The following is a 57671-nucleotide window of genomic DNA, read 5'->3' on the forward strand; positions in this document are numbered from 1 at the left end:
AACAAGCAGTCCGAACTGTACAACACCGCCATCGCGCGGGGCGCCGTGGCCATCATCCTGGACAATGCCGGGGCCGATGCCACCGTCGCCGCAGTGCAGAGGGCCAAGGATGCAGGCATCCCCTCCTTCCTGATCGATCGTGAGATCAAGGAGAGCGGCATCGCCGTCAGCCAGATCGTGTCGAACAACTATCAGGGCGCGCAGCTGGGGGCCGAGGAGTTCGTGCGCCTGATGGGCGAGACGGGCCAATATGCCGAACTGCTGGGCCGCGAGGCCGACACCAATGCGGGCATCCGCTCGTCGGGGTATCACGACATCATCGACCAGTATCCCGACATGGAGATGGCCGCCCAGCAGACCGCCAACTGGTCCCAGACCGAGGCCTATACGGTGATGGAGACGATCCTGCAGGCGCAGCCCGACATCAAGGGCGTCATCTCGGGCAATGACACCATGGCGATGGGGGCCTGGGCCGCGCTGGAGGCGGCAGGGCGCACCGATGTGATCGTCGTGGGCTTCGACGGCTCGAACGACGTCCGCGATTCCATCAAGGCGGGGGGCATCAAGGCCACCGTCCTGCAACCCGCCTTCCGGCAGGCGCAGCTGGCGGTCGAGCAGGCCGACGCATACCTGCGCAACGGCACGACGGGGCTGGAGGAAAAGCAGCTGATGGATTGCGTGCTGATCAACGGCGACAATGCCGACAAGCTGGAAACCTTCGCTCTGGCCGAGTGAGGCAACGGGTCCGGCGTCACCGCCGGACCCGTCCTTCGTGGCTCTTTCGTCGAGGATATGCCGATGACGCCTGCACTGACCGCCCTTCTGGCCGGAACGCTGGCCCTTGCGCTGCTGCCGGGCTGCAAGATCGTGCCCGATGCGGACCCGTCCGGCGATGCTGGCGCGGTCCCGCTGGACGACGACCAGCGCATGGCGGCACTGGCGGCCGAAATCTTCGACGACCGGCTGCCCGGCTATGTCGCCGAACATGCGGTCGAGGCCGCGCCCCTGCGCGCCCTCCTGGCGCAGGGGCTGGATGCGGCGGGCACGGCCCATGGCATCCGCCCGGGCTCCGAGGGCAGCCCGTGGAACTTCGTGCTGCGGGCCGAGGGCGAGGTGGTGGGCGCCGATCTGGCCTCGCGCGCGGCGCATCTGGATCTGGACACCGATGGCGACGGGCAGGGGGATCTGACCTTGCAGCTCGGTCCGGTGATCCGGGGCACGGCGCTGCGCGATGCGCTGGACTTCCTGACCTTCACCGATTTCCGCGACCAGATCGAATATGCGAAACTGGCCCGCGCGCTGAACGATCAGGCCCATCAGCGCCTCAGCCTGCCCGCGGACGATCCCGTGGGGCAACGCCTGATCGTCGAGGGCGCGATGACCCTGCCCGCGGCCGATGCGCCCTGGGTGCTGGTCCCGACTTCGCTGGCCGCACCATGACCGTGGGGTTGCAGATCCGGGGCGGCAGCAAGGTCTATCCCGGGACCCGGGCGCTGAAGTCGGTGGATTTCGACCTGCATCTGGGTGCGGTCAACGTGCTGGTCGGGGAAAACGGCGCGGGCAAGTCGACGATGATGAAGGTCATCGCCGGGGTCGAGCAGCTGACCGAGGGCCGGATCCTGATGGACGGCGCCGAGGTCCGCTTCGGCGGCCCCGACGACGCCCGCCGCCACGGCATCGGCATCGTCTTTCAGGAACTGAACCTGTTTCCCAACCTTACGGTGGCCGAGAACATCTTCATGGGCCGCGAAAGGACCCGCGCGGGCATCGACATCGACCGGGCCGCGCAGCGCCGCGAGACCCGGGCGCTGATGGCGCGGCTGGAACAGGACATCCACCCCGACACCCTGCTGGCCGATCTGCGCGTGGGCCAGCAGCAGATCGTCGAGATCGCCAAGAGCCTGGCCCAGGATGCCCGCATCCTCATTCTGGATGAACCCACCAGCGCCCTGTCCGCCGCCGAAGTCGAGATCCTGTTCCGGGTCATCGGCGATCTGCGGCGGCAGGGCGTGGGCATCGTCTATATCTCGCACCGGCTGGAGGAGCTGCTGCGCATCGGTGACCACATCACCGTGTTGCGCGACGGGGCCATCACCGGGGCGCGTCCCATGGCGGGCGTCGATCTGGACTGGATCGTGCGTGCCATGATCGGCGGCGCCAGCAAGGATTACGCCAAGGCCATCGACCACCCCTTCGGCCCCGAGATCTTTCGTGCCGAGGACGTCTGCCTGCCCCGTGCGGGCGGCATGGCGGTCGATCAGGTCAGCCTGTCGCTGCGCGCGGGGGAGATCCTGGGCGTCTATGGCCTGATGGGTGCGGGCCGCAGCGAGTTCCTGGAATGCGTCATCGGGCGCCATTCCCACGCCACCGGGCGCCTGTTCATCGAAGGTCGCCCGCTGACCGCGCGCAGCATCGCGGCGCGGATCGCCCAAGGCATCGCCCTGATCCCCGAGGACCGCAAGAACGACGGTCTGGTCCAGATCCTGTCCATCCGCGAGAACATGACCCTGTCCAGCCTGCGCGCCATCACCACGGCGGGGGTGCACATGAACCTTGGCGCCGAGCGCAGGACCGTCGCGGGCTTCGTGAAGCGGCTGACGGTCAAGATCGCCTCGATGGAGAACCCCGTTTCCAGCCTGTCGGGCGGCAATCAGCAGAAGGTGGTGATCGGCAAGGCGCTGATGACCAATCCCCGCGTGCTGCTGATGGACGAGCCCTCGCGCGGCATCGACATCGGCGCCAAGGCCGAGGTCTTCCGCACGATGCGCGCCTTGGCTGCAGAGGGGCTGGGCATCGTCTTCGTCACCTCGGATCTCGAGGAACTGATGGCCCTGTCGGACCGCATCATCGTCATGTCCAATGGCCGCGTGACCGGGCGGTTCGATCGCAGGGACGCCACCGAAACCGCCCTGGTCGCCGCCTCGGCCAAGGGTCACGCGCCCGCATCACAGGAGCCCGCCGCATGAGCGATGCCGCAACCCCCGCCCGGACTGTCCCCAGCAGCACGCAGGCCCTGCTGGTCGCGCTGAAGGCCCGGACCTTCATCGCGCTGATCCTGGTCTTCGTCTTCTTCGCCTTTGCTGCGCCGAACTTCCTGTCGACGGCCAATTTGGTCATCATGTCCAAGCATGTGGCGCTGAACGCCTTTCTGGCGATCGGCATGACCTTCGTGATCATCTCGGGCGGGATCGACCTGTCGGTGGGCTCGATCGTGGGCCTGTGCGGCATGGTGGCGGGTTACCTGATCCTGAACGGCCTCAATCCCGGCTTCGGCTGGTCGATCCAGTTCAACACCGTCGAGATCTGCCTGATCGTCATGGTGGTGGGCATCGCCATCGGCGCGGTGAACGGCTTTCTGATCACCAGGCTGAACGTCGCGCCCTTCATCGCCACGCTTGGCACGCTGTATGTCTGCCGGGGCGCGGCGATGCTGTTTTCCGACGGGCGGACCTTTCCGAACCTCAGCGGCAATCCCGACTATGGCTCCGACACCTTCCGGCTGATCGGGGCGGGGACCTGGGCGGGCCTGCCGGTGTCGATCTGGATGCTGATCGCGGTGGCGCTGATTGCCGCCTACATCGCCGCGCGCACGCCGCTTGGCCGCTATATCTACGCGGTCGGCGGGAACGAGCGCGGCGCCGCCCTGTCGGGGGTCAAGGTCAACCGGATCAAGCTGTTCGTCTACATGTTCAGCGGACTTTGCGCGGCGCTGGTCGGGCTGATCATCAGCTCTCAGCTGGTGGCGGCCCATCCCGCGACCGGCCAGTCGTTCGAGCTGAACGCGATCGCCGCTGCCGTCCTGGGCGGCACGTCCATGTCGGGCGGGCGCGGGCGGATCGGCGGCACCATCGTGGGGGCCTTCGTCATCGGGGTGCTGTCGGACGGGCTGGTGATGATGGGGGTCTCGTCCTTCTGGCAGACGGTCATCAAGGGGCTTGTCATCATCGCCGCCGTCGTGGTCGATCAGGCGCAACAGAAATTGCAGGCCCGCGTGGCGCTGCAGGCCGAGGCGGGGGCGTGACATGCTGAACGGGGCGGTGATCGGGTGCGGGTTCTTCGCCCGCAACCAGCTGCACGGCTGGCAGGCGGTGCCGGGCGTGCGCATCTTAGCGCTGTGCGACCGCGATCCCGTGCGGCTGGCCGAGACGGCGGCGCGGTTCGGCGTGACCCGGACCTATGCCGATGCCGAGGCGATGATGGCGGCCGAGGATCTGGATTTCGTCGACATCGCCACCACCGTCGCCGCCCATCGCCCGCTGGTGCTGGCGGCGGCGCGGGCGGGCCTGCACGCGATCTGTCAGAAACCCTTTGCCGCCACGATGCAGGACGCCCGCGAGATGGTCGCCAGCATGGAGCGCGCGGGCAAGGTCCTCATGGTGCACGAGAATTTCCGCTGGCAGTCACCCGTGCGGGCGCTTCTGGACGCGTTGAGGGACGGCGCGGTGGGGCGGCCCTTCTTTGCGCGCTTCAGCTTCCGCTCGGGGCATGACGTGTTTTCGGGCCAGCCCTATCTGGCCACCGATCCGCGCTTCATCATCCAGGATCTGGGCATCCACATCCTGGACATCGCCCGCGCCGCCCTGGGCGATGTCACCCGCCTGTCGGCCTCGACCACCCGCATCAATCCCGCCATCCGGGGCGAGGATGTGGCAACGATCCTGCTGGATCATGCGAGCGGGGCGACCTCGGTCGTCGATTGTTCCTATGCCACGCGGCGGGTGCCCGACACCTTTCCCGAAACCCTGATCGAGATCGATGGCGACCAAGGCACGCTGCGGCTGGAGGCCGGGTACCGGTTGGTGATCCAGCGGGACGGCGGGACCGAGATCCGCAATGTCTCGCCCCCCGCCCTGCCTTGGGCCGAACGCCCCTGGCACAACATTCAGGAAAGCGTGCAGGTCATCCAGAGCCATTTCATCGATTGCCTGCGCAACGGAAGCGAGCCCGAGACCTCGGGGCGCGACAACCTGCGGACGCTGGCACTGGTCGAGGCCGCCTATGCCTCGGCCCGCGATGGCAGCCGGATCGCGCTGTGAACCTGCGCGCGCTTTACGGCACGGACGAGCCGCCGCGCTCCGGCCGGACCCTGTCCTGCGGCCCTGCCGAGGCCACCTTGCAGGATGGCCAGCTGCGCCATCTTCGCCTGGACGATGTCGAGGCGATCCGCAGCATCGCCTTTCTCGTCCGCGACCGCGATTGGGGCACCGTCGCGCCGCAGGCCAGCGGGCTGCGGGTGGAAAGGGACGGGCAGGGGGTGCGGGTCGGCTGGCAGGCGGATTACGACATGGGGGCCGGGCACCTGTCCGCGCATGTCACGATGATGCTGACCTCGGGGGGGCTTGACGCAAAGGTGGAGGCCCACGCCACCGGGACAGTCTGGACCAACCGCACGGGTTTCACCGTCCTGCACCCGATCGAGGGCGTGGCAGGCAGTGCCGTTCTGGTCGATCATCCCGATGGCAGCCGGACCAACGGGCACTTTCCGGACCTGATCGCCCCGTGGCAGCCGTTCATGGAGATCGCCGCATTGACCCATCAGGCCGGGTCATGGCAGGTCACCTGCCGCTTTGCGGGCGACATCTTCGAGATGGAGGACCAGCGTCAATGGGGCGACGCCTCGTTCAAGACCTATAACCGACCTCTGGCCAAGCCCTGGCCCTATGAATTGGCCGAGGGGGCGGTCCTGACGCAATCCGTCAGCCTGAGCTGGCACCGTCAGCCAGCCGCGCCTGCCCATCCATCGCCCCGCACAGCCGTGCTTCAGCCCCGCTTTCCCCAGACCGCGCTGCTGCTGACGGGCGCGCAGGCCCGACGCGCAGCTACCGATCCCGGCCCCCTGCGCCGCATCGCACCACAGCGGCTGCTGTGCCATCTGGACGCCAGTGCCGGGCCGATTACGCCCGACCTGCAGACCTTTGCCGCGCTGCAGGCGCTGTGCCCTGGCGTCGCCTATGATCTGGAACTGGTCGCCGCCTGCCCGCCCGGCGGCGATCTGCAGGCCGAGTTTGCCGCCCATGCCGCCGCGCTGGCTGCATCGGGGCTGCGGGCGGCCTCGGTCATGGTCACGCCCGCGGTGGACCGCCAGTCGGTGCCGCCAGGATCGGACTGGCCCGCCTGTCCGCCGCTGGACCAAATTCACGCGGCAGCCCGTGCCGCCTTTCCCGACCTGCCCCTGGGCGGCGGGGTTGCCAGCTTCTTCCCGGAACTGAACCGCAAGCGCCCCTCGGCGGGACTGCTGGACTTCATCACCCATGGGCTCTGCCCGATCGTGCATGCGGCCGACGATGCCTCGGTTGTCGAGACCCTGCAGGCCGTGCCCCATGTCCTGGCCTCGGGGCGGGCGATCGCCGGAGGGGCCGGCTACCGGCTTGGCCCCTCGACGCTGGCGATGCGCCACAACCCCTATGGCAGTCGCACCATCCCCAATCCGCACCGCCTGCGCCTGTGCCTGACCGATGACGATCCGCGTCAGGACGGAGAATTCGCGGCCGCCTGGACTTGCGGCCTGGCCGCCGCGGTCGCGACTGCGGGCTTGACGGTCTGGACGCCGGCAGAGCTTTATGGCCCGCGCGGCCTCGTGACCGACGACGGCACGCTGCGGCCGGTGGCGGGGCCGGTTGCCGCACTGGCCGCACGGGCAGGCCAGCCCGTCGGTCCGGCGCGGGTGGCGGACGGGCAGGCGGTCCTGCATCTGGGGGACGAGGTGATCGCGGCCAACCTGACGCCGGGCCCGGCAATCACGCCCTGGGGCGCGACCCTGCCGGGCTTTGGCTGGCGGATCGGACGCAGTCGGGATTTGCACCCGGCACCCTCTGCGCTTAGGTCGGGGCCAAGGCAGCAGGGACCCGATGATGAAGAAAGATGACGCGACCACCCCCGAACGGATCGTGCGCCGCAAGCTGTCCGATCAGGTCTTCGAGCGACTGCGCGACCTGATGTCCAGCGGCGAGCTGCCGCCCGGCGCGCCCATGCCCTCGGAGCGCGATCTGATGGAGCGGTTCGGTGTCGGCCGCCCTGCCGTGCGCGAGGCGCTGCAGCACATGCACACGATGGGCCTGATCACCATCAGCCATGGCGAGCGCAGCCGCGTGAACGAGCTGAGTGCCGGCAGCGTGCTGAGCCGGGTTGACGATGTGGCGCGGATGCTCCTGTCCTCCGAGCCCGACCAACTGGACCATCTGAAGCAGGCGCGGCGGATGTTCGAATGCGGTCTTGTCCGCGAGGCGGCCCGGCAGGCGACGCCGGCCGATGTGGCCGATCTGCGCGACCTGATCGATCGCCAGCGCGCCGTCACGCGCGAGGCGCAACTGTTCGTGTCGCTGGACATGGCGTTTCACACGCGCATCGCGGCGATCTCGGGCAATCCGATCCTGACCGCGACCAGCCAGTCCATGCTGCGCTGGCTGTTCCAGTATCACGGGATCCTGCTGCACTGGTCCGGCAACGAGGAGATCACGTTGATCGAACACCAAGAGATCGCCGACCGGATCGCCGCCGCCGATGCAGATGGCGCGGTGCGGGTGATGCAGGCCCATCTGGATCGATCCACGGATCTGTACACGCATGGCAATGGTCAGGGCACAGCGCTGGATTGAACTGAGCCTCGACACGGAGGTTCTTCCCCGCATGTGGCCACTGACGGAACCATCTTGCCGTCTGCTGATACCCTCCACCTGAGCGCTTCTGCAAAGCCCGGTATCCTGGGATCCGCACAGGGGCCTGCCTGCGAGTCATCTTTTCCGGGCGGATGGATCAGGTCAGCACCTTGAGCGGATGCGCTGCGCGCGGGGTTCAAGTTTATCTTTGAGAGGGTTTGAGTGCGGCGCCGCTTGAGCGGTGGGGGTTCATCGACGAAACCTCCGTGAAGACGAACCTGACCCGGGTGCGGGGACATGTCCCGGAACTGACACCAAGTGGTGGTTTCCGCGTCTGCCGCCCTATTTGCCCGCCCTCGACTCCATCGAGCAGGCTTAGGCACTTTCCGGCCCCCGCACCCATCTCTGTCGCTCTTGTCAACGACCGGCGGGGCCACTGATGCAGGCCGCTTGACCGTCGGCACCCGTGCCGGAACGACGGTGGGATTAGCAACCCGAGGCGCAAGCTGGCCAGTGCATGAAGCGAAGGTTCGACGCCGATCGCGACCCGCATCAGCACCGAGACCAAGGCATCAGCCCGCATCGCAAGGCAGATGCAGCGCGGCGGCCAGGCCCGGGCTTGCGTTTGCCAGCACCAGCCGCCCGCCCGCCGCCTCGGCGATGTCGGAGGCGATGGCCAGTCCGATCCCTTGCCCGTCCCGGGATCGATCCAGCCGGACGCCCCGGTCGACAAGCCGCGCCAGATCCTCCTCGGCGACCCCCGGCCCGTCGTCGCGGATCACCACCGCCGCCTGCGCGCCGTCCTGCTGCAGCCCGATCCGCACGCGGTGGCGGGCGTGGCGGGCGGCGTTCTCCATCAGCGCGCCAAGCGCCTCGGTCAGGTCGTCCACAGCGATCCGCAGCAGGGTGCCGGGGGGCACCTCGACCTGCCAGTCCAGCCGGGCCCCGTCCGGCGTGCGGCCCAGAACCTTCACCAGCCGCGCGACCGGTGCCGAGGGATCGGTCCGCGCCGTGCCGGCCTCGGTCCGGATGCGGGCCCGGGCCAGCTCGCGGTCGACATGGCGGCGCATCTGGGTGACGACCTGTTCGATGCTGTCCGCCATGTCGCCATGGCCCCGGTCGCGCAGGGCGTCCGCATCGCCCAGAAGCGCCTGCAACGGCGTCTTGAAGCCATGCGCCAGATCGCCCGCCCGATGCCGGGCGCGGTCCAGCTCGCGGTCGCGGTCATCCAGCAGGCGGTCCAGCTGATCGGCCAAGGGCGCCACCTCGGCCGGCAGCGCGCCCCCCAGCCTGTGGCGGCGGCCCTGCGCAAGGCCCTGCAGATGCGCCCGGATCTGCGCCAGGGGCCGCAGCCCCAGGGTGACCTGCGCCCAGGAGGCCGCCAGCAGCGCCGCCATGGACGCACCGAGCCAGGGCAGCAGATCGCGCAGGAACGCCGCCCGCGCCAGGGTCGCATCCTCGGTATCCTCGGCCACCAGGATGCGGACGGGCACGGCATCGGTGCCCTGCCCGATCAGCACCTGCTGATCGACCGCCAGCAGGCGCTGCTGCCCGGGACCGTCCAGCGTCAGGACGCGCTCCCGACCCGGAGCGGGCGCCGGACCCACCACATCCAGCGTCACGTCCCAGAGCGACCGCGACCGGATCGGTCGGTCCTCCAGCCAGATCTGCCAGTAATGCCCCGAGAAGGGTCGCAGCCAGGCGGGGTTGCGGGGCTGGTCGGCCATCCAGGCGGGCGGGCCCGGCCGGATCACCGAGATCAGGACCAGGGCCTGGTCCTGCAGATCCGACACCGCCACGCGCTGGACATGCCGGTCGAACAGCTTGGCCAGGATCAGGGTCGACAGCGCCATCGCGGCCAGGATCGTGGCACCGCCGATCAGCAGCAGTCGCCAGCGCAGCGACAGGGGCCTCATTCCGGGCCGGCCAGGTGATAGCCGAACCCCCGGCGGGTGGCGATGAGCCCCGGTCCCAGCTTGCGCCGCAGCCGCGCCACCAAGGCCTCCAGGGCATTGGCCTCGCGCGCATCGTCATCGCCATAAAGATGCTCAAGCAGCTCGGACGGTGACAGGACGCGGTCCCGGTGAACCGCGAGACAGGCGACCAGCCGGAATTCCAGCGGGGTCAGCGCGACGGGAACGCCCTCGATCAGCACGCTCATCCGGTTCAGATCGACCGTCAGGGCCCCCGCCTGGATCACGGCCTCGGCCCGCCCCCCCGCGCGCCGGACCAGCGCACGGGCGCGCGCCACCAGTTCCTCCATGCGGAAGGGCTTGGGCAGGTAATCGTCGGCGCCCGCCTCGATCCCCTCGACCCGCTCGGTCCAGGCGCCACGGGCGGTCAGGATCAGGACGGGCGCGTCGCAGCCCTCGGCCCGCCACCGCTTGAGCACGCTCAGCCCGTCCATGTCCGGCAGCCCCAGATCGAGCACGATCAGCGCATAGGCCTCGGTCCCGCCCCGGAACCAGGCCGTCGCGCCCGAGGCGGTGACATCGACCCGGAACCCCGCCGCCGTCAGCGCCCGGTCCAGATCGGAGGCGATCCGGGCATCATCCTCGACCACCAGAGCCCGCATCAGTCGTCGTCTTCCTCCAGCGAGAGGATGGCCCCGGTGCGGGGGTCCAGCTCGATTTCCAGCACCCGGCCGTTCGGGGTCAGGATCTCGATCTCATAAAGCCACAGCCCGTCCTCGTCTTCCAGTTCGACCTCGAGGATGCGGCCGGGATACCGCGCCTCGATCAGGGCCAGGATCCGTTCCAGCGGCATCACGTCGCCGCGTCCGACGGCCCGCCGCGCAACCTCATGGTCGAGGACCTGCGCCGCCGGCAGCGCAGGGTGCAGGACGAGGAGCGCGGCAAGAACGAGACGTGTCATGGGCCGAACCTCGCACACCGTGGCTGACACCGCGCTGACAGAGGGCGTCAGCGCGGTGTCAGGATGGCCCTGCTAGACCAACCGGTACAAGGGCCGCCACAGGGGCGGTCTCATCGGCAAGGAGACAGGACAATGGCACGCTTGATTGGCACCGCAGGCGCGAATCGACTCATCGGCGGCGAGGTCGCGGACCTGATCTATGGCCGGGCCGGAAACGACGCGCTGCTGGGGCGCGGGGGGTCCGACCGGATCTGGGGCGAGGCCGGCGCCGACACGATGAATGGCGGCACCGGCAATGACAGCATCTGGGGCGGATCGGGCAACGACCTGCTGCGGGGCGATGACGGCAATGACGACCTGTCGGGCGGGTCGGGCAACGACACCCTGCAGGGCGGTCGCGGCGATGACGAGCTGGAGGGCGACGACGGCGCCGACGTCCTGCGGGGCGGCCCCGGAAACGACGAGCTGGAGGGCGATGACGGCAATGACCGGCTGTTCGGCAATGAGGGCCGGGACGAGCTGGACGGCGACGACGGAAACGACGTGCTCTATGGCAATCAGGGCAACGACACGCTGGATGGCGGTCGCGGCAGCGACATCCTGATCGGCGGCATCGGGGCCGACCAGTTCGAGTTCGAGCTGGGCGACGGCCGCGACCGCATCCTGGATTTCACCAACGGCGTCGACCGGATCGAGATGGACGACCTGGAGCGCGGCCAGGTCCAGCGTGCCATCGACGGTGCGGTCCAGCGGGGCGGCGACACGATCCTGACCTTCAACAGCGCGAGCATCATCGTGCTCGAGGATTTCAACCGCGCGAATCTGGACCTGAACGACTTCACCTTCTGAGGACGGGGCCGGGGGGTGCGCTCCCCGGCCCTTCCTCGGACGGAAGGGCCGGGCTGCGGTGATGCGCGTCGGGGCTGTACTTGGCGGGACGGGTGAGGCTTTATCGCCCCCATGAACATACTGCTGGTCGAGGACAATCGGGATCTGGGCGAGGCCGTCGAACGACGGCTGAAGAAGCTGGGTTATCAGGTGACCTGGAACACCACCGGCGCGGATGTCCCCGAGACCCTGGCCTTGGGCGAATTCGACGCGCTGATCCTGGACCTGACCCTGCCGGCGGGGGACGGCATCTCGATCCTGCGGGCGCTGCGCCGGACGCAGGGGCAGCTGCCGGTTCTGGTCGTCACCGCCAAGGCCGAGATCGACGACAAGGTCGGGTTGCTGGACCTGGGCGCCGACGACTATCTGGTCAAGCCCTTCGATCTGCGCGAGCTGGAGGCGCGGCTGCGCGCCGTGATGCGGCGTCCGGCGGGAACGGGTTCGTCGATGCTGGACCTGGGGCTTCTGCGGCTGGATCAGGCCGGGCAGGTCCTGTGGTTCGACGGGGCGCTGGTCGATATCGGGCCGCGCGAGTTCCGGCTGCTGGACAGCCTGATGGTCGCGGCGGGCCGGGTGGTGACCCGCGACCGGCTGCTGGCGCGGCTTGGCGAGCTGGAAGATGGCGGGTCCGAGAACGCGCTGGAACAGATCGTCTCGCGCGTGCGGCGCAAGATCGCCGGGTCGGGGGTGCAGATCGTGACGGTGCGCGGCGTGGGCTACATGGTGCAGGATGGCGCGCCCTAGGCCGTTGTCGCTGCGGCGGCGCATCCTGGCCCTGGCCCTGCTGATGCTGCTGGGGGCGGCGGCCCTGCTGGTCGTCTTCATCAGCGACTATGCCAACCGCGCCTCGGACCGGGCCTTCGACCGGCTGTTGTCGGCCTCGGCCCTGTCCATCGCCGGGGCCGTCCAGATCGAGGATGGCGCGGTCGCGGTCGAACTGCCCGCCGCCGCCTTCGCGATGATGTCGGATCAGGAACGGGTCTTCTACGCGGTCGAGGATGCCTCGGGCCAGCATGTCACCGGCTATCCCGACCTGACGCCCGACGCGGCGCTGGCCAGTTCGGTCACCCCGGTCTTCGTCGATGCCGCCCATAACGGCCATCCGGTGCGGCTGGTGACGGTGGGGCGGCTGGTCTCGACCGTCGAGGGGACGGGCTGGGTCACCGTGCGCATGGCCGAGACGCTTGGCGCGCGCGCCGCGCTGGCCGCCGAGATCCGCCGCAACGCGCTGATCCCCGTGGCGGTGCTGACCGCGCTGGCGCTCGTCATGGTCTGGGTGGTGATCGGGCGGACCTTCGCGCCGCTGGACACGATCGACCAGGCCCTGCGCCGCCGCCGCCCCGAGGATCTGTCGGCGCTGGACGTGCCCGTCCCGGTCGAGGTGCAGCGCCTGGTCGAGGGGCTCAACGGCTTCATGGCGCGGCTGGCGGTGTCCATGGACCGCATGGGCGGGCTGGTGGCCGAGGCCGCCCATCAGGTCCGCAACCCCCTGGCCGCCCTGCGCGCGCAGTCCGAGATGGCGCTGTCGGAACCCGACGAACCCGCCCTGCGCGCCCGCGCCGCCCGCATCCACGATCTGGCGGTCGAGGCCAGCCATCTGGTGTCGCAGCTGCTGATGGATGCCACGATCTCGCACCGGATGGACACGACCATGGCGCAGCCTTTGTCGCTGGCCGCGATGGTGGACGAGGTGCTGGGCCGCCTGGACCCCGACCTGGCGCCGCGCGTCAGCGGGCGCATCGACCCCGCCGCCCGCGCCGCCGTGCTGCGCGGCGACCGCATCGCGCTGCGCGAGGCGCTGCGCAACCTGATCGACAATGCCCTGACCTATGGCGCGGGGCCGGTCCTCGTCGAGGTGGCGCCGGCGGGACCGGGCCGGATGACGCTGTCGGTGCTGGATCGTGGCCCCGGCATCGCCGAAGCCGACAAGCCGCGCCTGATGCAGCGCTTCGTGCGCGGGCCGGCGGGGGCGGGCCATGTCGGATCGGGGCTGGGGCTGGACATCGCCCGCCGCGTGGCCCTGGCGCATGGCGGCACGCTGATCCTGCGCGACCGCGAGGGCGGCGGGCTGGCGGCGGTCCTGGACCTGCCTTTGGCCGATGACGAGCAGCAGGCCCCCCCGGACCCGGCGCCGCGCGGGACCCTGTCCGCCGGGATAGCGCTGGCCGCGCTGCTGGCGCTGACCCTCGGCGCGTCGCCGCTGTCGGCCCAGCCCGTCCAGTACCCCGCCCGTCCCCTGCCGGCGGGCCAGGAGGCGCCCGACCGGCTGCTGCGCATCGCGGGCACCACCGACACGCAACTGTTCGTCGATTTCATCGAAGGGTTCCAGGACCAGAACCCTGGCGTCGCGGTCAGCTATGCCGAGACCGACAGCAACGCCCTCTATCGCGGCTATCTGGCGGGCAGCCTGCCGGAACCGCCGGACCTGCTGATCAGCTCGGCCTCGGACCTGCAGTTCAAGCTGGCCAATGACGGCCATGCGCAGGCCCATGCCTCGCCCTGGACCGAGGGGCTGCCCGATTGGGCGCATTGGCGCGACGAGATCTTCGGCTTCACCTTCGAGCCTGCGGTCATCGTCTACAACCCCCGCCTGATCGCGCCGGGCACGCAGCCGCGCAGCCATACCGAACTGGCCAGCCTCTTGGAACAGCAGCCCGAGCGGTTCCGGGGCCGGGTCGCCACCTATGACATTGCGCGCAGCGGCGTGGGCCATCTGCTGGCCACGCAGGACCAGCAGATCTCGTCGCAATTCTGGCGGCTGGCCTCGGCCTTCGGGCGGGTCGATGCGCGGCTGAGCGACTCGAGCCCCCAGATCATCGACGCGGTCGCCTCGGGCGAGCTGGCGCTGGCCTATAACGTGCTGGGATCCTATGCGCTGGCCCGGCAGGCGCAGGGGGCGCCCATCGGGGTGATCGTGCCCGACGACTATGTGCTGGCGCTGACCCGCACGATGCTGATCCCGCAGGACGCGCCCGCGCCCGACCTGGCCCGCGCCTTCGTCGACTTCACCCTGTCGCCCGCCGGCCAGTCGATCGCGGCGGGCCGCGCCGCTCTGGGCTCGATCAGGCCGGGCGCCACCGGACCCTGGACGCAGGAACGCATCGCGGCGATGGGCCGGGGCTCGGTCCAGCCGATCGCGCTGCGCCCGGTGCTGCTGGTGGGCCTGGACCCGCAGCGGCGCAGCCGGTTCCTGACCACCTGGCAAGAGATCGTGGCCCCCGGCGTGCCCTGACGCCCCTCGTCGGTCATTTTTCCCGATGACAGGACGATGACAGGAAACATCGCTAAGGTTTCCCCATCTGGGCATGGGAGGTGTCCGGTTCCGGTGCAGGCGAGGAGGCCGCGCATCACGCCCGCCGCAAGGCGGGCCTGCCGCACCTTTCGGTGCTGTTCCGGTCCGATCCCCTTCCGCCCATGTCACGGCCCCGAGGGCCATCGAACATCCTGGGAGGGAACCATGAAGAAACTTGGAATCGCCGCCGTCCTGTCGGCCACGCTGATCGCGCCTGCGGCCATGGCCGAACTGTCCGAGCTGCGCATCATGGCGCCGGCGGGTCCCGGCGGCGGATGGGACCAGACCGCGCGCTCGATCCAGTCGACCCTGCAGGCCGAGGGCCTGGTTTCCAACATCCAGGTCGAGAACGTGGCCGGCGCCGGCGGCACCATCGGGCTGCAGCAATTCGTCAACCGCTCCAGCGGCGACGCGGCGGCGACCATCGTCGGTGGCTATGTGATGGTCGGCGCGATCATCGCCAACGATTCGCCGGTGTCGCTGACCGACGTGACGCCCTTGGCCCGCCTGACCGGCGAATATGTCGTGGTCGTGGCCGGGGCCGACAGCCCGATCGACAATGCCGAGGATCTGGCCGCGGCCCTGTCCGAGAATGCGGGCGCGGTCACCTGGGCCGGCGGTTCGGCGGGCGGTGTCGACCACATCGCGGCGGGCCTCTTCGCGCAGGCCGCAGGCGTCGATCCCGCGACGATCAACTACATCCCCTATTCGGGCGGCGGCGAGGCGCTGGCCGCGATCCTGGGCGGCCAGGTCACCGTGGGCGTGTCGGGATTCTCCGAGTTCTCGGCGCAGATCGAGGCCGGGTCGGTCAAGGTCATCGGCATCACCGCGCCCGAGCGTCAGGACTATCTGGACGCGCCGACCTTCGCCGAGCAGGGCTATGACGTCGAGGTGCAGAACTGGCGGATGATCGCCGGCGCCCCCGGCATCACCGACGAGCAGAAGGCCGAACTGGTCACCACGATCGAGACGATGGCGGCTTCGGATGCTTGGGCCGAGGTGCTGGAATCGCGGGGCTGGGTCGACACCTTCCTGGCCGGCGACGCGTTCACCGACTACCTGAACGGCGAGATCGAGGCCACCGGCGCGATCCTGACCGAGCTTGGGATCACCGAGTGATGTCGGGCCAGGACACTCTGGCAGCCGGGAAAACCCGGCTGTCCGCCGAACCCGACATCCGCCTGCATGGCGAGGACGAGGTGGGCCAGGCCAGCGGACGCCGCGATCTGGCCGGTCTGGGCATCGCGGTGGCCCTGTTCGCGCTGGCTGCCGTCATCTATTCCGACGCCTCAGGCTATCCGGTGCGCCGCTCCTACGCGCAGTTCGGGCCGGAAATCGTGCCGTTCATCGTGGCCTTCGGCATCTTGGTGCTGGCTGGGCTGACCGCGCTCAGCGCCTGGCGCGGCGGGTTCGAGACGCGGGAGCCCCTGAATTGGGGCGGCGTGATCTGGCTGGTCGCCGCCATCGTGATCGAGATCGTCATGCTCTATTCCGGCACGGGCTTCATCCCGGCCTCGACGGTGCTGTTCGCCTTTGCGGCGCGCTCCTTCGGACAGACCACGCATCTTCTGAACCTGGCCATCGGTGCGGTCATGTCCACCCTTCTGTTCCTGCTGTTCCGCTATGGCCTGGGCCTTGCCCTGCCGAACGGTCCGCTGGAACAGGTCATCGACCAATTTTTCCGGTAGGGCGCCATGGACACATTTTACCTTCTTCTGGGCGGCCTCGGCACGGCGCTGGAGCCGATGAACCTGATGTACGCGCTGATCGGCGTGATGCTGGGCACGGCCGTGGGCGTGATGCCCGGCATCGGCCCGGCCCTGACCGTCGCGCTGCTGCTGCCGGTCAGCCTGTCCTTCGGCGCGACCGGATCCATGATCATGTTCGCCGGAATCTATTACGGCGGCATGTACGGGGGCGCGATCTCGTCGATCCTGCTGAACACGCCCGGTGAGACCGCCTCGATCATGACGGCGGTCGAGGGCAACCGCATGGCCAAGCGCGGCGCGGGCGGCAAGGCCCTGGGCGCGGCGGCCATTGGGTCCTTCGTCGGCGGGTCCATCGCGACGCTTGGTCTGGCGCTGGTGGCGCCCCTGATGGTCGCGGTGGCGCTGTCCTTCGGCACGGCGGAATATTTCGCGCTGATGGTGCTGTCCTTCCTGACCGTCTCGGCGGCCTTCGGGGGTTCGGTCACGCGCGGCCTGACGGCGCTGTTCATCGGCCTGACCATCGGCATGGTGGGCACCGACAAGCTGACGGGGCAGGTGCGCCTGGCCTTCGGCGTCCCCGAGATGAGCGACAACATCTCGATCGCCATCGTGGCCGTCGGCCTCTTCGCCATCGGTGAGACGATGTATCTCGCCTCGCAGCGCATCAACCACCTGACCAAGGCCGAAAAGATGAAGGGCTCGGTCTGGCTGAACATGCATGACCTGAAGCGCTGCTTCCGCCCCTTCCTGCGCGGCACGGGCCTGGGCTTCCTGTTCGGCCCACTGCCCACCGGCGGCGCCGAGATCCCGACCTTCCTCTCCTACACGACCGAGCGCCGCCTGGCGACCGGCGAGGCGCGGCGCGACTTCGACGAGGGGCGCGGCGCCATCGAGGGCGTGGCCGGGCCCGAGGCCGCCAACAACGCCTCGGCTGCCGGCACGCTGATCCCGCTGCTGACGTTGGGCCTGCCGACCTCGGCCACGGCGGCGATGATGCTGGCGGGCTTTCAGCAATACGGGCTTCAGCCCGGACCGCTGCTGTTCACCAACAGCGCCGATCTGGTCTGGGGTCTGGTCGCCAGCCTCTTCGTCGCCAACCTGATGCTGGTGATCCTGAACGTCCCGTTCATCGGCATCTGGGTCAAGCTGCTGGCGATCCCGCGCCCCTGGCTCTACGCGGGCATCCTGACCTTCGCGACGCTCGGCATCGTGGGCGCCCAGGGCTCGGCCTTCGCGCTGATCCTGCTGCTGGGCTTCGGTCTGGTGGGCTTCGTGATGCGGCGCTTCGGCTATCCGCTGGCGCCGGCGCTGGTCGGCGCAATCCTGGGCCCGCTGGCCGAGGAGCAGCTGCGCCGGGGCCTGATGATCAACCAGGGGGACTGGACCTTCCTCTTCACCTCGAAGATCGCCCTGGCCATCTATGCGATCGCGGTCCTGTCGATCCTCGGCCCGCGCCTCTGGGCCCTGCTGCGGCGCGGGAAGGCCGTTCAGGCCTGATCCCGGGTCTGGCCGGGTCGGGTTCCCGGCACTGAGCGCGGCAGGACGGTTGCCTTGGCCGTCCGGTCGCGCTCAGCGGCTTCGCCCGGACCGGGGTGCCATCCGTCACCGGCCACGGGGCCCGCGCCGCTCGAGGATCCGCCGGTGACCTGCACGGGCCGTTGCAGGCGGTCCGATGGCTGATAGGAAGATCTGCCATTTCCCCTTGCCCATGTCAGGATCCGCCGTGACCTCTCTGCTTTTCATTCTGGGTCTTGTCGCCCTCTTCTTCGGAGGCGAACTTCTTGTCCGGGGTGCCACCGCCGTGGCCCGGCATTTCCGCCTCTCGCCGATGCTGATCGGCCTGACCATCGTGGGGTTCGGCACGTCCGCGCCGGAGATGCTGGTGTCGGTACAGGCGGCCCTGGCGGGGCAGCCCGCCATCGCCATCGGCAACGTGCTGGGATCCAACATTGCCAACATCCTGCTGATCCTCGGCATCTCGGCCGTGGTCGCGCCGCTGGTCATCCCCGTCAGGAAGCTGTGGCGGGATCTGGGGTTCATGCTGCTGGCCACGGCCGCGATCTGGATCATGCTCCTGGATGGCGCCGTCACGCGGCTGGACGGCGGGCTGCTTCTGACAGGGCTCGCGATCTTCCTCGTCACCGCCTTCCTGACCAGCAGGATCGAGCCCGACACCATCAGCCAGGGGGAGGTCGCGCAATGGAAGGCCTGGGCCATGACCTTGGGTGGGCTGGTCGTGCTGGTCATCGGCGCCCGCCTGCTGGTGACCAGCTCCACCGAACTGGCCCGCGCCTTCGGCATCTCCGAGGCGGTGATCGGCCTGACCATCGTGGCGGTCGGCACCTCGCTGCCGGAACTGGCCACCTCGCTCATCGCCGCCTTGCGCAAGCAGACCGAGATCGCGGTGGGCAACATCGTGGGATCGAACATCTTCAACATCTTCGCCATTCTGGGCGTGACCGCCCTGATCAACCCCATCCCGGCGGATCCGCGCTTCGCCTCGGTGGACATGGTCTGGGTCGCGGCCTCGGCCCTGGGCCTGTCGGTCCTGGCCTTCGCCCTGGGCGGTCTGCCCCGGATCGCCGGGGTGATCCTGCTGCTGGCCTATGGCGGTTATGTCGCCCTGATCTGAGCCGTCACGCCGACCGGACCTGCCGCATCCGACGGCGGCGGGTCCGGCCACGCGCCTGTGATCGGGGCGGCCATTTTGCAAATTGCGGCGCCGATCCGGCTGGATTAGCACCGCTCGATGCCCCATCAGATCACCCATCCCATCGGCCCGATCCTCATTCTCGATGATCTCGAGGGCGACCGGCTTGTGCTGTCCGCGCTGTTCATCACGCCGAAGGGCGCGGCGCCGCCGCCCATCGAGGCGGCGGCAGGCCCGGCAAAGGCCGTGGCCCTGGCCCATCACCCCCAGGCCACGGTCTGGCGCATGCGGTTCTCGCTGCCCGCCGATCGGACGTCGTCCTATCGCTGGAACGGCACCGATTTCCAGGTGGCCGGTGACCTGGGTGGCGATCTGCGTCTGGCCTATGTCTCGTGCAACGGCGAGGAGGTCGGCGACATGCTGCGCGAAGGCTCCGAGCGCAACGCGATGTGGTCGCGCCTGCGCGAGGAACATCGCCGCCAGCCCTTCGCGCTGCTGCTGCACGGCGGCGATCAGGTCTATGCCGACGAGGTCACCCAAGGGCACCCCCTGAGCCAGGACTGGCCGGACCGGGTGCCGGACGATCCGTCGCCCGAAGACCTGGCCGATCTGCGCCGCCATCTGCGCGAGCGTTTCTTCGAACGCTATGTGACGCTCTATGCCGCGCCGGAACTGGCGTGGCTGGCCGCGCGCGTGCCCTCGCTGATGCAATGGGACGACCACGACATCTGCGACGGGTGGGGGTCCCTGCCGCGCGATCGCACCGAATCCGCGGTCGGTCGGACCCTGTTCGCCGTGGCCCGCGAAAGCTTCCTGCTGTTCCAGCACGCCACCGTGCAGGACGACCTGCCCGCGCGCTTCGGCGATCCATCCGGCGCGCATCTGGGATGGGGCATCCATGCCCCGGGCCTGCGCATCCTGGCGCCCGACCTTCGCTCCGAGCGCACCCGCCGCGACGTCATGGGACCGGCTGGCTGGGCGATGATGGACGCCGAGGCCGCGCGGAGCCTGGAGGGGCACACGCTGCTGATGTCCAGCGTCCCGCTGCTGGGGCCGCGGATGTCGGTGCTGGAGACGCTGATGGTGGCGATCCCGCGCATGCAAAAGTACGAGGACGATCTGCGCGATCAGTGGCAGAGCCGCAGCCATCGGGACGAGTGGCGCCGGATGCTGGCGGTCGTGCGGGACATGGCGCGCCGCGACGGCCACAATGTCACCGCGATCTCGGGCGAGATCCACCTGGCGACGCGCGCGGTCATGGATCTGGGCAATGATCTGCACCTGCACCAGCTCGTCGCCTCGGGCATCGCCCATCGCGCACCGCCCAAGGGCTGGGCGCGGTTCCTGGGCGCCCTTGCCTCTCTGGGAGAGAACCCGCTGCCGGGTCATCCCATCCGCATCGCGCCGCTGCCGGGCCAGCGCACGCGCTACACCGCCGAGCGCAACTACCTGATGCTCGAGCGCGTCTCAGGAGCCTGGCGGGCGCAATGGGATCTGGAGCAGAGCGGATTGACGGATCCCTTGCTGCTCTAGGCACCGGGCTTCGGTGCCGCTGCGCATCTGTGACTGTCCTCGGCTGTGGCAAGGACCTGGTCTCTGCGACACGCAGGTGACGGCGCCTGCTGGGTGCATGCGCCCGCCTCATGTCAGATCATGGTTTCCGGCGATGTCCGGGTGGCGGCGGGCGGTTCGCCCGGGCCGGGGCGGGGGCCGGAGCCCTCCGGCATGTCGGCGTCGGCGGAGATCACATATCCCATGCCGCGCAGCGTGTGCAGCAGCGGCGGCGCGTCCCCGTCCTCCAGCTTGCGGCGCAGGTAGCGGATATAGACCTCCAGGACCTTCGTTCCCGGCTCGAAACCAAGGCCCCAGACCGCGTTCAGCAATTGTGTCCGGCTGACGACCGCGCCGGCATTCTCCATCAGATAGCGCAGCAGGGCATATTCGCGCGGCGTCAGGTCCAGCCGTCGATCGCCGCGGGTGACCCGCCGGGTGATCGGGTCAAGCACCAGATCGCCCACCCGCAATTCGGCTTCGTGCCGCCGCAGGTCGCCCCGCCGCAGCAGCGCCTCGATCCGGGCCACGAATTCGTCGAAGGAGAAGGGCTTTGCCAGATAATCGTCGGCGCCCGCCCGCAAGCCGCCGATGCGGTCGCCGATGGCGTCGCGGGCGGTCAGCATCAGGATGCGAATATCCACATGCTCGGAGCGGAGCTGGCGGCAGATTTCAAGCCCGTCCATGTCCGGAAGCATCCGGTCCAGGATCACCAGGCTGAAATCGCCCCGGCGGGCCAGCGCCAGCCCGGTAAGGGCGGTGCCCGCCACCTCGACCGTATGACCCTCGGCGGTCAGCCCGTTGCGGACGAAGCGGGCAATCCGGGCATCGTCCTCGACCAGAAGCAGCTGCGCCATGACCTGTCCTCAGCCTCGCAGGGGAAGGCGGATCGAGACCACGGTCCGGCCCGTGCCGCTTGTCAGCGAGATCGCGCCATTGTGGGTCTCGACGATCCATTTGGCAATGGACAGCCCCAGGCCGCTGCCCTCGACCGGCAGGGTGTTGCGCCCGCGATAGAACCGACTGAAGACGAAGGGCACGTCGCTGGCCGGGATCGCGGGCCCGTCATTGGCCAAAGTGAAGACTGCCGCATCGCCGTCGCGCATCAGGCGCAGGTCGATCACCGTGCCGGCATTGGCATATTTCACCGCATTGTCCAGCACGATCAGAAGCGCCTGACCAAGACGCCCCGCATCGGCCTCCATCCAGAGCGGCCCGGGCGGGATCCGGACGTCGAAGCCCAGATCGCGGTCGCGTCCCAGGATGCGGGCCTCGGCCAGCATCGCCTCGACCACCTCGGTCAGGTCCAGAGGCTCGATCTCGAACCGGACGGCACCCACCTCGGCCCGGGCGAGAAACAGCAGATCCTCGACCAGCCGGCCCATCTGGCCCGCGATCTCGGCCACCCGTGCCAGCGCCTCGCGGCGGATCCCGTCCGATTGTCCCGACCGCAGGGCCACCTCGGCCTCGCCCCGCAGGACCGTCAGCGGCGTGCGCAACTCGTGGCTGATATCGGCAAAGAACAGCATTCGCATCCGGTCGAGACGCTGCAGGCGGCCATTGGCCTCGCCCAGTTCGGCGGTGCGGCGGGCCACCTCGTCTTCCAGACCCGCCTGCACGTCCAGAAGGCGCTGCTTTTCGGTTCCCAGCCTGTCGGCGGATCCGTTGACCTGCCGGGCCAGGTCGCCCAGCTCGCCGGGCAGGTCCTCGTCCAGGCGGACGGCAAAATCGCCGGCGCCGATGGCGCGGGTCGCGGCGACGAACCGGGTCAGGGGCCGCCTGAGGCTGCGCGACAGGCCGATGCCGGCCAGGACCGCGATCATCACCGCCAGGCTGCAGACCGTGACGACCAGCCAGGTGAGCTGCGCCTCCAGCCGGTTCGTGCGGTCCTCGATGCGGCGCAGTTCGACCTCTTCGACGCGCAGGGATTCGGCCACCAGACGCTCCAGCTCGGCATCCAACCCCTCTTCGATCGACGTGCGGAACAGGTTCAGGGCCTCATCCGTCCGGTCGTCCTCGCGCAGCAGCAGCAGGCGTTGCGCCGTCTGGTCGATACGCTCGAACAGCGATCGCATCCGCGCCGCCTGCGCCCGTTCGACGCGCTTGAGTTCGGCCTCGACCGGATCGCGGACCAGGGCGATTTCCTGTTCGATCAGCCGCTGCAGTTCCGTCAGCCCGGCATCGACATCGGCCCGGGCCTCGCTGAAATCGTCGAACACCGTCCGGCCCAGCAGAAGCAGTTCGGCAATGTTCTCGGAATACCGGTTGAGATGGCCGGACAGCCTGACGATGGCGCCCAGCTGGCGGCCCGCAACACGATCTCGGTCGATGTAATGGTCCAGGCGCTCGATCGCGAAGAGGGTCGCCCCGGCGCTGATCGCCAGGGCGAGGACGTTGATCGCCTGGAACGCCGCGATCCGCGCGCCAAGCGTCGGGCGCCAGTTGCGCAGGATCCGGTGCGGAAAGCCCCGCACCGCCTGGAACCGGCCCGCGGACTGCCGGCCCAGGACATCGGCGGTGGCCGCGTGTCGATCCGGCTCGGCCATCATCGCCTTCATGCTCCCGCCGATCAGAGACCGTATCATCCCACTCGCCCGGCCCTCGGGTCAAGTGTATCGCCGGTGTCCCCAACCGACGGATCGCCGGCCGGAGACAGGCCTGCGGGCCGGATCAGAAGATGAAGTCGTCATTGTCCAGGCTGGACCGCTGGACACCCTCCAGCCGGACCGTGCCTTCGTCGAAGGTGAAGACGACATCGTTTCCGACCTGCTTGGCGCGCGCCATGGCCTGCGAGAAGTTGTTGACCGAGTTCAGCGCCGACAGGTCCAGATCGTCGTCGCCGCCGTCGAAATCGGTGATCCGGTCGCTGCCAAGGGTGAACACGAAGCGGTCCCCGCCTTCGCCGCCGGTCAGGATGTCGTTGCCCGAGCCCCCGGCCAGCACGTCGTTCCCTTCGCCGCCGGTCAGGCGGTCATTGCCCGCGCCCCCGTCCAGGGTGTCGTTGCCCTCGCCGCCGGTCAGGATGTCGGTTCCGTTGCCGCCGGACATCCGGTCGTCGCCCTCGCCGCCATCCAGCGTGTCGTTGCCGGTGCCGCCGTCCAGCGTGTCATTGCCCTCGCCAAGCGAGATGCGGTCGTTCCCCGCGCCCCCGTAGGCGGCGTCGTTGCCGCTTTCGTCGGTGATCACGTCATCGCCCGCATCGCCCCACATGCGGTCCTCGCCCTTTCCGCCGGCGATGGTATCGGCGCCATCGCCGCCATAGATCCGGTCGTCATCGTCATCGCCGAACAGGCGGTCGTTCCCGCCGAGGCCGCGCAGAAGATCCGCGCCATCGCGTCCGCGGATGACGTCGGCCAGATTGGTGCCGTTCAGAGTGTTCGCTTCACCGTTGCCATTGATGTTTGCCATGATGTCCTCCTGGGCAGGATTGCCCCTGACCGGATCGGCCGGGGGTACCGCCCAGACCTAGGACGAAGTCTTCCGTCGCCGAAGAGCCCGCCCGCCGAACCGCCCGATTCTTACCGAACTCTAACCTTCCGCTTACTTCCCGCGCCGGTGGATGTGCGTCTTTACCATGCCCGGTTCAGTTCGGCGGCAACAAGGGCGAGCCAAGAGGAGATGCCGATGGGGATCAGCGCGTCGTTGAAGTCGGAGTGCGGCGTATGGACGAAGGCCGCGCCGGGGCCGTCGCCATTGCCGATCATCACATAAGCGCCGAGCACGGTCTCGAGCATGAAGGAAAAGTCCTCGCTGCCGCCCACCGGGGAGGCGAGGCCATCGACACGGTCCGCGCCCAGAACCCGGGTTGCGGCGGCAATCACGGTGGCGACCTATGTGCCCGCGATCTCGCTGACGCTGCCGCGCTATCGCGGAGTGATGAACTGACACACCCTCGTCGGCCGTCACCTGCCTCGACGGCTATCCGATGGCGCGGGCCGGGCGCGCGGGCGTGGCGCTGTTCATCACCACCATCGCCTCCTTCGTCGGCGGCTCCATCGGGATCATCATGCTGATGGCCTTCGGCCCCACCGTCGCCCGGTTCGCGCTGGCCTTCGGCCCGGCGGAATATTTCGCGCTGATGGCCCTGGGGCTGGTCGCGGCGGCGGGGGTGGTGCAGAACTCGCCGCTGAAGGGGCTGGCAATGGTGCTGCTGGGCCTACTGCTGGGCAGCGTCGGAGCCGATGTGAATACCGGCGAAGCGCGGCTGACCTTCGGCCTGCTTCACCTCTATGACGGGATCAGCCTTGTCGCCTTGGCCATGGGCCTGTTCGGGGTGGCCGAGATCATCTCGTCCATCGCCGAACGGCGGGGCGCACCCATCACCGGGCGGATCACGCTGCGCTCCATGCTGCCCGAACGGGCCGAGGCGCGGTCGACGGCCCTGCCGATGCTGCGCGGATCGGGGATCGGCTGCTTCTTCGGCGCGCTGCCCGGCGCCGGCCAGTCCATCGCGGCCTTCATCGCCTATGCGGTCGAGAAGCGCTCGTCGAAGACGCCCGAGCGCTTCGGGCGCGGCGCGATCGAGGGTGTTGCCGCCCCCGAAGCCGCCAACAATGCCGCCGTGCAGGCGGCGTTCGTCCCGACCCTGACCATGGGCATCCCGGGCAGCGCCACGATGGCCCTGATGATGGGTGCGCTGCTGATCCACGGCATCACGCCCGGCCCGGCGCTGATCACCGAGAACCCCGAGATCTTCTGGGGCCTGACGATGAGCTTCTGGGTCGGCAACATCATGCTGCTGGTGCTGAACATCCCGCTGATCGGGCTGTGGGTGCGGCTGCTGCAAGTGCCCTATCACTATCTGTATCCGGTGATCCTGTGCCTGATCTGCATCGGGGTCTATTCGCTGAACTACAGCCTGTTCGATGTAGGCATGGTGCTGGGCTTCGGCGCGCTTGGCTATGGCATGCGTCTGCTGGGCTTCGAGCCCGCGCCGGTGCTGATCGGGTTCGTGCTGGGCCCGATGCTGGAGGAGAACCTGCGCCGCGCCATGCTGCTGGCCCGGGGCGACGTGATGGCGATGGCCTCGCGGCCGCTGACGGCGGTGCTGCTGGGGCTGACCGCGCTGCTGCTGGCGCGGATGGTCTGGCGGGTGCTGCGCGAGCGCAGCATCGCCTGAGCGCAGAGGAAAGCCCGGCGGACCGTGTGGTCCGCCGGGCCTTTTCGTGGCGGCCGTTCAGAAGCCGAACAGCTGCGCGGGGGTGTCGACCAGAATCTGCCGACGCTCGGCTTCGGTGGTCAGGCTGGCCAGCAGGTCCACCAGCGTCCCCTCGTCGGGCATCGGCCCGTGCAAATTCACATGTGGCCAGTCGCTGCCCCACAGCATCCGGTCCGGCGCATGATCGATCAGCGCCCGCATCAAGGGCGCCACATCGTCATAGGGCGCCCCCGCCCGGGTCAGCCGCTCGGCGCAGCTGAGCTTGATCCAGACCTTTTCTCGGTCCAGCAGGCGCCGCAGGCCGTCCAGACAGGCCGGATCGTCGGGCCGTTCGGGCCGCGCCATATGGTCGATGACCACCGGCGCGTCGATGGCGGCGATGAAGGGCGACATCTCGGCCAGCCCGTCACCCGCGACATGGAGGGCGACATGCCAGCCCAGAGGCGCGACCTCGGCGATCACCGCGCGCACCATGTCCAGATCGGGGCGGCCCAGATGCGGCATGAAGCTGAAGCGCACGCCCCGGATGCCGCGCCGGTCCAGATCCTGCAGCGCCGCGCGGGGCATGCCCGGCCGCAGCAGCGCCACGCCGCGATAGCGCCCCGCGCCCCGGTCCAGCGCGTCCAGCAGAGCCGCATGATCCAGCCCGTGGCCCTGGCTTTGCACGATCACCGCGCGGTCGATGCCCAGATGATCGTGCAGCGCCCGAAGCGCCGGTTCCGGCGTCTCGTGCGGGTTGAAGCTGCGATCCTCGGGCAGGGGAAAGCGGTCGAAGGGGCCGAAGATGTGGCAATGGCTGTCGCAGGCCCCTGCGGGCAGGGTCACGGCGGGACGCGACGGCGCGGTCATCGGCGCCGCGCCATCCGGCATGCAGCTGTCAGTCACAGCGCGCCACCATGCCGCCATCCACGACGATCTCGGTGCCGGTCACGAAGCGCGCCTCGTCCGAGGCCAGAAACAGCGCCGCATGGGCCGTGTCGCGCCCGTCGCCCATGAAACCCAGGGGAATGCGCTTCTGACGCGCCGCCAGCAGCGCGTCCACGTCGCCGCCCGCGCGCTGACCGGCCAGACGCGCCTCGACCATGGGCGTGTGCATCTGGCCCGGCACCACCGTGTTGATGCGGATGCCCTTGGGCGCATATTCCACCGCCGAGACGCGCGAGAAATGGATGATCCCCGCCTTGGCCGCCGCATAGGCCACCTGCGCCGCACCGGTGAACCGCAGCCCCGAGGTCGAGGCGGTGTTGATGATCGCCCCGCCGCCCTGCGCCTCCATCTGCGGAATGACATGCTTGCAGGTCAGGAACACCGTCTTCAGGTTCACGTCCATCTGCCGGTCCCAGTCCTCCTCGGAGAGCGCCACCGCGCCGCCCTTGGCCGAGCCGCCCACGTTGTTGACCAGGATGTCGACCCGCCCGAACCGCTCGACGCAGGCGGCGACCATGCGGGCCACCGCCGTGCTGTCGGTCACGTCGCAGGTATGGGTGGCGATCTCGGCGCCTGCCTCCTGCGTGCGGGCGACGGTCTCCGTCATCGTCTCCTCGCGCAGGTCCACGGCAAAGATGCGCGCCCCCTCGCGTCCGAAGATCGCAGAGGCCGCGCGGCCATTGCCCCAACCGGGGCCGACGCAGCCCGCGCCCGTGATGATTGCAACCTTGCCTTCAAGCCGTCCGGCCATGGGGTTCTCCTTCATGTCGATGGGTCAGGGATATGTCAGCGGGACAGCTCGGGGGTCTCGCCCTCGGGCAGGCCGATGGCAAAGGCGTTCAGCGTCATCGAGACCAGCGTGTAATAGCCCAGAAGGCCCACCAGCTCGACCACGCCCTGCGCCCCAAGCGCTGCGACGGCGCGCCGATGGGTCGCGTCCGACACGCTGCGGCTGTCCAGCAGTTCGGTGGTGTAGGCGAACAGCGCCTGCTGGCGGTCGTCCAGCCCCTCGGGCGGGCGATGCGTGGCAATGGCGTCGATGACGGCGGGATCGAGCCCCGCCTTCAGCGCCTCGCGCTTGTGCACGAACCACTCGTAATCCGAGGTCCAGTGCCGCGCCATCATCAGGATCGCCATCTCGGACAGGCGCGGTCCAAGGGTGGTGTCATAGCGCAGCACCTCGCCCAGCTTCTGCGCGCGGTCGCCCATCTCGGGGGAATGGATCCAGGCGCGCAGGGGTGCGGGCATGCGGCCGCGCTTGCCGCGGATGGCCTCATCGGCGACCTCGCGCTGGCGCGGGGTCATCCGGTCGGGGGTCAGGTCGGGCAGGCGCATGGGCATCCTTTCAAGGTGGTGACAGTCGGGCGCAATCCCGTTAGCCAAGGGCCGGGGGGCGCGTGCCGATGGACATCCGGGAACTTCGCTATTTCGTGCAGATCGCCCGGTCGGGCAGCGTCAGCGCGGCGGCCCATCACCTGAACGTGGCGCAACCCGCCCTCAGCCGGCAGTTGCGCAAGCTGGAGGACGAACTGGGCGTGACCCTGCTGGACCGCCACGGCAAGGGCGTGGCCCTGACCGAGGCGGGCAGCCGCTTCCTGCCGCAGGCCGAGGCGCTGATCGACCAGTTCCGGCAGGTGATGGCCTCGGTGCGCGACGATCCCGTGGGCTTTGCCGGCAGCCTGGCGCTTGGCACCGCGCCGACCTCGGGGCTGCTGATCCTGCCCGAGGTCTATCGCCGCTTTCGCGCCATGTGGCCCGAGGCGACGCTGGTGGTGCGCGAGGGGATCAGCACCTTCCTCGAGGAATGGCTGCTGGAACACCGCATCGACGTGTCGCTGCTGCACAATCCCACCCCCATCGAGGGCATCACCCTGACACCCCTGCTGCGCGAGCGCATGGTGCTGGCCGTCCGCCCCGAGGATCTGGACCGCCATGGCCCCGGCGCCATCGCCTTTCGCGACCTGCGCGCGGTGCCCCTGGTGCTGGCCAGCCTGCCGCACAGCAACCGCCGCCTGATCGAGCGTGTGGCACTGAGCCACAGCATCGCGCTGAACGTGGTGATGGAGGTGAACTCGATCCCGCTGATCAAGGCGATGGTGCAGGAAGGGGTGGGGGCCACGATCCAGACCTATGCGGGCGTGTCGCGCGACGTGGCGCGGGGCGAGCTGGCGGTGATCGAGATCGAAGCCCCGCAGGTTCTCAGCTACATCTCGACCGGCATCCGCCGCGATGGCGCCGATCCGGGGATGGTGCGCACGCTGGAGGGAGTGTTGCGCGCCTCGGTCGCGGAACTGGTCGCGCGGGGCGATTGGCCGGGGGCCACGCTGGTCGAGCCAGGATAGGATCGGGGTCGATGTCGGGGTCGCGGGCATCATCATCCTCCGCCGACGGTTCTGCGACGGCAAAGGGGGCCTGTCCAATAGCATGTGATCATGGTGCCCCATGCCGCGCGCGCATGGGCCCGCGACCGAACCGGCAGGATCATCGAGCGTGGACTGCGGAACGCTCCGATGGACAAGGGGTGCAGAGGGATGCGGGGGCGGTCGTTTGAGCAGTGCGGGTCGGTAGGCCGGCGATCATCGCGCAAAGATCGGTTCGGTCGCTTGCCGCAAGGATTGCTGTCGAGGGGATCGGGCAGACCCCATCCGCCCGAGGCGCTCGACCCCGGCGCGGCTCCGCGGCCGCTCAGGTCGTGGCGCGCAGGACCAATCGTCCGGGCAGATGCACGTCATGGGTCACCTTGCCCTCCAGCACCTCCAGCAGCTTCTCGGTCATGGCCGTGATCGGCTGCCGATAGGTCGTCAGCAGATAGGCGGGCGAGGCTGCCAGCGGGATATCATCGAACCCCGTCACCGCGATGTCCTGCGGCACGCGCAGGCCCAGATGGCAGCGCATCGCGTCGATCGCGCCGATGGCGATGATGTCGTTCTCGCAGACCATCACGTCGGGGCGCCGATCCGGGGATTGCCCGGCCAGAAAGCGCGTGACCCGCGCGATCGACGCGCCCGAGTCATACGCATCCGCATGGAGCGTGGGAACCGGGGTGCCGGTGCGCTCCTGCCAGTAGGCGGTGAAGGTGGATTTCCGATGCAGCTTGGCCGATTGGGTGTCGGGACCTGCCAGAAAGACCGGTCGTCGATAGCCCTTCTCCAGAAGGTGGTCCGCGATGTCGCGCATCGCGATCACATCGTCGCAGGCGATGGTCAACGTGCCGGGATTCTGGCTGTAGCGGGCAAAGATGACCAGCTTCTTCACCCGCCGCGCGCCAAGCGCCGTGTTCAGCACCGCGTCGTTGAACCGCGTGCCGATCAGCACCGCCGCATCCACCCTCCGCTGGCTGGCGGCCAGAAGCGCGGCGGAGGCGTCGTCGCTGTCGGACATGTGCATCAGCAGCGTGGCCCAGCCTTTGGCCCAGAGGATCCGGGTTAGCCGCTCCAGCAGAACCAGCTTGTGCGGATTGTTGAAGTCGTTCGTAATGATCGCCACCAGCCCGGACCTGTCCGAGGCCAGCCCCGAGGCCAGCAGGTCGGGCGCATAGCCAAGCGCCTCGGCGGCGGCGATCACCCGTTCACGGCTCTTGCGCGAGATCGAGGCATCCTTCTTGAAGGCCCGCGCCACGGTCCAGCGCGACACGCCTGCCGCCGCTGCCACGTCATCCGCCGTCACGCTGCCGTCATTGTCGTCCAGACTGTTCATCGCGTCAGGGTACCCTGACGGGCCCGCCGCCGGAAGGGTCTTGCACGCGCGTGCAGATTATAGTTGCACGCGCGTGCAAGACGCGGCATCCTGACTGCGGAGAGAGACTTCGGACGTGAGTCGAGGGGGGATGCGGAATGCTGAAGGTTGCCCTGTTGGGGGCCGGCCGGATCGGGCTGGTTCATGCGAAATCGATGACCGCCACCACAGCCAGCCGCGTGGTGGCCGTGGCCGATGTCAACATGCAGGCGGCCCGCGATCTGGCCGACCGGATCGGCGCCCAGGCCCGCAGCGTCGAGGACATCCTCGCGGACACCGACATCGAGGCGGTGCTGATCGCGACCTCGACCGACACCCATTCCGACCTGATCACCCGCGCCACCGCCGCCGGCAAGGCGGTCCTGTGCGAAAAGCCGGTGGATCTGTCGCTGGAGCGGGCGCTAGCCACCCTAGCTGCCGCCGAGGCCACCGGATGCCCGGTGATGATCGGCTTCAACCGCCGGTTCGATCCGAATTTCGCGGCGCTCAAGGCAGCGTTCGACGACGGCCAGATCGGCGCCGGAGAGCTGCTGTCGATCACCTCCTTCGATCCCGCGCCGCCACCGGTGGACTATATCGCAAGCTCGGGCGGGCTGTTCCGGGACATGATGATCCATGATTTCGACATGGCCTGCTGGCTGTTCGGCGGCCCGCCCGCCCGCATCACGGCGCAGGGCGCGTCGCTGGTCGATCCGGCCATCGGGGCCGCGGGCGACGTGGATACGGCTGTCGTCACGATGGTCTGGGACGATGGGCGCCTTGCGGTCGTCAAGAACTCGCGCCGCGCCGGCTACGGTTATGACCAGCGGATCGAGATTCTGGGGTCGGGCGGGTTGCTGTCGGCCAGCAACGTGCTGGAAAACACCGTGCAGAAGATCACCACCGCCGGCGCGGTCAGTGCCAAGCCGCTGCATTTCTTCCTGGAACGCTACATGCGCGCCTATGAGGACGAATGGGCCGCGTTCCTGACGGCGGTGACCACCGGGGCGCCGATGCCCGTCACCCTGCGCGAGGGCGTGGCGGCCCTGGCCTGCGCCGAGGCCGCGACCCGGTCCCTGCATGGCGGGGCCAGCGTGGCGATCACCCCCGACATGCTGGGCTAGGGTCATGCGCGAGATCGGTTGCTGCACCTGGATCTTCGGCGGTGAGGATCTGCCCGCCATTGCCGCACGCGCTACACGCGCCGGGTTGGCCGGGGTCGAGATCCACGGCGATCTGTCGCTGGACCCGGTCGTCGCGGGGGCCGTCTTCGCGGATGCGGGGCTGGCCATCTGGTCGATCACGCCGGGGGATGCCGATATCAGCCATCCCGACGCGGCGGTGCGCGAGGCGGGCCTCGACTATTACCGCCGGCTGATCGACTGGTCCGACGCCCTGGGCCATGCCCCGCGCATCGGCTGCCACGGTCTGGTCGGGCGCATCCGCCCGGTCTCGGACAGGGACGAGGATGCGATCCTGGCCGACAGCGTCGCGCGGATCTGCGCCATGGCGGGCGACCGGCGCATCTGCTTCGAGATCCTGAACCGCTATGAAAGCCATCAGGTCCGCCGCGTGGATCAGGGGCTGGCGCTGCTGGACCGGGTGGGGGCCGCGAACCTGTTCCTGCTGCCCGACGCCTATCACATGAACATCGAGGAATCCGATCCCGCCGCCGCATTGCGGGCCGGGGGCGACCGGATCGGCCTCTATCATCTGGCCGACAGCAACCGGGGCGCGGTGGGGGAGGGGCATGTCGATTTCGCCGCCCAGTTCGCCGCGTTGCAGGCGATCGGCTATGCGGGTCCGCTGATCTTGGAACCCGCCGCGCCCGGCCCCGATCCGTTCTCGACGGACAAGGGACCGGGCTACCGAGACCGGCTCGAGGCGATTCTGGCGCGGTCCGTCCGCGCCATCCGCGCCTTGGGCCACTGACAACCCGCGCGCACGAAGACGCGCCGGCCATCGTCGACGGAGGGAGCCGTCGGCAGATCACAACCTGGGAGGGTTACACATGACCAAATTCACCACCGCTGCCGCCACTGCCGCGCTGATGGCGCTTGCCGCGCCCGTCATGGCACAGAACATCATCGTGGTCGCGCATGGCCAGGCCAATGATCCGTTCTGGTCCGTCGTCAAGAACGGCGCCGCCAAGGCCGGCGAACATACCGGCGCCACGGTCGATTTCCGGTCGCCCGAAGTGTTCGACATGGTCGCCATGGGCCAGCTGATCGACGCCGCCGTCAACCAGGCGCCCGACGGGCTGGTCGTGTCGATCCCGGATGCCGACGCGCTCGGGCCCTCGATCCAGCGGGCGGTCGATGCGGGCATTCCGGTCATCTCGATGAATTCGGGCTCGGATGTCGCGGCCGAACTGGGCGCGTTGCTGCATGTGGGCCAGTCGGAATACGACGCGGGCGTGGCCGCGGGCACGCGGCTGGCCGAGATGGGCGGCACCAAGGGCATCTGCGTCAACCAGGAGGTCGGCAATGTCAGCCTGGACCAGCGCTGCGCCGGCTTCGCCGAGGGCTTCGGCAATCCGGTCAGCGTCGTGCCCACCGCCAACGATCCGACCGAGGTGCAGTCCAAGGTCCGTGCCGCGCTGGATTCCGATCCTGAGGTGGACACCATCCTGGGTCTGGGGGCCAGTCTGGTCGGCGAGCCCTCCGTCGCCGCCGTGCAGGCGCTTGGCCGTGACGACGTGCTGATCGCCAGCTTCGATCTGTCGGCGGGCTTCCTGCAGGCGGTCGCGGACGGGCAGGCGGCCTTCGCCATCGACCAGCAGCAATACCTGCAGGGCTATCTGCCGGTCGCCTTCCTGGCGCTGCACGCGGAATACGGCCTGATGCCGGGCGGAGACGTGCCCTCGGGTCCGAACCTGGTCACCCAGGACAGTGCCGCCCAGGTGATCGAGCTGTCCGCGCAGGGCATCCGCTGATCTGACCGGCGGGCGCGGACCGCGCGCGCCCGCCCCACCGGACTGCAAAGGGGGGACCCCGACATGGCCGATACCGCATCCGCGGACGAGCGGATCACGACCCAATCCTTCACCACCCGCCTGATGAAGCGCCCCGAACTGGGCGCCATCGGCGGGGTCGTTCTGGTCACGCTCTTCTTTCTGGTGACCGCCAGCCCGGCCATGTTCACCTTCGCCGGCATCATGAACTTCCTGACCCCCGCCGCACAGCTTGGCATCCTGGGCATCGCCGCCGCCATGCTGATGATCGGCGGAGAGTTCGATCTGTCCATCGGGTCCATGGTGGCCTTCGCCGGCATGATCTTCGGCGTGCTGGTCGTGAACATGGGCCTGCCGCTGATCTTCGCGATCCCGCTGACCATGGGTTTCGCGGCCGTGGTCGGCGCGGTCAACGGGGCGATCGTGCTGCGCACCGGCCTGCCCAGCTTCATCGTGACGCTGGCCTTCCTGTTCATCCTGCGCGGCGCCTCGCTGGTCGGGCTGAAACTGTTCACCAACGGATCGACGCAACTGCGCGGCGTGCGCGAGGCGGTGGCCGGCGACTGGCTGACGCCGGTCTTCTCGGGCGACGCCTTCGGTCCGCTGTTCCGCTGGATGGCCGATCAGGGCTGGATCGCCTCGCTGAATTCGGGCGCGCCCTCGGTTCCGGGCATCCCGGTCGAGATCCTGTGGTTCCTGGCCATCGCCGCCGCCGCGACCTTCGTGCTGCTGCGCATGCCTGCCGGCAACTGGATCTTTGCCACCGGCGGCGACCGGAACGCGGCCAGCAACTCGGGCGTGCCGGTGCGGCGGGTCAAGATCTCGCTGTTCATGCTGACCGCCTGCGCGGCGGCGCTGGTCGCCATCATCACGGTGATCGACACCGGGTCGACCGACGCCCGGCGCGGCTTCATGAAGGAGTTCGAGGCGATCATCGCCGCCGTCATCGGGGGCTGCCTGCTGACCGGGGGCTACGGCTCGGCCATCGGGGCATTCTTCGGGGCGATCATCTTCGGCATGGTCACCATCGGCCTGACCTATACCGGCTTCGATCAGGACTGGTTCCAGGTCTTCCTGGGGGCGATGCTGCTTCTGGCCGTGGTCTTCAACAATGCCATCCGCAAGCGCGTGACGGGGGAACGCTGATGTCCGATCCGATCATCCACATGCAGGGTATCAAGAAGCATTTCGGCAATGTGATCGCCCTGAACGGGGTCACCTTCGACGTGCGACCCGGCGAATGTCACTGCCTTCTGGGCGACAATGGCGCGGGCAAATCGACCTTCATCAAGACCATGTCGGGGGTCCACAAGCCGACCGAGGGCACGATCACCTTCGAGGGCCGCCCGATGCAGTTCTCCAGCCCCCGCGACGCGATGGAGGCGGGCATCGCCACCGTCTTCCAGGATCTGGCCATGATCCCGCTGATGAGCGTGACGCGCAACTTCTTCATGGGCCGCGAGCCGACGAAGGGCCGCTTCCTCAAGCGGTTCGATCTGGACACCGCGAACCGCATCACCATGGAGAAGATGCGCGCCATGGGCATCAACCTGCGCGCGCCCGATCAGGCCGTGGGCACCCTGTCGGGCGGCGAGCGGCAGACCGTGGCCATCGCGCGGGCCGTCCATTTCGGCGCCAAGGTGCTGATCCTGGACGAGCCGACCAGCGCGCTTGGCGTGCGCCAGACCTCAAACGTGCTGGCGACGATCGCGCGGGTGCGCAATCAGGGCGTGGGGGTGGTGTTCATCAGCCACAACGTGCGCCATGCCCTGGCGGTGGGCGACCGCTTCACGGTGCTGAACCGGGGCCAGACGCTTGGCACCGCCGAGCGCGGCCAGATCGACGCCGCCGAGCTGCAGGACCTGATGGCCGGCGGGCAGGAGCTGGCCACCTTGGAAGGCAGCCTGGGGGGGACGGTCTGATGACGCTCGGCGTGGCCCTGATCGGCACCGGCTTCATGGGCAAATGCCATGCGATGGCCTGGCGCAACGTCGCCACCGTCTTCGGCGGCTCCCCTCCCCGGCTGGAGGTTCTGGCCGATGCGGGCGATGCGCAGGGCATGGCCGATCAGTTCGGCTTTGCCCGCGCCACGAGGGACTGGCAGGCGGCGGTCGCGGATCCGGCGGTCGATGTGGTCAGCATCACCACCCCCAACGGCCTGCACCGCCCCATGGCCGAGGCAGCGCTGCGCGCGGGCAAGCATGTCTGGCTGGAAAAGCCGATGGCGCTGACGCTGGCGGACGCGCAGGCCATGGCCGATCTGGCCGCAGCCCATCCCGGCCAGGTGACGCTTCTGGGTTACAACTACCTGCGCAGCCCGGCCTTTCAGGCGGCCCGTGCCATGATGGCAGACGGGACCATCGGCCGCCCGCTGGCCTTTCGCGGCGTCTATGACGAGGATTACTCGGCCGACCCGGCGCTGCCCTGGTCCTGGCGGCTGACGCAGGCGGGCGGCGGTCTGGGCGCGTTGGGCGATCTGGGCTGCCATCTGGTCTCGGTCATGGTCGCGCTGATGGGGCCGGTGGCCGGGCTGACCGCGATGACCCAGATCGCGGTGCCCACGCGCCCCTCGCCGGACGGCCCCCGCGCGGTCGAGAACGAGGACAGCGCCCTGGCCCTGATCCGCTTCGCCAGCGGCGCGCAGGGGTCCTTCGCCACATCGCGCGTCGCGCGGGGCCGCAAATGCCGCCTGCAGTGGGAGATCCACGGATCGGACGGCACGCTGGTCTTCGATCAGGAACACATGAACGAGCTGTGGGTCCATCGTGCGGGCGCGGCGGGCTTCACCCGCCACCTGACTGGGCCCGACCAGCCCGACTTTGCGGCCTTCTGCCCCGCGCCGGGCCATAATTTCGGCTTCAACGAACAGAAGGTCGTGGAATGCCGCGACCTGATCCGCGCGATCGGCGGCAGCGATGCCTGTGCGCCCGGCTTTGCCGAAGGGCTGCAGATCGAACGGATCATCCATGCCATGGCGACCTCGGACGGTCGCGCCATCAGCCTGCAGGAGGGCGCATGACACCCCTTGACGTGATCACCATCGGCCGATCCTCGGTCGATCTCTACGGCCAGCAGATCGGCGGTCGGCTGGAGGACATGGGATCGTTTGCCAAGTATATCGGCGGCTCGCCCACCAACATCGCCTGCGGGACGGCGCGGTTGGGGCTGCGCTCGGCGGTGATCACGCGGGTGGGCGACGAACATATGGGGCGCTTCATCCGCGAGCAGCTGGTCCGCGAGGGCGTGGACGTGCGCGGCGTGGCGACCGATCCCGAGCGACTGACCGCGCTGGTGATCCTGGGCATCCGCGACGAGGACAGCTTCCCGCTGATCTTCTACCGCGAGAACTGCGCCGACATGGCCCTGTCGCCGGACGATATCGACGAGGGGCTGATCGCCGAGGCGCGCTGCGTGTTGGCCACCGGCACCCATCTGAGCCACGTCCAGACCGAGGCCGCCGTGATGCGGGCGCTGCAGCTGGCGCGGGCGCAGGGTGCGCGCACCGCGCTGGACATCGACTATCGTCCGAACCTGTGGGGCGTGGCGGGGCATGGCGCGGGCGAGAGCCGGTTCGTGGAAAGCGCCGCCGTGACCGCCAGGTTGCAAAAGACGCTGCACCTGTTCGACCTGATCGTGGGCACCGAAGAGGAATTCCACATCGCCGGCGGCACGACCGATACTCTGGCGGCCCTTCGGGCAGTGCGGGCGGTGTCCGACGCCGTTCTGGTCTGCAAGCGCGGTGCGGCGGGGGCGGTGGCCTTCACGGGCGCGATCGACGGATGGGACAGCGGCCAGCAGGGGCCGGGCTTTCCCATCGAGGTCTTCAACGTGCTGGGCGCGGGCGACGGGTTCTTCTCGGGCCTGCTCAAGGGCTGGCTGGACGACGCCGGCTGGCCCCGCGCTCTGGAATACGCCAATGCCTGCGGGGCCTTCGCGGTCAGCCGCCACGGCTGCACGCCGGCCTATCCCTCGCTCGAGGAGCTGAGCTTCTTTTTGGATCGGGGCGTGGTGCAGCCCGATCTGCGCAACGATGCGGCGCTGGAGCAGCTGCATTGGGCCACCAACCGGCAGGGCCGGATGGGCGGGGACTGGTCCACGATGCGGGTCTTCGCCTTCGATCACCGGATGCAGCTGGAGGCGCTGGAGGGTTATACCCCCGCCAAGGGCGCGGCCTTCAAGCGCCTGTGCCTGGAGGCCGCGCTGCAAGTGCAGGACGGGCAGGCGGGCTATGGCATCCTGTGCGACAACCGCATCGGGCGGGCGGCGCTGCATGCGGCCTCGGGCACCGGCCTCTGGATCGGGCGGCCCGCCGAATGGCCCGGATCGCGCCCCCTGACGCTGGAGCCGGAGCTGGGCGCCGATTGCGGCGGACTGTCCGAATGGGCGCGCGAGAATGTCGTGAAGGTCCTGTGCTTCTGCCACCCCGACGACGATCCCGCCCTGCGCGCCGAGCAGGAGACGACGGTCTTGCGCCTGTTCACCGCCGCTCGCCGCAACGGGCTGGAATTCCTGCTGGAGATCATCCCCTCCAAGGTCGGGCCGGTGGATGACGACACCACCGCGACGCTGATCGCGCAGTTCTATGCGGCAGGAATCTTCCCCGACTGGTGGAAGCTGGAACCGCTGACCAGCCGCACCGCCTGGACGAAGGCCATCGCCGCCATCGAGGAGAACGACCGCCACACCCGCGGCATCGTCGTGCTGGGCCTGGACGCGCCCGAGGCCGATCTGGCTGCCAGCTTCGCGGTCGCGGCGTCCTTCCCGCTGGTGCGCGGCTTCGCGGTCGGGCGGACCATCTTTGCCGAGGTGGCGCGGGACTGGTTCGCAGGTGGGATGGACGACGCGGCGGCGGTTGCGGCAATGGCCGGACGCTATGCACGGCTGTGCGCGATCTGGGACCGGGCGCGGGCTGCAGCGTGACGGGCGGTCAGACGGGTATTTGGACAAAGAAGAAGGGGCGGGACATGAGCGACACGATCCGGTTGACGGCGGCACAGGCGATGGTGCGCTGGCTGTCCATGCAGATGACCGAGGATGGGGACCGCGTCATCGACGGGGTCTGGGCGATCTTCGGTCACGGCAATGTGGCGGGCCTGGGCGAGGCGTTGCACGGCATCGGCGACGCGCTGCCGACCTGGCGGGGACAGAACGAGCAGACCATGGCCCATGCCGCCATCGCCTTCGCCAAGGGTCATGGGCGCAGGCGGGCGCAGGCGGTCACGGCCTCGATCGGGCCGGGATCGACCAACATGGTGACGGCCGCCGCGCTGGCGCATGTGAACCGCCTGCCGGTGTTGTTTCTCGCCGGCGACGTCTTCGCCAGCCGCAGGCCCGACCCGGTGCTGCAGCAGGTCGAAAGCTTTGGCGACGGCACCATCAGCGCGAACGACTGCTTCCGCCCGGTGGTGCGCTATTTCGACCGCATCACCCGGCCCGAACATCTGCTGACCGCGCTGCCCCGGGCGCTGCGGGTGATGACCGATCCGGCCGACTGCGGCCCGGTCTGCCTGTCCTTCTGCCAGGACGTGCAGGCCGAGGCCCATGACTGGCCGCAGGCGTTCTTCGCGCCCCGCATCTGGCACATCCGCCGCCCCGCCCCCGATGCGGCGGAACTGGCGCGCGCGGTCGACCTGATCCGCGCGGCCAAGGCGCCGGTGATCGTCTGCGGCGGGGGGGTGATCCATTCCGGCGCCGAGGCCGCGCTGGCGGATGTCGCGACGCGCCACGCCATCCCGGTGATCGAGACGCAGGCCGGCAAGTCGGCCCTGGCGCAGGCCCATCCGATGAACTTCGGCGCGGCGGGGGTGGATGGCTCGGCGGCGGCGAATGCTGCGGCGCGGGCGGCGGATCTGGTGATCGCGGTCGGCACCCGGCTGCAGGATTTCACCACCGGGTCGCGGACGCTGTTCGAGGCCACCGTTCTGGCGATCAACGTCCAGCCCTATGACGCGGCCAAGCATGGCGCGGTGTCGCTGGTGGCCGATGCCCGCGTGGCGCTGGAGGCGCTGACCGGCGCCCTGGGGGATCTGCGCTTCAGCCCCGATGCGCAGGCGCGCGCCGCCTGGCTGACGGCGGTGGACGCGCATTGCGCGGCGCCCGGGGGCCAAGGCCTGCCCACCGATGCGCAGGTGATCGGCGCGGTCCAGCGCGCCGCCCCCGAGGGCATCGCCCTGTGCGCCGCCGGGACCATGCCCGGCGCGCTGAAGCTGCTGTGGCAGGCCAGCCAGGGCGGCTATCACATGGAATACGGCTATTCCTGCATGGGCTACGAGATCGCGGGCGCGATGGGGCTGGCGCTGGCCCTGCCCGACCGGCAGGTGCTGTGCTTTGTGGGCGACGGCAGCTACATGATGGCCAACAGCGAGTTGGCCACGGCGGTCATGCGGCGCATCCCCTTCACGGTGATCCTGACCGACAATCGCGGCTACGGCTGCATCAACCGGCTGCAGGCGCAGACCGGCGGCGCCCCCTTCAACAACATGTATGTTGATTGCCGTGTCGAGGCACAGCCGCGGATCGATTTCGTGGCCCATGCCGCCAGCATGGGGGCGCATGCGGTGAAGGCCGCCGACATCCCCGCGCTGGAGGCCGAGGTCGCCGCCGCCCGCGACCGCGCCATGCCCACCGTCATCGTCATCGAGACCACGGCCCGCCCCGGCCCCGGCGACGGGCTGGAGGGCGCGGGTCACTTCTGGGACGTGGCGGTGCCTCAGGTCGGCGCGACCGACATCCTGCAACAGGCCTATGCGCGCTATCTTGCGGACATCACGCGCCAGACCCTGATCAATTGAAGGCGACCCCCATGATCCTCTACGGCACCAATCCCATTGCCTGGGCCAATGACGACGACACCTCGATCGGCGCGCATATCCCGACCGAACAGATCCTGCGCGAGGCGGGCCGCGAGATCGGCTTCGACGGCATCGAGAACGGCCATCGCTGGCCCGAGGACCCGCAGGCGCTCAAGGCGCTTCTGGGCAGCTACGGGCTGCGCTTCATCTCGGGCTGGTATTCCACGCATTTGCTGGTGCGCTCGGTCGAGGACGAGATCGCCGCCGTCGGCCCGCATCTGGCCCGGCTGAAGGCCAATGACTGCAAGGTCTGCATCGTCTGCGAATGCTCGAACAGCGTGCATGGCAGCCCGGATGTCGCCGTCAACGACCGCCCGCGGCTGACGACCCAGCAGATGACGGCCTTCGGCGCGAAGATCGAGGCCTTCGCGGCCTGGATGGCGGGGCAGGGCGTCACGCTGGCCTATCATCATCACATGGGCACGGTGGTCGAAAGCCCGGACGACATCGACGCCTTCATGGCGGCCACCGGCCCCGCGACGCATCTGCTGTTCGATGCGGGCCATTGCACCTTCGGCGGCGGCGATCCGCAGGCGGTGCTGCGCCGCCATGCGGCCCGCGTCGCGCATTTTCACGCCAAGAACATCCGCCGTCCCGTGACGGACCGGGTCCGGGCCGAGGGGCTGTCCTTTCTGCAGGGCGTCATGGCCGGGGCCTTCACCGTGCCGGGCGATCCGGAAGGGGCGATCGAGTTCGAGCCTCTGCTGCGCATCCTGGCGGATGTCGACTATGAGGGCTGGCTGGTGATCGAGGCCGAGCAGGACCCGGCGGTCCGCGATCCGCTGCACTACCAGTCGATGGGTCTGGCCGCCCTGCGTCAGGCCGCCCGCGCGGCGGGGCTGGATCGACGATCCGCCGCCTGAAACCCGGGCAGGAGGGCGCATCGCCCCTGCCCTGATCACGTCGCGCCCCGGTGGCGACCGTCAAGGAAGGACCACACTCATGCCCCGACTGCTGCGAAAGCCCTTCGGCACCCATGGAGAGGTGCACCGGATCACGCCCCAGGATGCCGGCTGGCGCTATGTCGGCTTCGCGCTGCACCGCCTGCGGGCCGGAGACCGGCTGGCGGAGGCCACAAGCGACCGCGAGGTGATGCTGGTCATGGTCGAGGGCAAGGCCGCGATGCAGGCCGCCGGCCAGGACTGGGGCGTGCTGGGCGATCGCATGGACCTGTTCGAGAAGACCCCGCCGCATTGCCTCTATGTGCCCCCCGGTCAGGACTGGGCGGCCGAGGCCGTCACCGATTGCACTCTCGCCGTCTGCTCGGCGCCCGGGAAAGGCGGCCATGCCGCCCGCCGCATCGGACCGGACGGCATCACCCTGACGCAGCGGGGCGAGGGCACCAACACCCGCTGGATCAACAATATCGCGATGGAGGCCGAGGATGTCTGCGACAGCCTGCTGGTGACCGAGGTCTTCACCCCCGCGGGGCACTGGTCCTCCTATCCCAGCCACCGCCACGACGAGGACGACTTCCCCCGCATCACCTATCTGGAGGAAACCTATTACCACCGCCTGCGCCCTGCCGATGGCTGGGCGGTCCAGCGCGTCTATACGGATGATGGCAACCTGGACGAAGTCATGGCCGTGCGCGATCACGACGTGGTGCTGGTGCCCCGCGGCCACCACCCCTGCGGCGCCCCCCCCGGGTTCGAGCTGTATTACCTCAACGTCATGGCGGGCCCGCGCCGCAACTGGCGGTTTGTCGCAGCTCCGGAGGTTGAAGGCCTCTTTTGACGACGGACCCTTGTCCGGCTCAAAGCCCTTGATGGCGCGCCTTCGCTTTTTCTTTCTTTAGAGCCAGGGTCGTCTGCGGGTTGATGATCTTCATGTCCTGACCGGGATCATCTTCATCAATCGCGATCGCTTGCGGTGGTGCGATTGACCGAGAGAATACGGGGCGGAAGGCCTTCGACAATCTCTGGAAGCAAAAGCTGCTGGCCGAGGGCTCGATGGCCCATCTCCAGGCCAATCCGAACGTCATCGACGTCGATCCGGGCCATCGAGGCGGCAGCCATGCTGAACGTCACCGACCTGCAATGGTCTCTGGCGAAAGCGAGGTGCTGCACGGCAATCGACTTGCCCGTGGCACCGGGATCGCGGCGCAGGTCATCACGACGGCCGCGCAGGTGAGGGCCGCCGTCGTGCCCGCAGCCTGCAGCAGCACGGCGAAAAGCGGCGCGCCGATCGTCTGGCCGACCGCGATCATCAGGAAGGGCAGGCCCAGCCCAAGGTCCGAACGCTCGGGGAACAGCGTGATGCCCCAAAGCAGCAGCGCCCCGCACGAGATGATGTAGCCGGCCCCGAACACCCCCATCGCGACGAAGGGCAGGACCGGCGCCCATGATCCGGCGGCAAGGCCGACAAGCCCGAGGCCCATCAGGACCAGAGACAGGCGATGGATCGCCGCAATCCCGAACCGGTCCGTCCCGGTGCCTGTGGCCACGCCGACAAGCCCTGTCGCGCCCAGCACCAGCCAGGCCAACGCGATCCGCTGATCGGAAAATTGCAGCTCCTCGCGCAGGATGTCGGCTCCGAAGGTCCAGATCGCGGTGCTGGCCGCGCCCATCAGGACTGCCGCACCAAAGAGCGGCACAAGCCCGGACCGCCGGAGGCCGGGGGATGCCGGCGCGGCGTCTGCCGCTTTCCCGCTTGGGATCGCGCGCCAGAGCCAGAGGGTCACTGCCGCCCCGATCACCGCAAAGCCCAGATACAGCTCGCGCCAAGCGGCCGCAAAGGCCAGCGCGGCAAGGCCCGACAGCACGATGCCGGCGGCCGTGCCGGCGTTGATCGCGCCATTTGCCCGGGGCCGGCCGGCCTCCGGGATGAATTGCCCCACCGCCGCCGCCAGGGGCGGTGAGGCAAGGCCGGTGCTGATCCCCGCCAGGGCGATGGCCAGGCCAAGGGTGGTCGCCGATCCTGCGACGGCCACGAGGCCAAGCCCGGCGGTCGCGCACAGCCCCGCCGCCACCGCCACCGCGCGCACGCCCGATTTCGGCACCGTCATGAAGGCGACCACGACGCCCCCACAATAGGCGGCGAACGCCGCGCTGCCGATCCAGCCGGCCGCCACCGTGCCCAACTCCAGCTCGGCCCTGATCTGCGGCAAGAGCAGGCCATAGGCGAACCGCGCCAGCCCATAGGCCAGCGCGGTCAAGGCAAAGCTGACCGCAACCAGATTGGCCGAACCGACCCCCGGCCGCGTCATTCGGACCGGGCCGGTGCCAGAAGGGTTTCCGCGGCCTCTTTCGCAGGGCCGACGACCTGCGCGCCCATGACGCCTGCCGCGGCGGTGGCCCCCTCGAACAGCAGCCAGATCTGGATGGCCAGCGCCTCGTCCTGGCGGCCGAGCGCCTGCTCGATCCGTCGACCGAACTCGGCGAGAAACTCGGTCTTCTGCCGACGCACGCAGGCCGCGATCTCGGCATTGCTGCCCGCATATTCGCCATGGGCGCGCAGCAACATGCAGCCGCTTGCCCCGAACTCGTCCAGCCAGCCCGACAGCTCGTCGAACAGCCCCGCGATTCCGCCATCCGGCGCGGCTGCCAGCCGGTCCATGAAGGCGCGGTGGCGCTCTTCGATGACGGCCAGAACCAGTCCGTCGCGGGACCCGAAATGCTTGTAGAGCGTGCGGGTCGAGGCGCCCGACGGCGCCAGCACGGCATCGACGCCGATGCCGCGGAACCCCTGCGCCTCGAACGTCCGCATCGCCCCGGTGATGATCTCGTTTCGTTTGTCCATGCAGGTTATGTAAAGCGTTCGTTTTACATGCGCAAGGACAAATCTGTGGGCCTCTCGGGATCGCTGCACCCAGGCCGAAGCAGGGAAGAACGCGGCAAATTTGTCCAACTGGCCAAATTTCCAATTGAACCGAGCCGTCTAAACAGGTTCTCTCGTGCAAGCGGTCGCCCCAGGGGGACCAGATCCAAGAACCAGGGAGAGAACCATGAAGAAGGTGATGACACACCTCGGGCTTGCGCTGCTGTCGACGACGATGATCGCCGGGGCGACCTCGGCCGAGACGATCCGTTGGGCGCGCGGCTCGGATGCGCTGACGCTGGACCCGCATTCGCAGAACCAGGGCGTGACCCACAATTTCGCGCACCACATCTACGAGACGCTGGTCGACCGCGATGTCGAGGGGACGCTGCAGCCGCGGCTGGCGACCGAATGGTCGCTGAAGGAGGACGATCCGACGGTTTGGGTCTTCAAGCTGCGCGAGGGCGTGACCTTCCACGATGGCGCCGAATTCACCGCCGAGGATGTCGTCTTCTCGCTGGACCGCGCCCGGTCCGAGGCCTCGAACATGCGTCAGCTGCATGTCGAGGTGACCGAGGTCCGCGCCGTCGACGACTATACCGTCGAGGTCCAGACGACCGGCCCCTCGCCGCTCTATCCCGACAACCTCACGAACACCTTCATCATGGACAAGGACTGGTCCGAGGCCAATGACGTGGTCGAGGTGCAGGATTACGCCGCAGGCGCCGACAACTATGCCGTCCGCAACACCAACGGCACCGGCCCCTATATCCTGCAATCGCGCGAGGTCGATGTCCGCTCGGTCATGACGCTGAACGAGAACCACTGGGCCGAGGACACGCCGGCCGTGACCGAGATCATCTATCTGCCCATCGCCGACAACGCGACGCGGATCGCCGCGCTTCTGTCGGGCGAGGTCGATCTGGTGCAGGACGTGCCCGTGCAGGACATCGACCGGCTGCAGGGCACCGGTGGGGTCAAGATCGAGACCGGACCGGAAAACCGCGTCATCTATTTCGGCTATCGCTTCGGCGAGGAGCCGCTGGCCTCGTCCAATGTCACCGATGCGAACCCGTTCAACGATCCCCGCGTGCGCGAGGCGATGGAGCTGGCCGTTGACCGCGATGCCATCGCGCAGGTCGTGATGCGCGGTCAGGCGATCCCCACGGGTGTCGCGAACCCGCCCTTCGTCGCCGGCTGGACCGAGGAGCTGGACGCCTATCCGGCGGTCGATCTGGACCGCGCGCAGAAATTGATGGCCGAGGCCGGATACGAGGACGGCTTCACGGTGACGCTGGACACGCCCAACAACCGGTATGTCAATGACGAGGCGATCAGCCAGGCGGTCGTCGCCATGCTGGGCCGCATCGGCATCAACGTGACGCTGGCCTCGCGTCCGGTGGCCCAGCATTCGCCGCTGGTCACCAACAACCAGACGGATTTCTACCTGCTGGGCTGGGGCGTGCCGACCTTTGATTCGGCCTATGTGTTCAACGATCTGGTCCACACCAAGGAAGGCAGCTACGGCGCCTATAACGGCGGCCTCTTCTCGGACCCCGAGCTGGACGCCAAGATCCAGTCGCTTGGCACCGAGATCGACATGGAGGCGCGCGATGCCACCGTGGCCGAGATCTGGGAGACGGTGAAATCCGAACGCGTGCTGCTGCCGATCCACAATCAGGTGCTGGCCTATGCGATGCGCGACGACATCACCCTGCCGGTTCATCCCGAAAACCAGCCGCTGCTGACCGGGCTGACCTTCGCCGAGTGACGTGACACCGTGACAGGCCGCCGCGTCCGGGGTCGCCCCGGCGCGGCGGTTTCCCATTCGAAAGGAAGAAGCGCCCCATGCTGGCCTTCATCATCCGCAGGCTGGCCCAATCGGTGCTGGTCATGCTGTTCGTCGCGCTGATCGCGTTCGTCGTCTTCCGCTATGTCGGCGATCCCATCGCCAGCATGGTCGGCGTCGAGACCCGGCTGGCCGATCAGGAGATCATGCGCGACAGGCTGGGGCTGAACGACCCGGTCGTCCTGCAATTCCTGCGCTTCATCGGCAATGCGCTGCAGGGCGAGTTCGGCATCTCGTACCGCCTCCAGCAGCCGGTGACCGAGCTGATCCTGTCCCGCCTGCCCGCGACCCTGGAACTGGCCTTCGCCTCGGCCACCATCGCGCTGGTCTTCGGGCTGATGCTGGGCGTCTTCACCGCCCTGAAGCCGCGCGGCTTCGCCACGGGCCTCATCATGGCCATTTCGCTGATCGGCGTCTCGCTGCCCACCTTCCTGATCGGGATCGGACTGATCTACATCTTCGCGGTGGAACTGGGCTGGTTCCCCTCCTTCGGGCGCGGCGACACCGTCGATCTGGGCGGCTGGCGCACCGGGCTTCTGACCGAAAGCGGGCTGCGATCCTTGGTCCTGCCGGCGATCACCCTGTCGCTGTTCCAGCTGACGCTGATCATGCGTCTGGTCCGCGCCGAGATGCTGGAGGTCCTGCGCACCGAATACATCCGCTTTGCCCGCGCGCGCGGGCTGTCGCAGCGGGCGGTCCATTTCGGCCATGCGCTGAAGAACACGCTGGTGCCGGTCCTGACCATCACCGGGCTTCAGCTGGGTTCGGTCATCGCCTTTGCCATCGTGACCGAGACGGTCTTTCAATGGCCGGGCGTCGGATCGCTGTTCATCGTCTCGGTGCAGGTGGTCGATGTGCCGGTGATGGCCGCGTATCTGATGTTCATCGCGCTGGTCTTCGTGCTGATCAACCTGATCGTCGACATTCTTTACTACGTCGTGGACCCGCGCCTGCGCGTCGATGGCGGCGGAGGCGGAAAGTAACCCATGAAAAACCCCACCCAAGGCAATGCGGCCCCCATCGTGCCGCCCAGGCCCCAAGGCAGGCTCAAGGCCGCGCTGGACAGCGACATCTTCTATTCCTGGCGCCGCTCTCCGGTCACGATCATCGCGACGGTGGTCGCTCTGGCGCTGATCCTGATGGCGGTGCTGGCCCCCTGGATCGCGCCCTACGACCCGTTCGACCCGTCCAGCCTGAACCTGATGGACGGCTTCACCCCGCCGATGACCGAGAACCAGTTCACCGGCTCGACCTATCTTCTGGGCACCGACAACCAGGGCCGCGACATGCTGTCCAGCATCATGTATGGCAGCCGCATCTCGCTGTTCGTGGGCGCCATGGCCACGGCCTTCGCGATCACGCTTGGCGTCTCGCTCGGGCTGGTTGCGGGCTATAATGGCGGGATGATCGACGGCGTCATCATGCGCATCGCCGACATCCAGCTGTCGTTTCCGGGCATCCTGATCGCGCTCTTGATCTTTGGCATCGCGCGCGGCGTCATCCCGGCCAACCAGCAGGAAAGCATGGCGATCTGGGTGCTGATCATCGCCATCGGCCTGTCGAACTGGGCGCAGTTCGCACGCACGGTGCGCGGCGCCACGATGGTCGAGCGGCAAAAGGATTACGTCTCGGCGGCGCAGATCATGGGGGTGCATCCCTTCCTGATCCTGCTGCGCCACGTCCTGCCGAACGTGCTGGGACCGGTGCTGGTGATCGGCACGATCGGCCTGGCGCTGGCGATCATCGAAGAGGCGACGCTGTCCTTCCTGGGCGTGGGCGTGCCGCCGACCCAGCCCTCGCTTGGCACGCTGATCCGGATCGGGCAGCAGTTCCTGTTCTCGGGCGAATGGTGGATCCTGCTGTTCCCGGCGGTGACGCTGATCCTGCTGGCCCTGTCCGTGAACCTGCTGGGCGACTGGCTGCGCGACGCCCTGAACCCCAAGCTGCGGTGAGATGATGACACAACCCGTTCTCTCCGTCCGCAACCTGACGGTCGAGTTTCCGACCCGGCACGGCCTCCTGACCGCCGTGCAGGACATCAGCTTCGACATCATGCCCGGCGAGGTGCTGGGCGTGGTCGGCGAAAGCGGCGCGGGCAAGTCCATGACCGGCGCCGCGATCATCGGCCTGATCGACCCGCCCGGCCGCATCGCAAAGGGCGAGATCTGGCTGGGCGACAGGCGCATCGACAATCTGCCGCCCGCCGAGATGCGCAAGATCCGCGGGCGCCGGATCGGCATGATCTTTCAGGACCCGCTGACCTCGCTGAACCCGCTCTATCGCATCTCGCGCCAGCTGATCGAGACGATCCGCACCCACCTGCCGCTGTCGCAGTCCGAGGCCCGCACGCGCGCCATCAAGCTGCTGGACGATGTGGGCATCCCCGATGCGGCGCGGCGGATCGACGATTATCCACACCAGTTCTCGGGCGGCATGCGTCAGCGGGTGGTGATCGCGCTGGCGCTTTGCGCGGACCCCGAGGTGGTGATCGCCGACGAGCCGACGACTGCGCTGGACGTGTCGGTTCAGGCCCAGATCATCGACGTGATGAAAGAGATCTGTGCGCGGCGCGGCGCGGCGATCATGCTGGTGACCCACGACATGGGCGTCATCGCGGAAACCGCCGACCGCGTGGCGGTGATGTATGCGGGCCGCCTGGCCGAGCTGGGCCCCGTCGCCGCCGTCATCAAGGATGCCCGCCACCCCTATTCGCAGGGGTTGATGGGGGCGATCCCCAAGCTGGGCGAAAACCTGGACCGTCTGGTGCATATCCCCGGCGCGATGCCGCGCCTGAACGCGATCCCGCAGGGCTGCGCCTTCAATCCGCGCTGCCCGCAGGTCTTTGAGAAATGCCGCACCCACCGCCCCGCCGCGTCCGAGATCGAGCCCGGACGGCGCGCGGCCTGCTGGCTCTATCCCGAGGTCACCGAAGCATGAGCGACACCCTCTTGGACGTCCGCCACCTGTCGCGGCGCTTCGACGTCTCGGCCCCCTGGCTGAACCGCAAGCTGGAAGGTCTGGACAAGACCTATGTGAACGCCGTCAAGGATGTCAGCTTCACCGTCGCCAAGGGCCAGACCTTCGCGCTGGTCGGCGAAAGCGGCTCGGGCAAATCGACCATCGCCCGGCTGATCGTGGGCCTCTTGGAGCCCACCGAGGGCGAGATCGTCTTCGACGGCACCTCTCTGGCGCGCGGGTTGAAGGGCGCCGAGGCGCGGCGTCTGCGCCGCCGGTTCCAGATGATCTTTCAGGACCCGCTGGCCAGCCTGAACCCGCGCTGGCGCGTCACCGACATCATCGCCGAGCCTCTGCGCGTGTTCGAGCGGTCCATGAACGACCGCGCCCGGCGGCTGCGGGTGGGCGAGCTGCTGACGCTGGTCGGCCTCTCGCCCGAGGATGGGCTGAAGTTCCCGCACCAGTTCTCGGGCGGGCAGCGCCAGCGCATCGCCATCGCGCGGGCCTTGGCCGCCAATCCCGAGTTCATCGTCTGTGACGAGCCGACCTCGGCGCTGGACGTGTCGGTGCAGGCGCAGATCCTGAACCTGATGAAGGACCTGCAGGACGAGTTCGGCCTGACCTATGTCTTCATCTCGCACAACCTGCAGGTCGTGCGGCACATGGCGACCGAGATCGGCGTCCTCTATCTGGGCCGTCTGGCCGAGGTGGGCGAGGCCGAGGCGCTGTTTGCGACCCCCCAGCACCCCTATACGCGGATGCTGCTGGACGCCGTGCCCGATATCGAGATGACCGGCCGCCGCCGCAAGCAGGTCGAGGGCGAGATCCCCTCGCCGATCGACCCGCCCCCCGGCTGCCCCTTCCACCCACGTTGCCCCTTCGCCAATGACCGCTGCCGGACCGAGGTCCCGGGCCTGACCCGCCGCGGCGCCCAGGCCGCCGCCTGCCACGCGGTCGAGGAGGGCCGGATCTAAGCCAGGAACAGGCACCGGGATATCCCGGCCTTCCCCGCCCGCTGCCTCGGCGGCGGGGTGTGGATGATATCTGGCATTCTGCCGGGGCTTCGGTCGGGCGACGGCGGCTGCCGCGACAGGGGCTGGCATGTGGTGTCGTGGATGGCTGCGGCGGCCTTGGCCCTGCGATGAGGCGCAGGGCCCATGATGAAGCTCTGCTGCGCTCCCGATGCCGCAACCGCCCGCCACACCGCCCTGCCGGACGGCCCTTGGGGGATGTCCGGAAACTGCTCCTCTCGGTTTCGTGAATTCATTAGGTGGCGGGCCCTGATCGGGTGTATCATTAACCAAGATCCGAACAGTGGTGTTGACCCGTGGCCGGTTTCAGTATCCTCAGCGATATCTCGGTCGAATTGCGGCGCCAGATCTTCGAGGCGCTCGAATCGACCTCCGAGGCGGATTTTGGCCTGGCGGGGACGCTGGACCGGATCACGCTGGCCTCGCCCGGTCAGGATCTGGATGCCGCAACGGTCGGCAGCCTTTATCTCTACCATGTCGACATCAATCCGCATCGGCGCAACCAGCTGCCGCTGCCCGACAGGCTTCGCGCCGACAGCTTTCGCAAGCCGCCGCTTCCGCTGCAGCTGCGCTACCTCTTTACCCCCGTCACCGAGGACGAGTCGATCAACCAGCTGCTGCTGGGCCGGGTCCTGCAGCATTTCCATGACTTTCCCTGCTTCGACGCCGTGTCGGGGCGTGCGATCGGCGATGCCTTCGGCGGGGGCAGCCCCGAGATGCGGGTCAAGCCAGACCTTCTGAGCCTCGAGCAGCTGGCACAGATGTGGAACGCCTTCTCGACGCCCTACAGGATCGCGCTCGGCCTGCTGGTCGAGGTCGTCGCGGTCGACAGCGGCCTGCCGCCCGAACGGCGCCGGCGCGTCGACGAGATGATGACGGCGGTCGGCACGGTGACGACATGACCCTGGCCTTTGCCTCTCGGCGGCTTGGGCAGCGTCAGGTCCTGGCGCGCGGCCGCCTGTTCGAGCGTCTGACCGAACGGAGCTTTCCCCGCTTCGACGCGCGGCTGAGCTATACCTTCGGGACGAACCGGGGAACGTTTCCGACGGTCCTGACGATCCGCCCCGGCGGCTGGTTCGCGCTGCATCTGGACCCGTCGCGCGACATGCCGGATCTGTCGGCGGCGGGGCCCGTGCGCCTGACGCTGACGCTGACGCGTCCCGGCGATCCGCCGCTGGACGCCACCCTGGATGTGCCGGGCGCCAATCTGGCCGTGGTCGAGGTGCCCCGTCCGGTCGCCGGGCAGGCCTTGACGACGCTGCGCGTGGCGGGGGCGCCTTTCTCCTTCGAGGTCGGCGTCGATCCGACGCCGGTCCTTTTGGACGGGCTTGTCCTGCGTGACAGCGATCAGGCCGCTCCGGCGGCGGGCGTCATCCTGCGCATCGCATTCCTGCCCGACCGGCTGACCGACGCGCAGGGACGCTTCCGCATCCCGGCTTTGCCCGTAGCTGAGGCCGTCACGCTGTCCTTCGACGAGGGCGGCCGGATCACCGATCACATCCTTCGCCCCCTCTGGGGCGGGGGTGCCATGACCCGCACGTTCTCGATTCCAAGCCCTTAGCACAGGAGCCTTGAAATGCCTGAATATCTTGCCCCCGGCGTCTATGTCGAAGAGGTCCCCTCCGGCACCAAGCCCATCGTCGCGTCCGGAACCTCGACGGCGGGCATGATCGGGATGTGTGCCCGCGGCCCGGTGAACGTGCCGACCCTGGTGACCAGCCAGGGCGGCTTTGCCCGCACCTTCGGCGGGCTGCTGCATCCCCTGGTCTTCACCGAGGGGCGGGACGCCTTGCCCTATGCGGCCGAGGGCTTCTTCGTGAATGGCGGCTCGCGGCTGTTCGTCGTCCGGATCGTGGGCGCGGCCGCGACCGAATCGGTGCTGGACCTCGAGGCGCTGGACAGCGAGGTGACGGCCCGACCGGAGCTGGCGATGGCGGCGGTCACCGGCGGGGGGGATGTCACGACCCTTGTCCTGGGCGCGGCGGCGGGCTTGACCGACGACATGCGGCTGCTGATCGAGGATGGCGAGGCCAGCGAGGTCGTGACGCTGACCGACGACGCCTTCGTCGCGCAGCTTCGCCTGACGCAGGGCCTGCGACGGACCTTCGCGACCGCGGCCACGGTGACGCTGCAGACCCGCACGCCCTTTGCCGGAACGGTCAATGCCGAGGCGGCGGCGGGCGCGGAGGAGCTGACCCTGACGGCGACGGCGGGCCTGTCGGGCGGGGACTGGATCCTTCTGGGCGAGGACGATCTGGCCCAACTGGTCGAGGTCGCGACCGTCGACGCGGACGGCCTGACGCTGGCTTTGGCACGCCCGCTGCGCAATCCCGTCGCCGTGGGCGACCCGGTGGCCACGCTGGCCGACAGCACGACGGCGTCGGCGCTGACCGAAGATGTCGCGGCCGGGGGGGCGGCGGCGCTTCTGCCGATGACCACGACGGGCATCGATGCCGGCGACGTGGTGCTGATCGCGGACGGCACCGCCGAGGAATATGCGATCGTCCGGGATCTGGCGCAGACGGTGACGCTGAGCCGGCCTCTGGTCAACAGCCATCCCGCCGGTGTCCGGCTTGTGCCCACGCGGGCGGTGCTGCGGGTCCATGCGCGCTATCCCGGGGTCTGGGGCGACAGCCTTCGGGTCACGCTGAGGCCCGCGAACCTCGTCTCGACCGTGATCGCCCGGCCCGCGGGGGCGGGTGAGGCCTCGGTCCGGGTCGGCAGCGCCTTCGGGCTTTTCCCCGGCTCGGTCGTCACCATCGACGGGCGGATCAACCGCGAGGTCGCGGTGGTCAATGCGGTGGCCGGGGACGTGACCTTCACCGCCGCCCATGACGAGGGCCTGGTGGCGGGCATGACCGTCGTCAGCCAGGAATTCACGCTGACGGTCGAGCGGATCGAGAACGGCAAGGCCGTGGAAAGCGAGACCTTCGAGCGGCTGGCAATGGCGCCCGGGCATCCGCGCTATGCCTTGACGCTGGTGGGAAGCTGGGACGCCGCCTCGGCGACGCCCTCGGCCTCGGGGGGCTCGAACCTGATCCGGCTCGGGGATCTGGCCGATGCGGCCGCCCGCCGTCTTCCCCTGATCACCGGTCTTGCCCGGCGGCTGGACGGCGGCGACGATGACGTGGGCGGGGTGAGCGACGCCACCTATATGGGCACCCCGTCCGACGACCCGGGCCAGCGGACGGGGATCTTCGCGATGCAGAACGAATCCGCCGTGTCGATCGTGGCGGTGCCGGGGCAGACCTCGGTCAGCGTGCAGCAGGCGCTGGTCGCGCATTGCGAGCAGATGCGCTATCGCTTCGCGGTGCTGGACACGCCCATCGGGGCCGACCTTCAGGCCGCCCGCGCCCATCGGCAGAACTTCGATTCGACCCGGTGCGCGGTCTATTACCCCTCGCTGGAGCGGGCCGACAGCTTCGGCGCCCCCGGGGACCGGCGGGTGATCGCGCCCTCGGGGCATGTGCTGGGCATCTATGCCCGCACCGACACCGCGCGCGGCGTCCACAAGGCCCCGGCGAACGAGGTCGTCCGGGGCGTCCTCGCCTTCGACACCAAGCTGGACAAGGGCGCGCAGGACATCCTGAACCCCATCAACCTGAACTGCTGCCGCGACTTCCGGTCGGAAAACCGCGGCCTCAGGATCTATGGGGCCCGCGTGGCGACCTCGGACCCCGAGTTCAAGTATATCAACGTCCGCAGGCTGCTTCTGATGATCGAGCAATCGCTGGATATCGGGCTGCAATGGGCGGTGTTCGAGCCGAACGACAAGCCGCTTTGGGATACGGTCAAGCAATCGGTGACCGGGTTTCTCACGACCGTCTGGCGGTCGGGGGCGCTGGAGGGGCAGAAGGCCGAAGAGGCGTTCTTCGTCAATATCGGCTACAATGTCACGATGACCCAGGACGACATCGACAACGGTCGCATGATCGTCGAGATCGGCGTCGCGCCGGTGAAGCCTGCCGAATTCGTCATCGTCAAGATCAGTCAGAAGACCCGCGAAGCCGAGGGCTGAGCCGGACCGTCACGACGTGAGCTGAAGGAGCTTTCCCATGAGAGACAACGACCCCCTGTCGCAGTTCAACTTCATCCTGCAGATCGACGGGCTCGATTCCGCGGGCTTCACCGAGGTCGGCGGCATGAACACCGAAAGCGACATCATCGAATATCGCGAGGGCAACGAGCTGGCGACGATGCGCAAGCTGCCCGGTCTGGTCAAGTACGGCAACGTGACGCTGAAGCGTGGCCAGACGATCAACCGCGACCTGTGGAACTGGCGCAAGACGACGCTGGACGGCACGACCGAGCGCAAGAACTGCTCAATCACGCTGCTGGACGAGGCGCGCCAGCCCGCCGTGCGCTGGAACCTCTACGAGGTCTTCGTCAAGAAGATGGAGTTCCCGGCGATGAAATCCTCGGCCAACGAGGCGGCGATCGAGACGGTCGAGCTGGTCTGCGAACGGGTCGAGATGGCGGAGTAGGCCCATGTGCGCCCTGACCGCCCCCGGCCTCTACCCGCAGCCCGTGGCGCCCGTCCGCGCCTTGGGGAGGCTCAGCCGCGGCGACGTGGCGGTGTTTCTGGGCTATGCCCGCCGGGGTCCGGTCGACATGCCGGTCCGTGTCGAAAGCCTGACGCTGGCCGACGAGATCTTCGGTCCGGCGCTGGAGGGCGGGTATCTTCACGCCGGGCTGAAGGGGTTCTTCGAGAATGGCGGGCGCACCGCCTATGTCATCCGGCTGGCCCCGGACGCGGCCCGCCCGGCCTCCGTCATGATCGGCGGCGGGTGGGTGGCGCAGGCCAGCTTCGGCTGGAGCCTTGTCGATCCGCGCGAGCGCAAGCGCGAGGCGCGGCCCGACGAGGCGACCTGGGTGCAGCTGGTCGAGGACGTGTTTCGCACCACCGGCCCGCGCAGCCCCGCGCCCGGGGCCTGGGCCAACGGTTACGAGGTCCGGATCGCCCGCACGCAGCGGGCGCGGACCGAATCCCTCATCGGCCCGCTGGACGATCCGCGCGCGCTGCGGCTGAGGTCGATGACCGGGATCGAGGCCCATTCGGTGCTGGAACTTGCCCAGACCCGCGAGGGCGTGACGCGCGTCGCGACGGTCTCGGCCGCCGGGGTCGATGCGGCGCGGCAGCGGGTGCTGCTGCCGCTGCGCGTGACCGAGTTGCGCGATGGCGATGGCGTGTTCCTCGATCTGGCGCCGGACCTGCCGGTGCAGGTGACATCGGTCGAGTTCGATGTCGAGATCTGGTCCCGGGGCAGGCTGGAACAGGCCTTCCGCGCGCTGTCGCCCGATCCGCGCCATTCGGCCCCGATCGCGGGCACGCTGGCAACGGCCAGCCGGTCCGTGTCGCTGCATCGCGAGGGCGCTCCGGGGGGGATCGACTGGAGCGACCCCGAGGTCTGGCCGCCCGAGGGACGCTTTCCTTTGACCGGCGGCCGCGACGGGCTCGAGGCGATCACGAGGGGCGACTGGATCCGGGGCCTGCGCCAGGTGGCGCGTCTGGACGAGGTGGCCCTGATCGCCGCACCGGACCTGGTGCTGCAGCCCCTGTCGCCCGAGCCGGCCGAGCTGCTGCCCCCGGACCGGGTCGATTGCTGCGACCTCAGCCCGCGACCCCTTGGCAAGCTGGTCGTGCAGGTGAGGGAGGATCGTCCCGACGGCACCCAGGAGCCGGTTGTCGGGGTCGAGGTCGATGTGCTGGGGCCGGGCGGGCGGGTGCGGACCGACCTTGCCGGGATCTTCCGGGCGACGGGCGTGCCCGTGGGTCTGGTGACGGTGCGCCTGTCCAAGGACGGCTTCGAGCCGCTCGAGGCGGTCGCGCAGGCCGAGCCGTTTCTGCCCTCGCAGCCGGTGATCCTGACGATGGCCCGCCTCAACCTGCCGCGCGCGCTGGCCGAGGACGAGATCCTGGAGGTCGTGGCCGCCATGGTCGATCCGGGGATCGTGGGGCCCTACAAGGTCGCCATCATCGATCCGCCAAGCCCGCAGGCGACGCTGGATCAGATCCGGGGCTGGCGGTCGCGGCTGGCAGGGTCGAACCGCATGGCGTTTTTCGCGCCTTGGCTGCGGCTGCCCTCGACCGACGAGGCGGGGCGCGGCGGGGTGCGGCCCTGTCCCCCGTCGGGCTATGTCTGCGGCGCCTTCGCGCAGGCCGAGCTGACGGTGGGCATCCACCGCACCGGCGCCAATCTGCCCCTGCGCTTCGCGGAAGGCGTCATGCTGGACATCGACGAGGCGGCGGCGGGGCTGCTGAACCCCGCCGGGATCAACGCCATCCGCAGCTTTCCGGGTCGCGGCATCCGGATCTATGGCACGCGGACGCTGTCCCCCGATCCGGACTGGCGCTATCTGACCGCCCGCCGCGTGGTCGACGCGATCGAGAAGACGCTGGAACGCGGGCTGCACTGGATGGTGTTCGAGCCCAACAACCTGATGACCCGTCATGCCGTGGCACAGTCGGCGCGGGTGCTTCTGAACCGCCTCTGGCGCGAGGGGGTGCTGGCGGGCTCGGCGCCGGACGAGGCCTTCTCGGTCAAGTGCGACCTCGAGAACAATCCCGTCGAGGGCCGCGATGCGGGGCAACTGGTGATCGACATCGGGGTCGCGCCGACGACGCCGTTCGAATTCGTGCTGTTCCGCTTGGGCAATGCCTTCGATGCGCTGAAGGTGACGGAGGACGCGCCGTGATCCGCCTCGACCCGCTTCCCGGATTCAACTTCTACATCGCCCTGATCGAGGATCCGGACAATCCTCTGAAATCTGCGGCGGCCATGGCAGGGGCCTTCGTGCTGGGCGGGTTTTCCGAGGCGACCGGCCTCGAGAGCGAGATCCAGATCCAGGAATATGCGGCCGGGGGCGTGAACGACCGTGTGTTCCGCTTTCCAAGCCGCGCGGCCTATCCCAACATCACCCTGTCGCGGGGGGTGGGGTTCTCGGAGGATCTCTATCTCTGGCACGAGGGCTTTCTGAAGGGCGAGGGCAAGCGGCGCAACGGGCTGATCTTTCTGGCCAACGAGCTGCGCGTCCCGATCAAGGCCTGGACCTTCGAGAACGGCATCCCGGTCAAGTGGTCGGGGCCGGCGCTGAATGCGTCCTCCTCGGCCACGGCGGTCGAAAAGCTGGAGATCGCGCATGAGAAGCTGGAACTGACGTTGAGCCCCGGCAAGGGGCTGGACGCCCTGTCCGGCGCGATCGGCATCTGAGGAGGCAGGGGCATGGACGTCCATATCGGCACGGTCGAGACGCAGGTGACGGCGACCGATCCCAAGCTTCTGCAGGACCCCAAGCTGATCGCGCGGATCGTGCAGATGGTGAAGGAGGAGCTGGCGCGCGAGCAATTGGAGGCGGGCCGGCGCGAACGCGACCGCAGCACTGGCCGGACCGGGAAGGGGCGATAGGATGGGCATACCGCGCGGGACTGACCTTTCACGCCGGACACGGGGCGGCGCCATCCCGGGCCCGCGGGCCGGGCAGGAGGCGTGCCGATGCGCCAGCTGATGTTCCAGAAGGTCGGTCTGCAGGGAAAAACCATCGGCCCGCCGATGATGCTGGACTACGCCCCCTCGGAGCTGGCCTTTTCCAAATCCGCGCAATTCGCCGAGGTGGCGATCCCGGGGCTGGAGCAGCCCCTGCTGCAATTCGTGCGCGGCGATGCCGAGACGCTGAACCTCGAGCTGTTCTTCGATTCCACGCAGGACGGGACCGGGCCGGCGGCGGTTGCGGTGACCCAGAAGGTCGAGGCCTTCCACAAGCTGGTGCAGATCCAGGGCGACCTGCACGCGCCGCCGCTGGTCAAGGTGTCCTGGGGTGACGATTTTCCCGGCACGGCGATGGGCGCGACCGAGACCGCCGGCGAGACCTTCACCGCCGTGGTGCTTTCGGTCGCGCGCCGCTTCTCGCTGTTCTC

General features: G+C 68.8%; 52 protein-coding genes and 2 pseudogenes (2 of these 54 running past the window's edge). 41 read left to right on the forward strand and 13 right to left on the reverse strand.

The window, feature by feature from the left end:
* The 7 genes from FA743_RS12035 to nanR form a co-directional block, all read left to right on the forward strand.
* Positions 1-735, forward strand: the 3' portion of a protein-coding gene (locus FA743_RS12035; protein WP_136886353.1) for a D-ribose ABC transporter substrate-binding protein. Its footprint begins 201 nt before the window's first position; the window shows 735 of its 936 coding nt (coding positions 202-936); its start codon lies beyond the left edge, outside the window; the stop codon is at positions 733-735.
* Between the two features lie 63 nt (positions 736-798).
* Positions 799-1440, forward strand: a complete 642-nt coding sequence (locus FA743_RS12040) for a DUF2291 family protein (protein ID WP_169308878.1) — start codon at positions 799-801, stop codon at positions 1438-1440.
* Entirely contained in the window at positions 1437-2966 is a 1530-nt protein-coding gene (locus FA743_RS12045; RefSeq protein WP_136886355.1) for a sugar ABC transporter ATP-binding protein, read from the forward strand. The genes FA743_RS12040 and FA743_RS12045 overlap by 4 nt, the downstream gene beginning before the upstream one ends.
* Positions 2963-4021, forward strand: coding sequence for an ABC transporter permease (locus tag FA743_RS12050; protein ID WP_136886356.1), 1059 nt, complete (start codon positions 2963-2965; stop codon positions 4019-4021). Before FA743_RS12045 ends, FA743_RS12050 begins: the two co-directional genes overlap by 4 nt.
* A 1-nt stretch (position 4022) precedes the next feature.
* Positions 4023-5036 carry a Gfo/Idh/MocA family protein gene (locus tag FA743_RS12055; RefSeq protein WP_136886357.1) on the forward strand — a complete coding sequence of 338 codons (1014 nt, stop codon included), beginning with the start codon at positions 4023-4025 and terminating at the stop codon, positions 5034-5036.
* Positions 5033-6865, forward strand: coding sequence for a D-apionate lactonase family protein (locus FA743_RS12060; RefSeq protein WP_211242262.1), 1833 nt, complete (start codon positions 5033-5035; stop codon positions 6863-6865). Before FA743_RS12055 ends, FA743_RS12060 begins: the two co-directional genes overlap by 4 nt.
* Positions 6849-7595: a transcriptional regulator NanR gene (gene nanR / locus FA743_RS12065; protein WP_136886358.1), complete on the forward strand. Its 747-nt coding sequence runs from the start codon at positions 6849-6851 to the stop codon at positions 7593-7595. Before FA743_RS12060 ends, nanR begins: the two co-directional genes overlap by 17 nt.
* A 572-nt stretch (positions 7596-8167) precedes the next feature.
* On the opposite strand, the gene FA743_RS12070 is transcribed toward nanR, so the two are convergent.
* The 3 genes from FA743_RS12070 to FA743_RS12080 are packed head-to-tail and all read right to left on the reverse strand — an operon-like array spanning position 8168 to position 10469.
* Complete coding sequence (locus tag FA743_RS12070; protein WP_136886359.1) at positions 8168-9511, reverse strand: sensor histidine kinase; 1344 nt, start codon at positions 9509-9511, stop codon at positions 8168-8170.
* Positions 9508-10170 (reverse strand): response regulator, encoded by a 663-nt coding sequence (locus FA743_RS12075; protein WP_136886360.1) that lies wholly within the window; start codon positions 10168-10170, stop codon positions 9508-9510. The genes FA743_RS12070 and FA743_RS12075 overlap by 4 nt, the downstream gene beginning before the upstream one ends.
* Complete coding sequence (locus tag FA743_RS12080) at positions 10170-10469, reverse strand: PepSY domain-containing protein (RefSeq protein ID WP_136886361.1); 300 nt, start codon at positions 10467-10469, stop codon at positions 10170-10172. The genes FA743_RS12075 and FA743_RS12080 overlap by 1 nt, the downstream gene beginning before the upstream one ends.
* 132 nt (positions 10470-10601) lie before the next feature.
* Between FA743_RS12080 and FA743_RS12085 the strand changes: the two genes are divergently transcribed.
* From FA743_RS12085 to FA743_RS12120, 8 genes are all read left to right on the forward strand, one after another.
* Positions 10602-11318 carry a calcium-binding protein gene (locus FA743_RS12085; protein WP_136886362.1) on the forward strand — a complete coding sequence of 239 codons (717 nt, stop codon included), beginning with the start codon at positions 10602-10604 and terminating at the stop codon, positions 11316-11318.
* A 111-nt stretch (positions 11319-11429) separates the two neighbouring features.
* Positions 11430-12101, forward strand: coding sequence for a response regulator transcription factor (locus FA743_RS12090; RefSeq protein WP_136886363.1), 672 nt, complete (start codon positions 11430-11432; stop codon positions 12099-12101).
* Entirely contained in the window at positions 12088-14589 is a 2502-nt protein-coding gene (locus FA743_RS12095; RefSeq protein ID WP_136886364.1) for a sensor histidine kinase, read from the forward strand. Before FA743_RS12090 ends, FA743_RS12095 begins: the two co-directional genes overlap by 14 nt.
* Before the next feature lie 225 nt (positions 14590-14814).
* Positions 14815-15768 carry a Bug family tripartite tricarboxylate transporter substrate binding protein gene (locus FA743_RS12100; protein ID WP_136886365.1) on the forward strand — a complete coding sequence of 318 codons (954 nt, stop codon included), beginning with the start codon at positions 14815-14817 and terminating at the stop codon, positions 15766-15768.
* Entirely contained in the window at positions 15768-16337 is a 570-nt protein-coding gene (locus FA743_RS12105) for a tripartite tricarboxylate transporter TctB family protein (RefSeq protein WP_136886366.1), read from the forward strand. The genes FA743_RS12100 and FA743_RS12105 overlap by 1 nt, the downstream gene beginning before the upstream one ends.
* A gap of 6 nt (positions 16338-16343) precedes the next feature.
* Complete coding sequence (locus FA743_RS12110; protein ID WP_136886367.1) at positions 16344-17855, forward strand: tripartite tricarboxylate transporter permease; 1512 nt, start codon at positions 16344-16346, stop codon at positions 17853-17855.
* Between the two features lie 226 nt (positions 17856-18081).
* The gene (locus tag FA743_RS12115; RefSeq protein WP_136886368.1) at positions 18082-18990 is read left to right on the forward strand and encodes a calcium/sodium antiporter; all 909 of its coding nucleotides are present in this window, start codon (positions 18082-18084) and stop codon (positions 18988-18990) included.
* 117 nt (positions 18991-19107) lie between these two features.
* On the forward strand, positions 19108-20541 hold the full coding sequence (locus FA743_RS12120; protein ID WP_136886369.1) for an alkaline phosphatase D family protein: 1434 nt from the start codon (positions 19108-19110) through the stop codon (positions 20539-20541).
* A gap of 113 nt (positions 20542-20654) precedes the next feature.
* On the opposite strand, the gene FA743_RS12125 is transcribed toward FA743_RS12120, so the two are convergent.
* From FA743_RS12125 to FA743_RS12140, 4 genes are all read right to left on the reverse strand, one after another.
* Complete coding sequence (locus FA743_RS12125; protein WP_136886370.1) at positions 20655-21416, reverse strand: response regulator transcription factor; 762 nt, start codon at positions 21414-21416, stop codon at positions 20655-20657.
* A 9-nt stretch (positions 21417-21425) separates the two neighbouring features.
* Complete coding sequence (locus FA743_RS12130) at positions 21426-23144, reverse strand: sensor histidine kinase (RefSeq protein ID WP_136886371.1); 1719 nt, start codon at positions 23142-23144, stop codon at positions 21426-21428.
* 85 nt (positions 23145-23229) lie between these two features.
* A complete protein-coding gene (locus FA743_RS20795; RefSeq protein WP_136886372.1) occupies positions 23230-23967 on the reverse strand; it encodes a calcium-binding protein in 738 nt (245 codons plus the stop codon).
* A 161-nt stretch (positions 23968-24128) separates the two neighbouring features.
* Entirely contained in the window at positions 24129-24380 is a 252-nt protein-coding gene (locus FA743_RS12140) for a M20/M25/M40 family metallo-hydrolase (protein ID WP_136886373.1), read from the reverse strand.
* 77 nt (positions 24381-24457) lie between these two features.
* Between FA743_RS12140 and FA743_RS12145 the strand changes: the two are divergent.
* Positions 24458-25678 (forward strand): annotated as a pseudogene (locus FA743_RS12145) (tripartite tricarboxylate transporter permease); the annotation flags it as partial.
* Positions 25679-25735: 57 nt separating this feature from the next.
* On the opposite strand, the gene FA743_RS12150 reads toward FA743_RS12145, so the two are convergent.
* From FA743_RS12150 to FA743_RS12160, 3 genes are read right to left on the reverse strand one after another with little or no spacing between them, the layout of a single operon-like run.
* Positions 25736-26602, reverse strand: coding sequence for an amidohydrolase family protein (locus FA743_RS12150; protein ID WP_211242263.1), 867 nt, complete (start codon positions 26600-26602; stop codon positions 25736-25738).
* Positions 26595-27395 carry an SDR family NAD(P)-dependent oxidoreductase gene (locus FA743_RS12155; RefSeq protein ID WP_136886375.1) on the reverse strand — a complete coding sequence of 267 codons (801 nt, stop codon included), beginning with the start codon at positions 27393-27395 and terminating at the stop codon, positions 26595-26597. Before FA743_RS12155 ends, FA743_RS12150 begins: the two co-directional genes overlap by 8 nt.
* 35 nt (positions 27396-27430) lie before the next feature.
* Positions 27431-27979 carry a carboxymuconolactone decarboxylase family protein gene (locus FA743_RS12160; RefSeq protein ID WP_136886420.1) on the reverse strand — a complete coding sequence of 183 codons (549 nt, stop codon included), beginning with the start codon at positions 27977-27979 and terminating at the stop codon, positions 27431-27433.
* A 68-nt stretch (positions 27980-28047) separates the two neighbouring features.
* Here FA743_RS12160 and FA743_RS12165 point away from each other — a divergent pair, with 68 nt between their 5' ends.
* Positions 28048-28986 (forward strand): LysR family transcriptional regulator, encoded by a 939-nt coding sequence (locus FA743_RS12165; protein WP_136886421.1) that lies wholly within the window; start codon positions 28048-28050, stop codon positions 28984-28986.
* A gap of 343 nt (positions 28987-29329) precedes the next feature.
* On the opposite strand, the gene FA743_RS12170 is transcribed toward FA743_RS12165, so the two are convergent.
* Complete coding sequence (locus tag FA743_RS12170; RefSeq protein WP_136886376.1) at positions 29330-30340, reverse strand: LacI family DNA-binding transcriptional regulator; 1011 nt, start codon at positions 30338-30340, stop codon at positions 29330-29332.
* Between the two features lie 137 nt (positions 30341-30477).
* Between FA743_RS12170 and iolG the strand changes: the two genes are divergently transcribed.
* The 11 genes and pseudogenes from iolG to FA743_RS12225 form a co-directional block, all read left to right on the forward strand.
* Complete coding sequence (gene iolG, locus FA743_RS12175; protein ID WP_136886377.1) at positions 30478-31482, forward strand: inositol 2-dehydrogenase; 1005 nt, start codon at positions 30478-30480, stop codon at positions 31480-31482.
* Between the two features lie 4 nt (positions 31483-31486).
* Positions 31487-32290, forward strand: a complete 804-nt coding sequence (locus tag FA743_RS12180) for a sugar phosphate isomerase/epimerase family protein (protein ID WP_136886378.1) — start codon at positions 31487-31489, stop codon at positions 32288-32290.
* Between the two features lie 79 nt (positions 32291-32369).
* Positions 32370-33293, forward strand: coding sequence for a sugar ABC transporter substrate-binding protein (locus tag FA743_RS12185; protein WP_136886379.1), 924 nt, complete (start codon positions 32370-32372; stop codon positions 33291-33293).
* A gap of 63 nt (positions 33294-33356) precedes the next feature.
* A complete protein-coding gene (locus FA743_RS12190; protein WP_136886380.1) occupies positions 33357-34457 on the forward strand; it encodes an ABC transporter permease in 1101 nt (366 codons plus the stop codon).
* The gene (locus FA743_RS12195) at positions 34457-35233 is read left to right on the forward strand and encodes an ATP-binding cassette domain-containing protein (protein WP_136886381.1); all 777 of its coding nucleotides are present in this window, start codon (positions 34457-34459) and stop codon (positions 35231-35233) included. The genes FA743_RS12190 and FA743_RS12195 overlap by 1 nt, the downstream gene beginning before the upstream one ends.
* Positions 35233-36330, forward strand: coding sequence for a Gfo/Idh/MocA family protein (locus FA743_RS12200; RefSeq protein WP_136886382.1), 1098 nt, complete (start codon positions 35233-35235; stop codon positions 36328-36330). Before FA743_RS12195 ends, FA743_RS12200 begins: the two co-directional genes overlap by 1 nt.
* Entirely contained in the window at positions 36327-38231 is a 1905-nt protein-coding gene (locus FA743_RS12205; protein ID WP_136886383.1) for a bifunctional 5-dehydro-2-deoxygluconokinase/5-dehydro-2-deoxyphosphogluconate aldolase, read from the forward strand. The genes FA743_RS12200 and FA743_RS12205 overlap by 4 nt, the downstream gene beginning before the upstream one ends.
* A gap of 44 nt (positions 38232-38275) precedes the next feature.
* Complete coding sequence (gene iolD, locus FA743_RS12210; RefSeq protein WP_136886384.1) at positions 38276-40102, forward strand: 3D-(3,5/4)-trihydroxycyclohexane-1,2-dione acylhydrolase (decyclizing); 1827 nt, start codon at positions 38276-38278, stop codon at positions 40100-40102.
* 11 nt (positions 40103-40113) lie between these two features.
* On the forward strand, positions 40114-41025 hold the full coding sequence (iolE, locus tag FA743_RS12215) for a myo-inosose-2 dehydratase (protein WP_136886385.1): 912 nt from the start codon (positions 40114-40116) through the stop codon (positions 41023-41025).
* A 79-nt stretch (positions 41026-41104) separates the two neighbouring features.
* Positions 41105-41899: a 5-deoxy-glucuronate isomerase gene (gene iolB / locus FA743_RS12220; RefSeq protein WP_136886386.1), complete on the forward strand. Its 795-nt coding sequence runs from the start codon at positions 41105-41107 to the stop codon at positions 41897-41899.
* A 31-nt stretch (positions 41900-41930) separates the two neighbouring features.
* Positions 41931-42044, forward strand: a pseudogene (locus FA743_RS12225) (IS5/IS1182 family transposase); the annotation flags it as partial.
* 144 nt (positions 42045-42188) lie between these two features.
* Here the strand turns inward: FA743_RS12225 and FA743_RS12230 are convergent.
* Together FA743_RS12230 and FA743_RS12235 are read right to left on the reverse strand one after the other, a co-directional pair.
* Positions 42189-43370 carry an MFS transporter gene (locus FA743_RS12230; protein ID WP_136886387.1) on the reverse strand — a complete coding sequence of 394 codons (1182 nt, stop codon included), beginning with the start codon at positions 43368-43370 and terminating at the stop codon, positions 42189-42191.
* Positions 43367-43903, reverse strand: a complete 537-nt coding sequence (locus FA743_RS12235; protein ID WP_136886388.1) for a TetR/AcrR family transcriptional regulator — start codon at positions 43901-43903, stop codon at positions 43367-43369. Before FA743_RS12235 ends, FA743_RS12230 begins: the two co-directional genes overlap by 4 nt.
* Before the next feature lie 205 nt (positions 43904-44108).
* Here FA743_RS12235 and FA743_RS12240 point away from each other — a divergent pair, with 205 nt between their 5' ends.
* The 13 genes from FA743_RS12240 to FA743_RS12300 form a co-directional block, all read left to right on the forward strand.
* Positions 44109-45692, forward strand: coding sequence for an ABC transporter substrate-binding protein (locus tag FA743_RS12240; RefSeq protein ID WP_169308879.1), 1584 nt, complete (start codon positions 44109-44111; stop codon positions 45690-45692).
* 77 nt (positions 45693-45769) lie between these two features.
* A complete protein-coding gene (locus tag FA743_RS12245; RefSeq protein ID WP_136886390.1) occupies positions 45770-46753 on the forward strand; it encodes an ABC transporter permease in 984 nt (327 codons plus the stop codon).
* 3 nt (positions 46754-46756) lie between these two features.
* Positions 46757-47722, forward strand: a complete 966-nt coding sequence (locus FA743_RS12250; protein WP_136886391.1) for an ABC transporter permease — start codon at positions 46757-46759, stop codon at positions 47720-47722.
* A 4-nt stretch (positions 47723-47726) separates the two neighbouring features.
* Entirely contained in the window at positions 47727-48707 is a 981-nt protein-coding gene (locus FA743_RS12255; RefSeq protein ID WP_136886392.1) for an ABC transporter ATP-binding protein, read from the forward strand.
* Positions 48704-49699, forward strand: a complete 996-nt coding sequence (locus tag FA743_RS12260) for an ABC transporter ATP-binding protein (protein WP_136886393.1) — start codon at positions 48704-48706, stop codon at positions 49697-49699. The genes FA743_RS12255 and FA743_RS12260 overlap by 4 nt, the downstream gene beginning before the upstream one ends.
* A gap of 353 nt (positions 49700-50052) precedes the next feature.
* Complete coding sequence (locus tag FA743_RS12265) at positions 50053-50658, forward strand: Pvc16 family protein (RefSeq protein ID WP_136886394.1); 606 nt, start codon at positions 50053-50055, stop codon at positions 50656-50658.
* A complete protein-coding gene (locus FA743_RS12270; RefSeq protein ID WP_136886395.1) occupies positions 50655-51317 on the forward strand; it encodes a hypothetical protein in 663 nt (220 codons plus the stop codon). The genes FA743_RS12265 and FA743_RS12270 overlap by 4 nt, the downstream gene beginning before the upstream one ends.
* Positions 51318-51332: 15 nt before the next feature.
* On the forward strand, positions 51333-53774 hold the full coding sequence (locus FA743_RS12275) for a phage tail sheath family protein (RefSeq protein WP_136886396.1): 2442 nt from the start codon (positions 51333-51335) through the stop codon (positions 53772-53774).
* Between the two features lie 37 nt (positions 53775-53811).
* Positions 53812-54240, forward strand: a complete 429-nt coding sequence (locus FA743_RS12280; RefSeq protein ID WP_136886397.1) for a phage tail protein — start codon at positions 53812-53814, stop codon at positions 54238-54240.
* Positions 54241-54244: 4 nt separating this feature from the next.
* Positions 54245-56452: a phage tail sheath C-terminal domain-containing protein gene (locus FA743_RS12285; protein ID WP_136886398.1), complete on the forward strand. Its 2208-nt coding sequence runs from the start codon at positions 54245-54247 to the stop codon at positions 56450-56452.
* Positions 56449-56967, forward strand: a complete 519-nt coding sequence (locus tag FA743_RS12290; RefSeq protein WP_136886399.1) for a phage tail protein — start codon at positions 56449-56451, stop codon at positions 56965-56967. Before FA743_RS12285 ends, FA743_RS12290 begins: the two co-directional genes overlap by 4 nt.
* A gap of 12 nt (positions 56968-56979) precedes the next feature.
* The gene (locus tag FA743_RS12295) at positions 56980-57162 is read left to right on the forward strand and encodes a hypothetical protein (RefSeq protein ID WP_136886400.1); all 183 of its coding nucleotides are present in this window, start codon (positions 56980-56982) and stop codon (positions 57160-57162) included.
* An 87-nt stretch (positions 57163-57249) separates the two neighbouring features.
* Positions 57250-57671 carry the 5' portion of a CIS tube protein gene (locus tag FA743_RS12300; protein WP_136886401.1) on the forward strand. It continues 271 nt past the right edge of the window, so only the first 422 of its 693 coding nucleotides appear in the window; it begins with the start codon at positions 57250-57252; its stop codon lies off the right edge, out of view.

It is taken from the genome of Paracoccus gahaiensis, assembly GCF_005048225.1.
GTDB classification, from domain to species: domain Bacteria; phylum Pseudomonadota; class Alphaproteobacteria; order Rhodobacterales; family Rhodobacteraceae; genus Paracoccus; species Paracoccus gahaiensis.

Excerpts from the sequence above, each read along its gene's own strand:
- iolE (WP_136886385.1), top strand. The coding sequence starts at position 40,114 with ATGATCCTCTACGGCACCAATCCCATTGCCTGGGCCAATGACGACGAC.
- FA743_RS12250 (WP_136886391.1), top strand. The coding sequence starts at position 46,757 with ATGAAAAACCCCACCCAAGGCAATGCGGCCCCCATCGTGCCGCCCAGG.
- FA743_RS12155 (WP_136886375.1), bottom strand. The coding sequence starts at position 27,395 with ATGGCCGGACGGCTTGAAGGCAAGGTTGCAATCATCACGGGCGCGGGC.
- FA743_RS12270 (WP_136886395.1), top strand. The coding sequence starts at position 50,655 with ATGACCCTGGCCTTTGCCTCTCGGCGGCTTGGGCAGCGTCAGGTCCTG.
- iolD (WP_136886384.1), top strand. The coding sequence starts at position 38,276 with ATGAGCGACACGATCCGGTTGACGGCGGCACAGGCGATGGTGCGCTGG.
- FA743_RS12285 (WP_136886398.1), top strand. The coding sequence starts at position 54,245 with ATGTGCGCCCTGACCGCCCCCGGCCTCTACCCGCAGCCCGTGGCGCCC.
- FA743_RS12050 (WP_136886356.1), top strand. The coding sequence starts at position 2,963 with ATGAGCGATGCCGCAACCCCCGCCCGGACTGTCCCCAGCAGCACGCAG.
- FA743_RS12125 (WP_136886370.1), bottom strand. The coding sequence starts at position 21,416 with ATGGCGCAGCTGCTTCTGGTCGAGGACGATGCCCGGATTGCCCGCTTC.
- FA743_RS12100 (WP_136886365.1), top strand. The coding sequence starts at position 14,815 with ATGAAGAAACTTGGAATCGCCGCCGTCCTGTCGGCCACGCTGATCGCG.
- FA743_RS12275 (WP_136886396.1), top strand. The coding sequence starts at position 51,333 with ATGCCTGAATATCTTGCCCCCGGCGTCTATGTCGAAGAGGTCCCCTCC.
- FA743_RS12190 (WP_136886380.1), top strand. The coding sequence starts at position 33,357 with ATGGCCGATACCGCATCCGCGGACGAGCGGATCACGACCCAATCCTTC.
- FA743_RS12055 (WP_136886357.1), top strand. The coding sequence starts at position 4,023 with ATGCTGAACGGGGCGGTGATCGGGTGCGGGTTCTTCGCCCGCAACCAG.
- FA743_RS12185 (WP_136886379.1), top strand. The coding sequence starts at position 32,370 with ATGACCAAATTCACCACCGCTGCCGCCACTGCCGCGCTGATGGCGCTT.
- FA743_RS12040 (WP_169308878.1), top strand. The coding sequence starts at position 799 with ATGACGCCTGCACTGACCGCCCTTCTGGCCGGAACGCTGGCCCTTGCG.
- FA743_RS12260 (WP_136886393.1), top strand. The coding sequence starts at position 48,704 with ATGAGCGACACCCTCTTGGACGTCCGCCACCTGTCGCGGCGCTTCGAC.
- FA743_RS12235 (WP_136886388.1), bottom strand. The coding sequence starts at position 43,903 with ATGGACAAACGAAACGAGATCATCACCGGGGCGATGCGGACGTTCGAG.
- FA743_RS12200 (WP_136886382.1), top strand. The coding sequence starts at position 35,233 with ATGACGCTCGGCGTGGCCCTGATCGGCACCGGCTTCATGGGCAAATGC.
- iolB (WP_136886386.1), top strand. The coding sequence starts at position 41,105 with ATGCCCCGACTGCTGCGAAAGCCCTTCGGCACCCATGGAGAGGTGCAC.
- FA743_RS12120 (WP_136886369.1), top strand. The coding sequence starts at position 19,108 with ATGCCCCATCAGATCACCCATCCCATCGGCCCGATCCTCATTCTCGAT.
- FA743_RS12110 (WP_136886367.1), top strand. The coding sequence starts at position 16,344 with ATGGACACATTTTACCTTCTTCTGGGCGGCCTCGGCACGGCGCTGGAG.
- FA743_RS12240 (WP_169308879.1), top strand. The coding sequence starts at position 44,109 with ATGAAGAAGGTGATGACACACCTCGGGCTTGCGCTGCTGTCGACGACG.
- FA743_RS12165 (WP_136886421.1), top strand. The coding sequence starts at position 28,048 with ATGGACATCCGGGAACTTCGCTATTTCGTGCAGATCGCCCGGTCGGGC.
- FA743_RS12245 (WP_136886390.1), top strand. The coding sequence starts at position 45,770 with ATGCTGGCCTTCATCATCCGCAGGCTGGCCCAATCGGTGCTGGTCATG.
- FA743_RS12280 (WP_136886397.1), top strand. The coding sequence starts at position 53,812 with ATGAGAGACAACGACCCCCTGTCGCAGTTCAACTTCATCCTGCAGATC.
- FA743_RS12130 (WP_136886371.1), bottom strand. The coding sequence starts at position 23,144 with ATGATACGGTCTCTGATCGGCGGGAGCATGAAGGCGATGATGGCCGAG.
- FA743_RS12205 (WP_136886383.1), top strand. The coding sequence starts at position 36,327 with ATGACACCCCTTGACGTGATCACCATCGGCCGATCCTCGGTCGATCTC.
- FA743_RS20795 (WP_136886372.1), bottom strand. The coding sequence starts at position 23,967 with ATGGCAAACATCAATGGCAACGGTGAAGCGAACACTCTGAACGGCACC.
- FA743_RS12095 (WP_136886364.1), top strand. The coding sequence starts at position 12,088 with ATGGCGCGCCCTAGGCCGTTGTCGCTGCGGCGGCGCATCCTGGCCCTG.
- FA743_RS12180 (WP_136886378.1), top strand. The coding sequence starts at position 31,487 with ATGCGCGAGATCGGTTGCTGCACCTGGATCTTCGGCGGTGAGGATCTG.
- FA743_RS12230 (WP_136886387.1), bottom strand. The coding sequence starts at position 43,370 with ATGACGCGGCCGGGGGTCGGTTCGGCCAATCTGGTTGCGGTCAGCTTT.
- iolG (WP_136886377.1), top strand. The coding sequence starts at position 30,478 with ATGCTGAAGGTTGCCCTGTTGGGGGCCGGCCGGATCGGGCTGGTTCAT.
- FA743_RS12070 (WP_136886359.1), bottom strand. The coding sequence starts at position 9,511 with ATGAGGCCCCTGTCGCTGCGCTGGCGACTGCTGCTGATCGGCGGTGCC.
- FA743_RS12295 (WP_136886400.1), top strand. The coding sequence starts at position 56,980 with ATGGACGTCCATATCGGCACGGTCGAGACGCAGGTGACGGCGACCGAT.
- FA743_RS12075 (WP_136886360.1), bottom strand. The coding sequence starts at position 10,170 with ATGCGGGCTCTGGTGGTCGAGGATGATGCCCGGATCGCCTCCGATCTG.
- FA743_RS12105 (WP_136886366.1), top strand. The coding sequence starts at position 15,768 with ATGTCGGGCCAGGACACTCTGGCAGCCGGGAAAACCCGGCTGTCCGCC.
- FA743_RS12255 (WP_136886392.1), top strand. The coding sequence starts at position 47,727 with ATGACACAACCCGTTCTCTCCGTCCGCAACCTGACGGTCGAGTTTCCG.
- nanR (WP_136886358.1), top strand. The coding sequence starts at position 6,849 with ATGATGAAGAAAGATGACGCGACCACCCCCGAACGGATCGTGCGCCGC.
- FA743_RS12160 (WP_136886420.1), bottom strand. The coding sequence starts at position 27,979 with ATGCGCCTGCCCGACCTGACCCCCGACCGGATGACCCCGCGCCAGCGC.
- FA743_RS12195 (WP_136886381.1), top strand. The coding sequence starts at position 34,457 with ATGTCCGATCCGATCATCCACATGCAGGGTATCAAGAAGCATTTCGGC.
- FA743_RS12080 (WP_136886361.1), bottom strand. The coding sequence starts at position 10,469 with ATGACACGTCTCGTTCTTGCCGCGCTCCTCGTCCTGCACCCTGCGCTG.
- FA743_RS12170 (WP_136886376.1), bottom strand. The coding sequence starts at position 30,340 with ATGAACAGTCTGGACGACAATGACGGCAGCGTGACGGCGGATGACGTG.
- FA743_RS12090 (WP_136886363.1), top strand. The coding sequence starts at position 11,430 with ATGAACATACTGCTGGTCGAGGACAATCGGGATCTGGGCGAGGCCGTC.
- FA743_RS12085 (WP_136886362.1), top strand. The coding sequence starts at position 10,602 with ATGGCACGCTTGATTGGCACCGCAGGCGCGAATCGACTCATCGGCGGC.
- FA743_RS12045 (WP_136886355.1), top strand. The coding sequence starts at position 1,437 with ATGACCGTGGGGTTGCAGATCCGGGGCGGCAGCAAGGTCTATCCCGGG.